This is a genomic window from Novosphingobium sediminis (genome assembly GCF_007991615.1).
Classification (GTDB): Bacteria; Pseudomonadota; Alphaproteobacteria; order Sphingomonadales; family Sphingomonadaceae; genus Novosphingobium; species Novosphingobium sediminis.
Window position 1 is genome coordinate 57400 of sequence record NZ_BJYR01000010.1, and the last position, 55375, is coordinate 112774.

Sequence of the window (55375 nt, forward strand, 5' to 3'; positions counted from 1 at the left end):
GTCATGAAAAGCCCGACCAGAAAGGACAGGACCGTCATCATCAGTCCGGCCCAAGTCAGCACATGATTCCTGCCGTCGCCGAGCCGCGCTGTCGCAAGGACACCAGTTGCCAGGATCGCGGCGAGCAGGATGTCGGCTTGGGCGTTGCGGTTGGCCTGAAACCCTACCAGAAAACCTTCGCTGAACTGGCTGTAGAGCGACCACTCGAAACCTGCAGTCCTGGACAGCTGCAGAACGCCAAGCGCCAGTGAGAGAGCGGCTACCCCAACAACGACAATGCACAGCCAGTTGCGCCCCCTGAGGGACAGGCGGCTGACCTGAAGGAGCAGCAGCACCGGGCAGATCATGGACAGAAGCGACGCAAATGTGCGCGCTGGCGCCATTGTCAACGGCATCCATGATGTGTCGGCCTGGATCAGTGCAAGCGACTGAACTTCGACCGAGCGCCCCGGAAGCGAATGCCAGAGCGAAGGCGGAAGCGGAATCAGTTGGAAAACCGGGATTAGCAGGATCAGCCCCGCCAGCATGAGTGCGGGAGCCTGCACGGGGCCAAGACCACGCTGCCACTCGGAGCCCGCGAATAACGGGATCATGATGAGAGCGGTCAGAACCTGCAGGACCATTTCGGTTTGTGGATTGACCGTTCCGCCACCGCCAAGGGCCATCGCCAGCCCCACGAGTACCATGCACAGCGCGGTGCCAGGTAGCGGCCGAGTCTTGAGTGTGGGCAACTTGTCTGCGCTTCTACCAGAGGAGGAGCGGCCTTCGCTGCGATTCGCCTGGGCAGAACTCTTGATCGCCTGCGCGCTCGACATGTCAGTGCCTCCCTCGCAGACGGTCTAGGTGTCGTACCCCTGAAGGGCAACCCTCAATGCCGGTCACCGCTGCCCCGCTTCTGAACATCCGGACTTGGACTGGCAAAACAGTGCCGACGGCACTTACAAAAAGGGCCCGCAAATAAAATTTGCGAGCCCTTCGAAAACATTGATCAAACAGAAACGATCAACCGCCGTTGCTGTCCGTCGACTTGGTCGCCTCGTAGACGCCAACGCCGACTGCGCCAGCGACGAGAAGGCCGAGACCGATGTCGGTGCCCGACAGTTCGCGCGATTCACGGGCGGACGGCGCGGTTGTGCGCGACGTCTTGATCTTCTTCACCGAAACAACGCCGGGAGTGGCTGCAGCAGCCCGGACGGGCTCCGCGCTAGCAGCCGTACCAGCCATAACTACACCGAGGGCAGCTGCGCTGGCCATCGCCATCTTGATCATGCTCATCGTCCCACACTCCATTAACTTTACGGAAGATTGCCTAGTACTCTTTCGTGATTCGTTCAACCTCAATGTTGCGATGCAGGCACTTTAATGCTGCGCATGCGAAAACTAAAAAATGCTTCATGTTGAACGAGATCAGCTTCAAACATACTGCCAAATCACCAAGTCAGTCGCTTCATCGTGCAGATCGCACAACTCACCTCAAAATGCGCGATCGTGAACCAGAACGGTTGCTGTCGCAAAAATGATCCTGATATCGCGCACAGCAGTCCAGCCATCGAGGTATTCGAGATCGGCCTGAAGGCGGCTGCTCAGATCCTCCTCCGAGTCGGTCGCGCCACGAAGCCCGCGGATCTGAGCAAGTCCGGTCAGGCCAGGCTTGAGCGAGTGACGCAGCAGATAGCGCGGATCAACTTCCCAAAACCGCTTCTGGCCGGCAAGCGAACCGATAGCGTGCGGACGGGGTCCGACAATGCTCATGTCGCCGCGAAGGACGTTCAGCAACTGCGGAAGTTCGTCGATGCTCGTCTTTCGGATGAACCGGCCGATACGGGTGATCCGGTCGTCGTCTTTGCTGGCCGACCGCGCGCCGGTTGAATCGAGTTTCTCGACGCGCATCGAGCGGAATTTGAAGATCCAGAAGAGCCGGTTATTGCGGCCCTGGCGCTGTTGCATGAAGAATACCGGCCCACGATCCTCAAGCCAGATCAGAAGGGCAACAACAAGGAGCAGTGGAGCCAGCGCAATGGTCGCACCGCCAGCGATGGCAAGGTCCATTGCCCGCTTGAGCGCCCTTGCGCGGAGGCCGAGCGGACCAACCGAGACCACCAGCGAGCCGAAGCCGTGGCCACGATTCGCACCAAGCACGCCAAGTTCCTGCACCTCAGGATCGACGATCTCGCCGCAAATGTTGGAGCCCTTGAACACAAGCGCCCAGTCTTTGCGTCGTTCCGGCGGGCAGGTCACGAGCACGCGGTCCATGTTCGTCATGAACATGCCGAGCCGATCAAGCATGTGCGGGTCATTTCGATCCGGACGAAGCCGGTGCTCGCGGGAATCGATGTGCCAAGCGTGCGGGACCCGGACCGGCGTGCCACCGTCATCAATGATGAGCACATTCTGTGCCGTGGCGCCACAACTGGACCGAATGAGTGGCTTGGCCACAATCCGGGCCCAAGCCATGCCGCCTGCGATCACAAGCAAGCTTGCCACGGTGGATGCGCGTGAGAACTGCTCGCTCGATTTCGTGAAGAACGCGATGAAGATAACCATCGTCACAGCGATGATCATCGCCATCATCGACCGCGACTGGCTGTACCGCAAGGACGTTAGTGCCTGCATGGAGTAGGCACGGGTCATCAGCGCAGCGCCCCAATAAAGCGGAACGTAGAGATTGATCTGCTGAAGGGTCTGCGGATCGTATGCACGGCCCAAATAAAGCAGGCTGACCAGCAATGATGCGCCGACGATCACAAGCCCGTCGATCAACATAAGGAGCAGATAGGCCTGAAGACGCCGCTTCTCGAGAGAAGGAGCCAGCGGCAAATTCAGTTGCCGCTTCGAGCCGGGAGTTTGGTCGCCCCCCTTGCCGGAGAGCGACGCGACAGCATCTCTGTCACGTTGCAACGTTGTCATCGCTAAAGCACCCTTTTGAACCGCTAAAAATCAGCGCTCCGGTTGTGCGACCCGGACGACAAAAGTTTTTTACAGGCAGATCTCTCGATATCGGTGAGAATGCTGCGGTGCAATACGTACAGCGTTCTGGGGCAAAAACAAGCGAGTCGGTGTGATCGACGTCACAACCGGTCGGACATGAGCGTCAATTCGTCGAAATCCTATCGCGCCGCCGCTCTTGCAATCTCGGCAAGTCCTTGAGAAAGAACAAGTTCGCTATTGCGGTTATCTGCAAGCAATTGGCGATGCAGCACCATAAGGCGCTCGATGAGTCGCCCCAGTTTTCGGCCACGCCAGCGCTTCAATTGGTGTGCGAGGTCCGGCTTGTCCCGAAAGAATACACGGCGCGCCGCCATTTCCTGCTCAAGGAACGCGTTGATGTCGCCGCGACCGCGCATGCGCCCAGAGAGTTGCGCAAGCTGAGCGGCGCGACGTTCAAAAGCCAGCAGCAAACCCACGGGATTTAGTTCAAGTTCTTGAATTCTAGACAATTCTGCTGATAGCCGCGTCGTGTCTCCCGCCAGCACCGTGTTCACCAGCGGCATGAAACCATCGTCCTCGCTGACGGCAGCAATGGCATCTAGTGCAGCAGCATCGGCCCGTCGCGGCGACTCGGGGCTCGCGTCCAGGTAGAGTGACAACTTCTCGATCTCGCTTCGGGCCATGCGTGTATCGAGCGCGGCGCCTCGGGCGATGCGTTCGGCGAGTTCGTCGGTCAGGTGCAGGCCAGCGGGATCTGCCATTTCCCGTACTGCCAGCGTGACGGAGCGAAGATCCGGTGGATGGAACATGGTGACAAGTGCATCGGGCCGGTCAGCCAACAACTTGGCAATGCGCGATTTGTCTGTCGCCGAGGTGGCCAGAATGAACACCGGCCATCCCTTGATCGGGCTCGCCAGCAAGGTTTCCACGGCATCGAAGGCCTCATCACCCGAGCAGCGCACGTGGATCTGCCGCTTGTCTCCGAACAGCGAAACCGATCGCGCCTCGTCAGCGAGTCGCACCGAATCCCGGCGGAGGTCCGCGCCCGCGAGTTCGATTCGTTCGAATGGGCCCTGCTGAGCGGAAATGTGCGCGGAAAGTCGCGCGGCAGCGTCTGCAGCCCCAGCTTCGTCTGGCCCACAAAAGTAAAACACCGTGGCATCTGCAGCAGCTCGCGCGATCTGCCCGGCGAAGTTCTTCTGGGTCGCCTTCACGGCGCGATCAACCCGCCTTCCGCAGCTTTGTGGCGACGCGGGTCACGATCTGGTCGGCCACTTCGTGGCTGAGGTTTTCGAGCGCTGTCTGCTCGGCAGCGATCACCGCATATTCACTGGAGACGATATCAATGCCGGCGTCGGCACCAGCGGTCGCATCGAGCACGATCTCGCCGCTGGTCAGATCGACCAACTGGTAGCGCGCGCGAAGGGTGCGCCGTTCGCGCGTTACCGAATCGTTGGACAGCAGGCCGAGGCCCTGAAGCTGCTCGTCGAGGCGAACATCAAGCCGGTAGCGCGGCGAACTCTGTGCGCCAGCACCGAGCCGGTCGACCAGCGCTGCACGGACCAGCCATCCCGCCTTGCCCTCGATCGAGGTGACGTCAACGCCGGCCAGCGCACGCGCAACCTTGCCGCTGCCGCCGCCGGCATACATCGGCTGCAGCCCGCAACCGGCCAGCATTGCCAGCGGCGCAAGGGCGGCAAGGACAATCTTACGCGACAAGGTTCACCAGCCGGTCGGGCACCACGATCACCTTTTTCACTTCCGCCCCGTCCAGCGCACGCTGCACTTTGTCCGAGGCGAGAGCAAGCCGCTCGAGTTCCTCGCGTGCCGTTCCCTTGGCGACCGTCAGCGTGTCGCGCAGCTTGCCCTTGACCTGGACTGCCACGGTGACTTCATCGTCGACGAGGAGTGCGGGATCGACCACTGGCCATGCGGCATCGGCGGCCAGACCTTCGCCGAGGGCCGAATAGGCTTCTTCTGCCAAGTGCGGCATCATCGGGGCAACCAGCAGCAGCAGGGTGTGGATCGCCGCAGTGCGGTCTGCCGAGGGCGCGGCCTTCTCGGTCGCGCCGGTCAGTTCGTAGATGCGGGCGACGGCCTTGTTGAAGCCCAGCGCTTCGATGTCCTGCGCGACGGCGTGGACGGTCTGGTGCGTCTTGCGGCGCAGCGCGAGGTCTTCACCGGTCGCGGATGCGTCGGCTGCGCCAAACAGACGCCACAAGCGCTGCACGAAGCGCCAGCACCCTTCGATGCCGGCTTCGGACCACGGCAGGTCGCGCTCGGGCGGGCTGTCCGAAAGCATGAACCAGCGGATCGCATCGGCGCCATAGCGCGCCACGATCTCGTCAGGGTCCACGACGTTCTTCTTGGACTTCGACATCTTGATGACGCGGCCGATATCCACCGGTGCGCCATCGGCCTTGAGTGTTGCGCCGTCTGCCGTGCGGTCCACTTCGCCGGGCGAGAAGAACAGGGGTTGGCCATTCTCGGGATTGCGGCGCTCGTAGGTCTCGTGCGTCACCATGCCCTGCGTGAAGAGGCTGGCGAAGGGCTCCTTCACTTCGAGCTTGCCGATCCGCGCCAGTGCGCGGGTCCAGAAGCGGGCGTAGAGGAGATGCAGGATCGCGTGCTCGATCCCGCCGATGTACTGCTCGACCGGCAGCCACTTGCGGATTGCCTCCGGGTCGAACGGCGCGTCGCCCGGCTGGCTGGCAAAGCGCAGGAAGTACCACGAGGAATCGACGAATGTGTCGAGGGTGTCGGTCTCGCGCCGGGCCGCATGGCCGCACTGCGGGCAATCGACGTGCTTCCAGGTCGGGTGGCGGTCGAGCGGATTTCCGGGCACATCGAAGGTCACGTCCTCCGGCAGCACGACCGGCAACTGCTTCTTGGGCACCGGCACCACACCGCAGACTTCGCAGTGGATGAACGGGATCGGCGTGCCCCAGTAGCGCTGGCGGGAGACGCCCCAGTCACGCAGGCGCCACACGGTCTTGCCTTGGCCCCAGCCTTCGGTCTCGGCGCGGCCAATGACGGCGGCTTTCGCGGCGGTAACTGCCATGCCGTTCAAGAAGTCGGAGTTGACGAGCACGCCGTCACCCGCTTCGGCTTCCCCGGTGAAGGGCTTGTCCGCATCGGCCGGATCAGCGGCGACGACGCGCAGGATCGGCAGGCTGTACTTGGTGGCGAAGTCGAAGTCGCGCTGGTCGTGGCCGGGAACGGCCATGATCGCGCCGGTGCCGTATTCCATCAGCACGAAGTTCGCGATGTAGACCGGCAGGTACTTGCCCGTTAGCGGGTGACGCGCGCCGATGCCGGTATCGAAGCCCAGCTTCTCTGCCGTTTCGAGCTCCGCTGCGGTCGTGCCGCCCTTCTTGCAGAGCGCAATGAAGTTTGCCGCTTCGCAGTTCGATGCCGCCACGCCCTGCGCGATCGGATGATCGGGGGCGACGGCCACGAAGCTTGCGCCGAAGATGGTGTCGGGCCGCGTGGTGTAGACTTCGACGTTCTCGCCGTTCGACAGGTCGAAGCGGAACTGCAGTCCCTGGCTCTTGCCGATCCAGTTCTCCTGCATCGTGCGCACCTTCTCGGGCCACTTGTCGAGGTCGGAGAGACCTTCGAGCAGCTCGTCGGCAAATTCGGTGATCTTGAGGAACCACTGGTTCAGCTTGCGCTTTTCAACCAGCGCGCCCGAGCGCCAGCCGCGCCCGTCGATCACCTGCTCGTTGGCGAGCACGGTCATGTCGACCGGGTCCCAGTTGACCGTCGATTCCTTGCGCGTGATCAGGCCCGCCGCATAGAGATCGAGGAACAGCGCCTGCTCGTGGCCGTAGTATTCCGGCTCGCAGGTGGCCAGTTCGCGGCTCCAGTCGAGCGCGAAACCGAGCCGCTTCAACTGGGCCTTCATGTTGGCGATATTGGCGCGGGTCCAGCCGCCGGGGTGAACGCCCTTTTCCATCGCGGCATTCTCGGCGGGCATGCCGAAGGCGTCCCAGCCCATCGGGTGGAGCACCTCAAAGCCGCGCATACGCTTGTAGCGCGCCAGCACGTCGCCCATCGTGTAGTTGCGCACGTGGCCGATATGGATGCGCCCCGAGGGATAGGGGAACATCTCAAGCACATAGCTGCGCGGCTTGGGCGAGGCGTCGTCAGCCTTGAAGGTCTGGCGCTCATCCCAAGCACGCTGCCAGCGCAGATCGGCGGTGGCAGGATCGAAGCGGACGGGTTCTGGTCGGTCAGCAGTCATGCCGCCCCCTCTAGGGAGCGGCGCGAAGCCGTGCAACTGTCAGACGAGGGCGAGCCCCCGCGAAATCAGCCTTTGACCAGCGTCTGGCGGCGCAGATCGCGCGCCTTGGTCAGGATGATGTCTTCCAGCTTCTGGACAGTGGCCGCCTGCACCGGTGCGTCGACCCAGTTGCCCGCCTGATTGACCTGCCGGCTGGCGGCGATCCGCAGCGCGTCGGCGCGCAGGTCCTGATCGAGGATCGAGACGGTGAGCTTCATGCGCTCGCCCGGATTACGCGGATTCGCGTACCAGTCCGTAACGACCACGCCCCCGTTGCTGTCGGTCTGCACAAGCGGCATGAACGAAAGCGTCTCAAGCGTAGCGCGCCAGAGGTAGGCATTGACGCCGATCGTGGTGACCTTGCTGGCAGCGAGATCGAGCTTGGGGCGCGCCTTGCCTCCGCAACCCGCAACGAGGCCAGTGGCGGCGATGACGAGCATGCCGGTCGCAATACCCCGGACGAAAGTGGAAGAAATGCGGGGGCGTGTCGTCACGTGCATACTGTCCTTGCTGGCGAGAGACCACGCGGCCTTGCCGCACATCCTGCCTTTTGAAATCCGCGCCGATCAGGCGCCTTACGGCTCGCGCTCTATCACCCACGCGCCGCGCGCCGCAAGGGCAATGCAATGAATGGTGAAATGCGGCTTAGGCGTGCATGAACGAACCCGGTGCGATGGTCGGTCAATCGATGACCTGTGGGCTAGGTGCAACAGGTTTGCCACGACACGCTGCTATCGAAGCAGAAAATCGTTGTCCTACTGGAAATTATCCTCAGGGCACCGTATGTCCAACTTACAGAGCGCGCGTTCAGATTCGCGAACAGTTGCGGATTGCGCGTCTCGGTAGAGGAAAGTTCAGGCTGGCCATGAGCGGCAAGACGATCAAGGGGGGCAAATCGCACGGAGTTTTCCGTGCGCGCGTGCTGCCTTTGATGGGCTGCGCTCTCCTCGGCATGGTCGCGGCTCCTGCGCTTGGCAGTGCTCTGACGGGGGGCTTCGTCTCCGCACCGGTCAGCCTTTCGGCACGCGGTGGCATTGGTTCGTTCACGCCTGCCTCGGTCGATCCAAAGCTTGTTTCCGAACTCACTGCGCAGATTCAGGGGCGGGTGCCCGGTCACGGCCGGTTGTTCCGCTTCACGCCTGCCGGGATGGACAATCGTCCGGATCGCGCCGTAACGGTCGCTGTCCGCGTCGGTGAGCTTGGCGCAGAGAATCTGGTCGTTCGTCCGGTACTCGGCGCGGGCGCAAGCGCACCCGGCGCTGCTCCTGTCCGGATTGCGCCGATGGTCTACAACCTCGGCCTTGCCCGCGGCTATCAGAGTTTTGCTGCAGCACCCGGCGCCTCGCGCGAAAGCGCACGCTTCGAGATCCAGCGTCTTGAGATGCCCGATCTGCGGGCCATTGGCAGCAAGGATAGCTTCACGGGTTCTGCCGGAAGCATGCCTTCGCGGCTTGCTCCGCGCATCGAGCTCGATACGCGTGACCGCGTCGGTCATGCACCGCGTACGTTCGAGGGCCAGAACGATTATCAGGTCGATCTGGGCGGCAGCTATCGGCTGACCCGCAACCTCGATGTGACTGCTGGCGTGCGGTACTCGCCTGAGCGCGACCGTCTCCGCCCGCTGACCGACGGCAAGAAGGACAGCCAGGCGGTCTACGTCGGAACCCAGTTCCGGTTCTAATCAGTCTTTAATTGGAACCGATGCGGTGCAGTCGTATGCCTGCGCCCTAAGCGCTTGTCCGTCAGCAGCCTTGCGATTACGCTTCCTCCCATTGTTTGGAGTGGGAGAAGACGATGACGCGCGTTGCAGTGGTTACCGGGGGTACCCGGGGTATCGGTGAAGCAATTTCCCTCGCACTTCAGGCGCAAGGTCGCACGGTTGTCGCCAATTACGCGGGCAATGAGGAAAAGGCGCGGGCTTTTACGGAAAGGACCGGCATCGCGTCCTATCGCTTTGACGTGGGCGACCATGAAGCGACGCTGGAAATGTGCGCCAAGATTGCCGCCGAGGTCGGTCCGATCGACATCGTCGTCAACAACGCCGGCATCACGCGCGATGGCGTGCTGCACAAGATGAGCTTCGATGACTGGAACGAGGTGATGCGGATCAACCTCGGCGGCTGCTTCAACATGGCCAAGGCGACGTTCCCGGGCATGCGTGAACGTGGTTGGGGCCGTATCGTCAACATCGGCTCGATCAACGGTCAGGCCGGGCAATATGGGCAGGTCAACTATGCCGCCGCCAAGTCCGGCATCCATGGCTTCACCAAGGCGCTGGCGCAGGAAGGTGCCAAGTATGGCGTCACGGTAAACGCCATCGCGCCGGGCTATATCGATACCGACATGGTCGCGGCTGTGCCCGCACCGGTGCTCGAAAAGATCGTCGCCAAGATCCCGGTCGGCCGCCTCGGTCAAGCGGACGAGATTGCACGCGGCGTTGCGTTCCTGACATCCGAGGATGGCGCCTTCGTCACTGGTTCGACGATGAGCATCAACGGCGGCCAGCACATGTATTGATTGATGCCAGCCCCGCGCCACTCGGGGCGGGGCTGCATCGCACCCTCATTCCATGGTGATCGCGGCCAGTTTCCAGCCGCCGTCTTCAGAGGCCATTTGCAGCGTTTCCACGACGTTGACCTGCTTGCTGTAGCGCGCCTTGTACGTGATCACCCAGTAGCCGCTGGGCGGTGCGGCGGTGAAATCGATCGTCACCAGTTCACGCGAGATCGGCTTGCCGAGGCGGTCACGGACAGACTGTGAGGCCTGCGCCCACCAATCGACCGTATTGAGCAGCTGAAACGACTTGTGCGTCGCCTTCCAGCTGCCGGTCCAGTCATCCTTGTCGAGCATGGCAAGAAAACGGCGAGCGGCGTCCGTGGCCGCTGCTTCGCTCGCTGATGTCGGCGTGGCTGCTACAGCGGCACTGGGCGGGGCTGATGCCAGATGGTTACTGCCGAATGATACAGGCACGCCCGAATGGGCAAGCATGGCGAGCAAGGCAAGGCTGATGGTCATGGCAAGTCCTCCGACGATCCACCCTGCGCGGCGCCGCTCGGCTGCGCTTCGGGGCGTCTGCCGGTCGGGGTGCGCCATGACGGACAGCGCGGCATCCCTGATTGGCTTGTCCACCAACAATTCGGGAGTCTGACCCTCGATCTGGTGCAGCAATCGCGCTGCCTCGCGGCTGCTCGATACCGACATCTTGCGGCGGGCATCGCGCAGCCGCTCGTGTATGGTGTGAACGGAAAGGCCAAGGTGGCGGGCGATGGACTTGGCATCATGGCCGCCCAGCAGCAGCCGCAGCGTTTCCTTCTCCTTCTCGGTCAGCGCGTCATAGCCGGTAGTCATCGCTGGGGTGTACGGAGGCAGGCACTTGCGGGCCACCCCCAATAATTCGTATCGCCTCAGCATGGCTGCGCCCTATCATCCCCCGATCAAGCGATCGGTCGAGATCGCCGGGCACAAGACGTCGATCAGCCTCGAGCCGCTGTTCTGGGATTTGCTGCGTGATGCGGCGGTCGAAGAGGGTGTGCCGATCAACGCCATCGTCGCGCGGATCGATGCAGAGCGGATCGCGGCAGAGGTCGCGCCCGGGCTGGCCGGCGCAGTGCGGCTGTGGCTCGCTGCCCGGCTCGCCGCAGCAGGCGGGCAGACTGGCGCAGCCTGACCCGCTCACTATCCTCGTTCACCGTGCATTCTGACAGAGTCTGTCGCATGGTGTAGGTCACATTCTTTTCAGGAGTACCATAGATGCGCCGTAGCTTCCTTGCCGCCGCCATGCTGGCCACACTCGCTACGACCACAATCGCCGAAACGGCCGATGCGCGCCGTCACTCCTCCACCCGCACCTACCGCAACTGCAGGCATTCCAGCGGCACCGCAGGTCTGATCGCGGGCGGCGCAGGCGGCGCGCTGGTGGGCAAGGCAGTACTGGGCGGTCCTGTCGGCATCGTGGCCGGTGCCGTTGGCGGCGCTTTCGCGGGCCGCGCGATCGACCGTACGCTCACCGCAAAGAAGCGTTGCCGCTGAGGCGGTTTTCGCGCGCGTCAGCCCAAGGGGGCTAACGACAGGGCAAGGCCGGTGGCGGCACAAACCGCCATCGTCATCGCAATTCCGCGCTTGAACCCGAACAGTAGCAGCGCTGCCAGAGCCGCGATCAGCGCAGCTCGCCAATCGAGGCTGCCAGGATCGGGCATTCCAGCCTCGGAGACGCGGCGAAACAGCACGTGTAGCGCGAACCACAGTGCGAGGTTGGCGATCACGCCGACCACCGCTGCGGTGATGGCCGCGAGCGCACCCTGCAGTCGCTCGGCGCGCTCCAGACGTTCCATCCACGGCGCGCAGGCGAAGATCCACAGGAAGCACGGGGCAAATGTCACCCATGTGGTGAGGCCGGCTCCGAGGAGGCCTGCCGTTAGCGGCGAGAGGCTGCCCGGATGGCGCCACGCGGCGATGAAGCCGACAAACTGGGTGACCATGATCAGCGGGCCCGGCGTCGTCTCTGCAAGGCCGAGGCCATCCGCCATCTCGCCGGGTGAAAGCCAGCCGAACCCGCTCACCGCAGCCTGCGCCATATAGGCAAGCACGGCATAAGCCCCGCCGAAAGTCACCACCGCCAACCGCGAAAAGAACAGGCCAATCTGCCACAGTACGTGCTGCGGGCCGAGCAGGAGGAAAACTGCGGCGAGCGGCAGTGCCCATATCATCAACCACACGGCGACAGTTCGCACCGTCATTCCGAACAACTGGCTCGGCGGCGCGAGGGGGGCGCCGGTTGCGACAGCATGATGCTTGCCCAGCCATTCCGGCGCCAACTGTGCTGCGGCTGCGCCGATCAGGCCGGCGCACAGGATGACCAGCGGGAACGGCGTGTGCAGCAAGGTGAGGGAAAGTGCAGCCACGACCGCCAGCACCAGTTTGAACTGCGTGCCCAGCGCTCGCTTGCCGACCCGCAGGAGTGCTTGCAGTACGACCGCCAGGACAGCGGCCTTGATCCCCAGAAACAGCGCGGCAAACCAGCTGAGCCCCGCCGCTGCAACATAGAGCAGCGACAGTGCCAGCATGATCGCCGCCCCGGGCAGCACGAACAGCAGCCCTGCAATCAGCCCGCCCCGTGACCCATGCAGGCGCCAGCCGATCCATGTCGCCAATTGCTGGGCTTCCGGGCCGGGCAAGAGATGGCAGAGATTAAGTGCGCGGAGGAACGCGCCTTGATCAACCCACGCGCGCTCATCGACAAGTTCGCGCTGCATCAGCGCGATTTGCCCTGCCGGGCCGCCAAAGCTGAGACAGCCGATCCGCGCGAACACCCGGGTCAACTCGGCCAGCGTCGGCCCCCGGAAGCCCGCTTCCTGCATCAGTCGCCGCCGACGCGCTCCACATCCGCGCCGATCAGCGCGAACTTCTCCTCGAGCCGCTCGTAGCCGCGATCGAGGTGATAGAGGCGGTGGACCTGCGATTCGCCCTCTGCAGCAAGCCCGGCGATCACCAGGCTCATCGAGGCGCGCAGATCAGTCGCCATCACTTCGGCGCCGTGGAGCTTGCTGACACCGTGAACGATGGCAGTGCGGCCCTTGGTCTCGATATGCGCGCCCATGCGGTTAAGCTCGGGCACGTGCATGTAGCGGTTTTCGAAGATCGTTTCGGTCAGCACGCTCGAGCCATTGGCGAGGCAGAGCATTGCCATGAGCTGCGCCTGCATATCGGTGGCAAGGCCGGGGTAAGGGGCGGTGGACAGCGTCACGGGGCGCAGCTGGCCGTCGCTGGCAATGCGTAGGCCGCCGCGAACCTGTTCGACCAGCACGTTCGCATCCCGCAGGGCCTGGATCGTCGCAGCCATGTCTTCCGCGCGTGCGCCGGCGAGAATGATGTCACCACCGGTGATCGCGGCAGCGCAGGCATAGCTGCCAGCTTCGATGCGGTCCGGCATGACCATATAGGTCGCGCCGTGGAGCCGATTGACGCCGTGGATCGTCAGGTCGGATGTGCCGATACCCTCGATCTGTGCGCCCATCGCGACAAGCAGGTTGCACAAGTCGACGATCTCGGGCTCGCGCGCCGCGTTGTGCAGCGTGCTGGTGCCGCGCGCGAGGACGGCGGCCATCAGCGCGTTCTCGGTCGCGCCGACCGAGACGATCGGGAAGCTGTAGTCACCGCCCGGCAGCCCGCCATCGGGGGCAATCGCGCGAACATAGCCCGCCGCGAGTTCGATCTGCGCGCCGAAGGCTTCGAGCGCCTTGAGGTGCAGGTCGATCGGGCGGTTGCCGATCGCGCAGCCGCCCGGAAGCGAGACCGTGGCTTCGCCCGCGCGTGCCAGCAACGGTCCGAGCACGAGGATCGAGGCGCGCATCTTGCGGACGAGGTCATATGGCGCGACCGTCGAGGTCAGCCGTGTGGCCTGCAGCGTCATCACGCGGCCGAAGTCTTCGGGGCGGGCGCCAGCGATCGATGTCGAAACGCCGAACTGGTTGAGCAGGTGCTGGAACCCGTCGATATCGGCAAGGCGCGGCAGATTGCGCAGGGTCACCGGCTCTTCAGTGAGGAGCGCGCAAGGCAGCAGTGTCAGGGCAGCATTCTTTGCGCCAGAGACTGGAACGGTGCCCGAAAGGCGATTGCCGCCGCGAATGATGATCTTGTCCATCGCGGTCGTTTAGCCTGTTTGCCAATTGGCGCAACAGGATCGAAATGGTGGCAATCTATGCGCGCGTTATGTCATATCCGCATCGGACCTGAAATCCGATGCGCTTTAAGGGGATCACACAAGCCATGACCACCAGCACCGCCTCCCAATCAGTTCGCAAACCTGTTCGCAAGGCGGTGTTCCCGGTGGCGGGTATGGGGACGCGGTTTCTTCCAGCGACCAAGGCGATCCCCAAGGAAATGCTGCCCATCATCGATCGGCCGCTAATCCAGTATGCGGTCGACGAAGCGCGCGAGGCGGGGATCGAGCAGCTGATTTTCGTGACCGGGCGCGGCAAGACCGCGATTGTCGAGCACTTCGATACTGCCTTCGAGCTCGAGCGGACGATGGGAGATCGCGCCAAGGATCTCTCGATTCTCGATGCCACCCGCATTCTGCCGGGTAATCTGGTGACCGTGCGCCAGCAGGTGCCGATGGGGCTTGGTCACGCTATCTGGTGCGCGCGGGCAATCGTGGGGGATGAGCCCTTTGCGATCTTCCTCCCCGACGAACTGATGATCGGCAAGCCGGGCTGCATGAAGGAAATGGTCGAGGCCTACAACGAAGTCGGCGGCAACCTCATCAGCGTGCTCGAAGTGCCGGAGGAAGAAGTTTCCAGCTACGGCGTGATCGCGCCCGGCGCGCGCATCTCGGACAAGCTCACAGAAGTGACCGGGCTGGTCGAGAAGCCCAAGCGCGAGGAAGCGCCCTCCAACCTCATCATCTCCGGCCGCTATATCCTGCAGCCTGAAGTGATGCGTACCCTCGAGGGCCAGGAGAAGGGCGCAGGCGGGGAAATTCAGCTGACCGATGCGATGTCCCGCATGATCGGCAGCCAGCCGTTCCATGCCGTGACCTTCACCGGGCGGCGATTCGACTGCGGCAGCAAGGCCGGTTTCGTCGAGGCGACGCTCTCGCTCGCACTCGAAAGGCCGGATATGGCGGACGACGTCCGCGCGATCATGAAGCGCTTGCTGGCGGAGTAATACCCGAGGCTCAGGCCGCCTTCCACCGCAGTGGAAGGCGCTTGAGCCCGCCGACGAACGTGGACTTGGCGCGCGCGGGTTCGCCCGCCAGTTCCACGCTGTCCAGCCGGTCGAGCAGCACTTCGAACAGGATGCGCATCTCCAGCCGCGCCAGATGGAGACCAAGGCATTGGTGCGCGCCAGCACCGAAGGCGAGGTGGCGATTGCCCTCGCGCGCAGCGTCAAAGCGGCGCGGATCGGGGAACTGCGAAGGATCGTGGTTCGCCGCCACATAGTTGAGCATCAGCCAATCGTCCTTGGCGATCTTCTGCCCGCCAAGCTCGGTGTCGGCCGAGGCCGTGCGCATGAAGTGCTGCACCGGCGTGGTCCAGCGGATCGCCTCTTCGACAATGCCAGCGAGCAGGCTGCGATCAGCCTTGACGCGGGCGAACTGCTCCGGATCGCGGGCGAGGGCCAGCATTGCACCTGCGGTCGAGGCGCTGGTCGTGTCATGCCCGGCGCTGGCGGTGATGATATAGTACCCGGCGGTGACCACATCATCGAGCGGCTGACCGTCGATCGTGCCGTTGGCGATCACGGTCGCAACGTCGTCGGTCGGGTTCTTGCGGCGTTCGGCAGCGAGCGCGGCGAAGTAGGCCTCGAAGTCCTTGACCGCACCCGCGACGATCTGGGTGATCATCTCGGGCGGAAGATCCTTGATGCCTGACTGGTTGAGTTCCTCGTCCTGTCCACCGAACATCTGCTGGGTCAGCACCAGCATGCGCTGCTCGTCTGCCTCGGGCACGCCGAGAATCTGCATGACCACGTGGAGCGGATAGGGCGAGGAGACGAGCTTGGTGAAATCGCCTTCACCGCCAGCTTCGAGAAGCCGGTCGACCGTCGCTTCGGCAATGGTTCGCACGCGCTGTTCGATCGTGCGCAGGTTCTTGGGCATGAACCAGTCCTGCGTCAGCCGGCGCAGCTTCGGGTGCAGCGGCGCATCAAGCTGCACCAGCGACTGCACGAGGTGCGGGCTGCCGCCGGTGATCGCGCGGGCCAGCGCGTCGGTGCTGCGCAGCGTGAAGATTGCGCCCTTCGGGTGGTTGAGGAAGGTGGTGTTGTCCTTGCTCGCGGCCATTACCTCGTCAAATCCGCTGACCAGCCAGAACGGCTCATGCAGATCGGCGGACGACACTACGCGGGCCACCTGAAGGCCCTCCTCGCGCAGGGTGTCAAACTGGTCGAGCAGCGGATCCCACGCAGCATAGGCGGCGGGATCGATCACGGCGCGGCCGATCTCCTCGGGAACGATGCGGTCGGCGGTAGTGGCCATGGGTAGCGTCCTTGAATGAGGGGATCAGGCGGCTGCTGCGGCAGCGGCCTTGTACTCGTCACGCAGCAGGCGCTTGAACAGCTTGCCGGTGGGCTCACGCGGCAGATCGGCGCGGAAGTCGATCTGGCGGGGGAGTTTCACGCGGCTGAGCTGGGGGGCGAGCCACGCTGTCAGTTCGTCGGCAAGCGCGGGTCCGGCTTCCTCGAAGTCGTGAGGTTGCACAACGGCAACCACGCGCTCACCCATGTCCGGATCGGGGGCGCCGATCACGGCGACATCAGCCACCTTGGGATGGGTAATCAGGAGGTTCTCGATTTCCTGCGGGTAGATGTTCACACCGCCCGAAATGATCATGAAGCTCTTGCGGTCGGTGAGGAACAGGTAGCCGTCCTCGTCCTCCCAGCCCACATCACCGAGGCTGGTCCAGCCGTGCTTGTTGGTGGCATCGCGCGTCTTGTCGGGGTCGTTGTGGTAGGCGAACGGATTGCCACCCTCGAAGAACACCTGGCCCTCGGTGCCGCGGGGTACTTCATCGCCGCTCTCGTCGCAGATGCGGATCGTGCCGAGCAGTGCGCGACCGACCGAGCCGGGGCGCTGCAGCCATTCGGGGCTTGAGATGAAGGTGAAGCCGTTGCCTTCGGTGCCGGCGTAGTACTCGTTGAGCACCGGACCCCACCATTCGATCATCGCCTGCTTGACCGGCACGGGGCACGGCGCGGCAGCATGGATCGCGCCGCGCAGCGAGGAGAGATCGTAACGCGTGCGGACTTCCTCGGGCAGCTTGAGCATACGGACGAAATGCGTCGGCACCCACTGGCTATCAGTCACCTTGTAGCGTTCGATGGCCTCGAGCGCCTTTTCGGCGTCGAACTTCTCCATGCAGACAACGGTGCCGCCGAAGCGGTGCACCGTCATCGACCAGCGCAGCGGTGCAGCGTGATAGAGCGGTGCGGGCGAGAGGTAGACCGCATCCGGACGGATGCCGAAGGGGCCGCCCGCCAGCATGATAAGCGAATTGGCCCCGCCGATTGCCGGGTCTTCCGGTAGCGGCACGCGCACGCCCTTGGGCTTGCCCGTGGTGCCGGAGGAATAAAGCATGTCGCAGCCCGCGCGCTCGTCGGCGATGGGCTCGATCGGCATGGCCGCGAGCGCGGCGGCGAGATCGTGGTCTCCGGTGCCGCCAAGGCGCAGTTGCGGCACTTCGGGCGCGGCTTCGGCGACAGCGTCAAGCAGCGGCGTCAGTGTACCGCTGCCGACCAGCAGCTTGGCGCCGCTGTCTCGCGCGATGTAGGCTACTTCCGGCGGGGCAAGGCGCGAGGAAATTGCCACGTAGACGATCCCGGCACGCTGCGCGCCCCAGCACAGCGAGAAGAAGAAGGGATGGTTTTCGAAGCAGAGCGCGATGGTGTCACCAATCCCGATCCCGCGCGAGCGAAGAAGCTGCGCGAAGCGGTTGCTCTGCGCTTCGAGCTCCCCGTAGGTCACGACCTCTCCGCTGCCGGACATGATCACGGCGGGCTTTTCAGGGTTGGTCTTCGCGTGGATACTCGGGTGGTAGTGCATGCGCATCCTCTCAGGATCGGCGGCCCTGTCAGACCGTCTTTCGCGAGAGTTTAACCGCACGATTAAAGCGCGCAACGGGATTCGTCAGTTCGAACCGATTCTGGCGAAATTCCCGCGCTCAAAAAGAAGAAGGCGGCGTTTCCGCCGCCTTCATCCCATCCTCTCCAAGATGACTTTGTCTCGCGGCTATCAGCGCGACAGCGCAGCCGGTACGTCGCTCTGTGCCAGAACCGTGTCGGTCGACACGCCGGGGGCGACGGTCTGCATGTAGGGAAGCGGGTTCACGGCCTCACCGCCGATGCGAACTTCGTAGTGCAGGTGCGAACCGGTCGAGCGGCCGGTCGAGCCGACGTAGCCGATCACATCACCCTTGCGAACGCGCTGGCCTTCGGCGACCGCGATGCGCGACATGTGGCCGTAACGGGTCTCCATGCCGCCGCCGTGCTCCAGCTCGACGAACAGGCCGTAGCCACCGAACCAATCGGCCTTGCCGACGACGCCATCAGCCGAAGCATGGATGGGGGTGCCGGTGGTGGCAGGAAGATCAATGCCCTTGTGAGCGCGCATGCCGCCAAGAACGGGGTGAACGCGCATGCCAAAACCGCTGCTCATGGCGCGGTTCGAGGAGACGGGAACCAGCGAGGGGATCGAAACGCCGCCGTTGCGCGCGGCCGGTGCCGAGGCAGAGCCGATCGACGAACCGCTCTCAAGCGCCTTCCAGCTGGCAAACAGCTTGTGGAATTCATCATCGGCGGGGGTGGCAGTGGTGCCGTTGCGAGCAGCTTCAGCAGCGCGGAGCGGGGCCGCAATGTCAGCGGAAGCGGCGCTGTTGGCCATGGCAGGAGCCGAAAAGAAACAGGCGGCAGCGCTGATCGAGCCTAGAACCAGTTTCCAAATCTTGTTGTTAACCATTACGACCCGCTAACCCTTAATCGCTTCGACCCTGCAGCATCGCGTGCGCTGCTGAAATCGAAATCGACCCACCTGGAGCTTCCCAACGGCCCGCCGGATCATTCCGGTCTGCCTGAAAAGTTCCCTGAGACTGTGCGGAAACCCCTCCCGCTGCCTCGTTGGCAACCGGTTAGGGGCAAGTGTCTTAATCAGACAACCCCTGTCATCAATTCGTACGACAAACCGGCAGCACGACGCGCTGAGTCGTTGAACGGTGGCTTAACAGCCCCGCGGAAATGCCGTGCGACAAGGGTTTTCCAGAGCACGGGCGGCGATTCACCCCGCTCATCGCACAGTTTCAGGAAGTGCGTTGTGCCGTAGCGCACATGGCGAATTTCATCGCTGAGGATCCGTTCAAGGATGCGGGCCGACCTGAGATCGCCGGCAGCGGTGAAGCGTTCGATGGTGACTGGTGTTACATCCAGACCGCGCGCCTCGAGCACCATGGGCACGACGGCGAGGCGGGCAGCCGCATCATGTGCAGTCTCGCGCGCCGCGTCCCACAGCCCGTCGTGCGCCGGCAAGGCGCCATAGTCCGAGCCGAGCGTGCGCAACCGGCGGGCGAGCAACGAAAAATGCATCGCCTCGTCCGCTGCTACATCAAGCCAATCGGTAACGAACTCGGGTCCACGCTGTTCACCAAACCGCCCTGCTGCATCGAGCGCGAGATCGATCGCGACGAACTCGATGTGCGCCAGGGCATGGAGCAGCGCCAGCCGGCCGCGCTCCGATCCGCCGCGCCCGCGCTTGGGCATGGCGTTCGGCGGCAGAAGTTCGGGCCGCGCCGGGCGTGCAGGTTCGTCCGGCATCGCCTGGTCGAACACGAAGGCGAGGCGGCCTGCAGCCCAATCACGCCGGACGGCCCGGGTCGCCATGGCCTTGGCCGCAGGCTCCGCGGTGAGCATCGCTCCCCGGATCGCTGCGGCAACGTTGGTGCTGGTCATCTGCGGATCAGAGCGCCTTGGCAGCGGCGAGCACTTCTTCGGCGTGGCCCTTGACCTTCACCTTGGACCAGACCTGCGCGATCTTGCCGTCCGCGCCGACGAGGTAGGTCGTGCGCTCCATGCCCATGTAGGTGCGGCCATACATCGACTTTTCGGTCCAGATGCCGAGCGCGTCAGATAGCCCGCCTTCTTCGGCATCGGTCGCGAGCGGGGCGGCGAGGCCGTGCTTCTCGATGAACTTGAGGTGCTTCTTGGGCGGGTCCTTGCTCACGCCGAGCAGCGCGGTACCTGCTGCTTCGAACTCTGCCGCCATCGCCGAAAAGTCCTTGTTCTCGGTCGTGCAGCCGGGCGTGTCATCCTTGGGATAGAAGAACAGCACCAGCTTGCGGCCGAGAAAGTCGGACGGCCTCACCGTGCCGCCCTCGGGCGTGGTCATGGCAACATCAGGCAGCGCGCTGCCCGCGCCGATGGTCTCGCTCATTCACAGATCTCCAGTTCTTCGCCAAATACGGTGTGCCAACAGGCCGCGATCTCGCGGCGGGCTGTCAGCACGGAAGTGAGCAGCCCCGACCAATCGGCGAGACCGCACGCACGCGCAACGATAGCGCGGCTGGCTTCGGGCGGATAGCGTCCGTCAGGGGCAACGAGGCGCACCACAATCAGCAGCCGCGCGAGCAGATCGTGCGCTGAGCGCAGCGTATCGCAGAGCAAGCCGTCGCCGATCAGGGCGTCCACCGCGCGCCCGAGATCGGGATCGAGCGCGGTACGTTCGCGCAGTTGCAGATAGTGGACGAGGAACTCCAGATCGACGAGCCCGCCGCGTGCCAGCTTCACGTCGAGCGGGCCGGCTGGCGGTTTGTGCAGCGCCATCTCGGCGCGCATCTCGAGGACATCGGTGCGCAGCTTTTCGGGATTGCGCGAGCGGTGCAAAACGGTGTCAATGATGCCGGAAAGTGCGGCGCAGTCTTCCGGCGTGCCGAACAGCGGCCGCGCCCGGCACAAGGCCATGTGCTCCCAGGTCCAGGCGTCCTCTTGTTGATAGCGCGCGAAGCTGTCGAGGCTCACCGCGATGGGGCCCTGCGTGCCGCTAGGGCGCAAGCGCACGTCGACTTCGTAAAGCGCACCCGCAGCGGTTGGCGCGGAGAGTGCGGCGATCACGCGCTGGGCGAGGCGGTTGTAATAGAGCGTGCTGCCAAGCGGGCGGGTGCCGTCTGATTCTCCGGTGTGATCGCCGCTGAACAGGAACACGATGTCGAGGTCCGAGGCATGTGTCAGCGCAGCGCCGCCTAGCCGGCCAAGCCCGAGGATGACGAGCTCGCTTTGGGCAATCCTGCCATGGGCGCGGGCGAACTCCCCCTTCGCCGCTTCCGCCAGAACGAGGATCGCAGCCTCTGCAATGCGTGAGAGTGCGGCGGCCACATCAAGCGGATCGCGCCAAGCCTCGCCCAGCTGGCTCTCGATCAGCTGGACACCGAGAGCAAAGCGCCACTCACCCACCTTGCGGCGCACTGCATCGAGCAGGCACTGGTAGTCGTCACCGGCCTCGCAGCGGCGGAATTCTGCGGCGAGGCTTGCGACGCTGCCGGGGAGGTCGAAGGCGCTCCGGTCGATCAGGGTGTCGAGCAGGTCCGAACGGCGGGCCAGTTCATCCGCCAGCGTGGGGGCATGGGCGAGCACGCGCATGACCACGCCGAGCAGGGCGGGGCGCGCCTCGAGCAACTGGAAGATGTTGATTGCGCTGGGCAGCCCGGCGAGCAGGCCTTCCCATCTGAGGAGAGCCCGCTCCGGGTCTGGCGCTGCGGCGAGTGCACCGAGCAATGTTTCGCGCAGGCGGGCAAAGGCTGCGCGGGCTTCGGCGCTGCGCAGCGCGCGGTACTGGCCGTTCTCCCAGCTTTCGATGCGTGTCGCGAGCCCGGCTGGATCGGCAAAGCCGAGCGCCTTCAGTTCCTGCTCCAATGGGCGCGCGGTCACGGGCACCGCGCCGGTCGGTGCATAAGTTGCGATCAGATTGTCGAAGCGACTGCCCACCGTCTCCGAAATCTGCGCGAGTTCCTCCACCAGAGCGGTGCCGGAAGGCATGCCGTCGAGCCTTGCGACCGCTTCAAGCTGGGCAGAATCGGTCGGCAGGCTGTGGGTCTGCTGGTCCGCGATCATCTGGAGGCGGTGCTCGAGCGTGCGCAGCCTGTCGTAACTGTCACCAAGCACCGCGGCATCTTCAGCGGCGACGATCCCGGCCTCGGCCAGCGCATCGAGCGCAGCGCGCGTGCCGCGCAGACGCAGCGCGGGATTGCGGCCGCCGTGGATCAACTGGTGAGTCTGGGCGAAGAACTCGACCTCGCGAATACCACCTCGGCCGCGCTTGAGATCGTAGCCGGGCCCAACCGCTTGTCCGCCAGCATAATGGTCGCGGATGCGTGTCGTCAGCCGGCCGATCTCGGCAATCGCGCCGAAATCGAGACTGCGGCGCCACACGAAGGGGCGGATGGCATCGAGGAAGGCCTGACCGGCCGCGATATCGCCCGATGCAGGGCGAGCGCGGATGAAGGCTGCGCGTTCCCACGCCAGCGCGCTCGATTCGTAATGTGTGATCGCCGCGATGAAGGGCAGGGCGAGTGGCGTGACTTCGGCGGCCGGACGCAGACGCAGATCGACGCGGAAGACGTAGCCGTCGCCGGTGACCGCGCCGAGCAATTCGACGACGGTGCGAGCGATGCGCTGCGCGGCTTCGGCGGGATCATCGCGCTCGCGGCGGGGAAGCAGATCGGGATCGTAGAGCAGGATCGGGTCGATATCGGACGAGTAGTTGAGCTCGCCCGCGCCGTGTTTGCCCAGCGCGATGGCCGAGAAACCCTGTGGCTCGGCATCGGGCATACGGCGGCGCATGGCTGCCATGATGGCGGCATCGAGCGCGTAGTCGGCGAAAGTGGAGAGTTCGCCCATGACCCGGGCAAGCGGGAGCGCGCCGGCGAGATCTCCGATGGCAAGGGCAACCGCCAAGGCAAGTCGCCGGCGGCGCAGGGCCACGCCCGTGTCCGTTTCGTCCGCACCGGCCTGATGCGCATCGGCCAGAGCGTCTTCGATCCGTCCCTCGCTGAGCACGGCTTCGAGATCAGGCAGCCGGTCGAGCCCTCTGGCGAGAAAGGGCGCTTCGGCGCGGGCGCGGTGGAGGGCGTGTGCCCAGTCCGAGGTCTGGCTCATGCCGGTCATGGTGCTGCGATGCCCGGTTGGCGCCAAGCGATCAAGCACGCGTGTGCGGCTTGCATGGAGGCTGGGGCTCTGCCACCTGTGCGCGCCATGCCGGATGCGGCAAGCAGATTGGAATGAGGAAACGAGGATGAAGTTCGGCAAATCGTTTGGCCGCAAGGCCTTGGTCCTGCTGTGCGGCGCTGCCGTGGTGATGCCGCTGGCCACCAGCCATGCCGCGACGACTGTCCCCCCGGTCGACGAAGCGTTGCTGCGCGAGACGATCCGCACGCTCTCGTCGGACGAGTTCGAGGGGCGCGGGCCTGGTACAGCTGCGGAGCCGAAAACGCTTGATGCGATCGTCGCGCGGTTCAAGGCGGCGGGGCTTCAGCCCGGCAACAAGGGCCAATGGCTGCAGGATGTGCCGACGGCCACGATCACGGCGACCAACAAGAGCCCGCTGACCATCACCGGCGGCGCGCAGACGCTTACGTTCAAGCCGTCAAGCGATTTCGTCGCCGGCAGCTATCGCATTACCCCGCACACCGAGGTGAAGGACAGCGAACTGGTCTTTGTCGGCTATGGCATCAATGCGCCTGAGCTGGGCTGGAACGATTATGCCGGGATCGACATGCACGGGAAGACCGCCGTCATCCTCGTCAACGATCCGGACTATGCGATGGAAGGCGAAAGCGGCCCCTTCCGCGGCCGCCGCATGACCTACTACGGGCGCTGGACCTACAAGTTCGAGGAAGCCGCGCGGCAGGGCGCTACCGGTGCGCTGATCATCCACGACACTTTCCCGGCAGCCTATGGCTGGCAGGTCGTCGAATCGAGCTGGTCGGGCGCGCAGCATTTCGTGCAGACCGCCAATGACGGTGCGGACCAGACTGTGGCCAATGGCTGGATCCAGAAGCCGGTCGCGGAAGCGATCCTCAAGGCGGCGGGCAAGGATCTTGCCGCGCTGACTGCTGCCGCGCAGCAGAAGGGTTTCAAGCCGGTGTCGCTGGGCCTCAAGGCCAATCTCTCGTTCGACAGCACGATCGAAAAGGCTAACTCGCACAACGTGATCGGCGTTCTCCCCGGCAAGACGCGTCCCGGCGAATATGTGCTCTACAGCGCGCACTGGGATCACCTTGGCCGCTGCAAGCCCGACGCGACTGGCGACGACATCTGCAACGGCGCGGTAGACAACGCGACCGGCGTTGCTGCGCTGGCTGCGCTCGCCAAGATGAACGCCGCAGCTGGCCGCACGGCACGCAGCCAGGTGTTCCTTGCCGTCACGCTTGAGGAATCCGGCCTGCTCGGCTCGGAATACTACGCGCAGAACCCGGTGTTCCCGCTCGCCAAGACCGTGGGCGGGGTCAACATGGACGCGCTGGCCGTGGGCGGCCCGGCCAAGGACATTACTGTCACCGGCGGCGACAAGTCGGAACTGACGGCGATCCTGCGCAAGGTGGAAGGCGAAATGGGCCTCAGCGAATCGCCCGAGGAGCACCCCGAGCGCGGCCATTACTACCGTTCGGATCACTTCAGCCTCGCCAAGCGCGGCGTGCCGATGTTCGATGTCGGGCGCGGCACCGATCTTGTGAACGGCGGCAAGGCGGCTGGGCAGGCTGCTTCGGATGACTACACCAACGTGCGCTACCACCAGCCGAGCGACCAGTATCAGGAAAGCTGGGACATTTCCGGCATGGTGCAGGATGTGAAGCTGTTCTACCGGCTCGGCCGCGAGCTGGCCAAAAGCACCGTGTGGCCGAACTGGCATCCGAACGACGAGTTCCGCGCGATCCGCGACAAGAGCCTCGCTGCAGCAAAGGGCAAGTGACTCCATGACCGACACCGCGCTGCGGATGCCTCCCGAATGGCATCCGCAGGATTGGCTCTGGATCGGCTTTCCGCATCTGGCGGAGGAATGGTCCGGCGTAATCGACGCCGCGCAAGTGCAGATCGCAGCGTTTGCCAGCGCTGTTGCCGATAGCGGGCAGGAAGTCCGCCTCATCGTGCGCGATGCAGCGAACGAAGCACGCGCGCGCAGTCTCGTTTCGTCGGCGGTGACGCTGGAGCAGCGAGTCTACGGCGACGTCTGGTTGCGCGATACCGGGCCGTTGGTGGTGTGCGGCGCTGACGAACGACGCGCGCGGCTGTTCGGCTTCAATGGTTGGGGCGGCAAGTATCTGATGCCGGGCGACGAGGCGATCGGCGCGGATCTGGCCGCGAGTGCCGGCCTCGCCGCCGACCGCTGCGACTGGATTCTGGAAGGCGGCGCGCTCGATGGCGACGGCACAGGGCTTGTGGCGACGACCGAACAGTGCCTGCGTAATCCGAATCGTAATCCAGCGCTGTCTCCGGTCGATCTCGAAGCGCGGCTGGCGCGCGATCTTGGCTACGACCGCGTGCTGTGGCTCGGTGACGGCCTCATCAACGACCATACGGACGGACACGTGGACAATCTTGCACGGTTCGTGGCGCCCAACCGGCTGGCCTTGCCGCGTGCGACCGGGCCGGGCGATCCCAATGCCGCGATCTATGCGGATGCAGCGGCGCGGGCGCGCGATTTCGGGGTGGAGGTCGTCGAAGTTCCCTCGCCGGGGCTGGTCGAATGGGGCGGGATGATCCAGCCGGCGAGCTACATGAACTTCGTGATCGCCAACAATGTGGTGATCGTCCCGGTTTTCGGGACGCAGCATGACGACGACGGCGTCGCCGCGATTGCGGAGCTGTTCCCTGACCGCGCGGTGATCGGCCTTTTGGCGGACGCTGTGCTTGCGGGCGGCGGCGGATTCCACTGCTCCAGCCAGCAGATGCCTTCGCTCTGATTATGCGCCCCTTAACCCGGCGGTGTTAGGGGGCAGAGCATGACACAGACGATTCTCGTGGTCTTCGGCACGCGGCCGGAAGCGATCAAGATGTTCCCGGTGGTGCACGCGCTCGCCGCCGATCCGCGCTTTCGGGTGGTGACCTGCGTTTCGGCGCAGCATCGGGGCATGCTCGATCAGGTGCTAACGATTGCCGGCATTGTCCCTAACCACGATCTCGACCTGATGAAGCCCGACCAGACGCTCGACGGGCTGACCGCCGCGCTTCTGACCGGTCTTGGCGGCGTGATGGATGCTGAAAAGCCGGACTGGGTGGTTGTGCAGGGCGATACAGCAACGGCGATGGCGGGGGCGCTGGCAGCGTATTACCGCAAGATCCCGGTTGCCCATGTCGAGGCCGGTCTGCGCAGCCACAATATCTATCACCCCTGGCCGGAAGAGGTGAACCGCAAGATCATCGGGACGATCGCCGCGCTTCATTTCGCGCCGACCGAGACATCGGCGGCAGCTCTGCGCGCCGAAAACGTGAGCGCCGACGCCATTCACGTGACCGGGAACACGGTGATCGACGCGCTGCAGTGGGTCAGCGCGAAGATCGAGGCTGAGCCCGCACTGGCGGAGGGGCTGGCCGATCTTGAGGAGCGGTTCGCGGGCAAGCGGATCATCGGCGTCACCAGCCACCGGCGCGAGAATTTCGGCGGCGGGCTGGAAGCGATTGCCGAGGCAATCCGGCAGATTGCCGAACGCCCGGACGTCGCGCTCATCTTCCCGGTCCACCCCAATCCCAATGTCCGCAAGGTGATGGAAGGCGCGCTCGGCGGACTTGCCAACGTCGCGCTGATCGAACCGCTCGACTATCCGCATTTCGCCCGGCTGCTGAGCCTCGCCGAGATCATGCTGACCGACAGCGGCGGCGTGCAGGAAGAGGCGCCCGCGCTTGGCAAGCCGGTGCTGGTGATGCGTGAGACAACCGAGCGGCCAGAGGGCGTGGAAGCCGGCACGGCGCGGCTCGTGGGCACCGAAACCGCCCGGATAGTTTCCGAAATCTTTACCCTGCTCGACGATAAGGCTGCCTATTCGGCAATGGCGCGCGCGCACAATCCTTTCGGGGACGGGCACGCTGCGCGGCGTATCGTGGAGCTCTTGGGGAATGTCCGCTAAAATCGGCAACGGTGATGTGAAGCCGCAGGTCTGCGTTGTTGGCCTGGGCTATATCGGACTTCCCACTGCCGCGATCATCGCCCGTTCCGGCAGCCCGGTGCTGGGTCTCGACGTGACGCAGAGCGTGGTCGACACGATCAACCGCGGTGAAATCCATATCGAGGAAGTCGATCTCGACGGCCTCGTGCAGGGTGTCGTCCAGCGCGGCCTGCTGCGCGCCTCGACGCAGATCGAACCTGCCGACGTCTTCGTGATCGCGGTGCCGACGCCGTTCGCCAAGGATGGTCACCACACGCCGGACGTGTCCTACGTGCAGGCAGCCGCCAGCGAAGTGGCGGGCGTGCTGAAGGCGGGCGACGTGGTAATTCTCGAATCGACCAGCCCTGTCGGCACGACCGAGATGATGCGCGATCTGATGGCTGGGCTGCGGCCCGACCTGAAGTTCCCTGGCCTCACCCGCGAGACGCCGGACGTCTCGATTGCCTATTGCCCCGAGCGCGTGCTGCCGGGCCGCATTCTCGAAGAACTCACCAACAACGATCGCTCGATCGGCGGCATCACTCCGCGCTGCGCGCGCAAGGCGCTGGCGTTCTACAAGCGCTTCGTCCGCGGGACTTGCGTCACCACCGATGCGCGCTCTGCGGAAATGACCAAGCTGGTCGAAAACGCCTACCGCGACGTGAACATCGCGTTCGCCAACGAGCTTTCGATCGTGGCGGACCGCATGGGCCTCGACGTGTGGGAGGTGATCCGGCTGGCCAACCGCCACCCGCGCGTGAACATCCTGCAGCCGGGCCCGGGCGTCGGCGGGCACTGCATCGCCGTCGATCCCTGGTTCATCGTGGCGAGCGCGCCTGAACATACGCCGCTGATCCGCGCCGCGCGGGGCGTGAACGATCAGAAGATGCATCATGTCATCGAGCGCGTCACGCAGCTGATCGACGCGCATCCCGAGGCACGAATTGCCTGCCTCGGCCTCGCCTTCAAGGCCAACATCGACGACTTCCGCGAAAGCCCGGCGCGCTTCGTTGCAGCGCGCATCGCCCGCAAGTATGCGGGCCGCGTCAACATCGTGGAGCCTTACGCGCAAGCTTTGCCGGTGGAGTTCACCGATACCGGCGCGAGCCTGATCGATCTCGACGATGCGCTGGAGACTTGCGACCTGCTGGTCGTGCTGGTCGACCACGACGTGTTCAAGGTCGTGCCGCTCGCCGAACGCAGCGGCAAGGTGGTCTACGACACGCGCGGGATCTGGCCCGATCAGCCGGACGCCGACACGGTCGGCACCGCCCTGCGCCTCGCGAGTTGAACCAATGCGGGCGAGCCTGCCCGTGGCCGGAAGGATCGCCATGAGATTGCCGTTGGGGCTGGCAGCCGGACTGGCGGTTCTCGGCACGATCGGTTGCAGCGGGCTCGGCAGCGAATCAAGCGCCCAGACCGCGCCGCACGGAGCGGCGGCGCCGCCGCTTCAGCCCGTGGTGCCGGAAGACCTGCCCGCCCCGCATACGCCGGCCGAATATGCCGCGCATGATGCGAGTTACCCTTTTTACATGCCGATGCGCGGGCTGCGCCGGCCAGCCAATCGCTTCTTCGTAAAGTGCGACGCATCGCAGTCGGCCGGTCGTGAGGTATATCAGGGCAACGACGTCGCCTCGCTCTATGGGCGGGCGGAGGGCGGCCTCGAATTCGTCTACGAAGCTCGCGACCGCGCTGGTCGCCCCTGCGTTTATCCGTTCGCGCCCAGCTTGCCCGATATCGTCGGCAATCTCGATGGTACGCAGTTTATCTTCCGCTCATCGGCGCCGGGTGAACCGGTGACATTCCGCAGCAGCGACCAGTGGGCCACTTTGCGATTGCGTGCGCTGGATATGGGCCGCGCGCGGATCCACTTCGAAATGCGCGACATCGCGCTCGATTTTCCGGGCGCAATCCAACCCATGGGAGCGCTCCATCTGGAGACCTACGGGGGCGCGCCACCGGGCCTGTTTACTGCGGTGATTCGCCGCTCCCGCCTGTTCGGCGGCAAGAATGCGATCTTCGTGCCGAGCGGGGAAACCATGCTCTACGCCGAGGATAGCGAGATTTCCGGCAATGTCGGCACCAATGCCGATCAGGAGCATTCGACTTATATCAATGGCACATTGGTCTCGCACTTCCGCAATGTGCGCTGGCAGGGGCAGCAGGGCTGGAGCAATGTCGCGAGCGGACATCAGCTGAAGGACAAGGCCTACCTGCGCGTCTACGAAGGCGTGGCGGTCTCCAACGCTCCGGGTCGGGGCTCGCCTTCTGCGATGCCGCTCATCGATGCGACCTCGTTCGGGTTCACCTGGGCAAACAACCTCAGGATCGAGCGCGTGCAGCCGCTACAGGAACCGCGCGATGCGCTCGTCGATCTGCGCAGCGAAATCCTCTACGGCAATCCGCAGCACTACCCGTGGCCGGTGATCGCAACGTCCGACTGGCGGATGCCTCCGGCAGCGCTGGGCGTGCTCGACAAGGTCTACCTTTCGGTCTTCTTCAACACCGAGGTCCGCAGCTTCCGCAACGAACCCTACGTCTTCGCGCTGCGCCCATGGGGGCGCGGCTTTACGCCGGGGACTCCGAATATCGTGGGGGAGGGCATGACCCTGCGCGGCGAGCAGCGCGCCGTTTCACTGGCGTTCGGCACGCGCGGAACGTTCGGCAAGGTCTATTCCGGAGACGGGTGGACCTACGTGAACCCGCGCCTCTCGGATGGTATGCTATGGGTGGCTGACCGCGATGCCTTCATCCGCCATGCGCTGGGGCTCATCGGGCGCTAGATCGCCATTACGCTCCAGCCAGCGCGCGCGAATCGTGTCGCTGCTATCGCGGCTGCCATCGTGGCTCCAGCCGGGTTCGCGGACCAGATAAGCCAGCTTGTAGCGCCAAGGCGCGACCGCAAAGTCCTTCAGCATGCCCTTCCATTCGTGGAACACACTGTGGAGGAGATTGAAGGTGCCGAGTTGGCGGATCACGCCATAGCGCGCGGGCTCCTCGTCCAGTTCGGGCTGGAACGTGCCGAACATCCGGTCCCAGAACATGAACACGCCGGCGTAATTGCGGTCGAGGTAGAGCGGATTGGTCGCATGGTGAACGCGGTGGTGCGACGGCGTGTTGAACACCCATTCGAACCACGCGGGCATGCGGTGCACTGCCTCCGTGTGGATCCAGAACTGACCCACCGTGTTGGCCGCGCCGACCGTCAGCAGCATTTCGGGTGGCACGCCCAGAAACGCAGGCCAGATGCGGAACGCGAACGACAGTGCGATAAAGCCGGTCCAGGTCTGCCGAAGCGCGGTGCTCAGGTTATAGTGCTGGCTGGTGTGGTGGTTGACATGTGCCGCCCAGAACCAGCGCACACGGTGCCCGGTCCGGTGGGCCCAGTAATAGTTGAAATCATCAAGCAGCATCACCGCCACCCACGACCACCATGCAAACGGCACCGTGGCGACGCGGTGTGCATAGAGCCAGCCGGCGCCTGCATAGATCGCGCCCGCGACCAGTGCGCCCGCAATCGTGCTGCCGAGGCCCATCAGCAACGAAGTGAGCATGTCGTGCGCTTCGTAAGCCTGCGGCGCATGGCGGCGCGCCCAGGCGATCTCGACGAGGATCAGCGCGACGAAGGCTGGCACGGCATAGGCGATCACGTCGATCGGATGGGTGATCGGCGTGCTCAGCGTTGCAAGGAGTGCGGCAAGGGTTTCGTTCACGCGCGCGCTCCAAGGCGGCGCAGGCTGGCGGCCCAGACTTGAGCCTTTTCGCCCAGATCGAGCGTGATGCTGCCGAAATGGCGATCGTCGGTCGAAAGCGTGAGGAAGCCGCGATCAAGCCGAACGCCTGCATGCGAGGACAGCACACGCGCCGCGAACCGTGCACCGTGTCGGCGGATCAGAATCACTTCGCCGGCAGCGTTGCGCAGCAGCGCCCCGATGCGTGCGCGGTCCAGCGCGACTTCGACCGGATCGAACCCGCAGCGGGCCTCTTCTGCAAGCGCGCACGCTTCTAATTCGTCAGCGATCCGCACGTCGCTACCCATGCCGAGCGCACGGACGAGCACGAAGACGAGCAATACCGCGATCAGCGAGCCGATGGCCTGCAAAGCGATGCTCGCGCCGGGGACTGCAAGAACTGCATCCAGTGACATGGTCTTGGCAGCCTGCCTCAGCGCGCTTGTGCGGCGAGGAAATCGATCTGGGGCATGATCGGGCTGACATCGTAACCTGCTCCCGCCGCATGCGCTGCAATCTGGTCGGGAGCCATGCCCATGCGCGCCTGCGTAAGCGCCCAAAGCAACGTAGAGCGCGTGCCCGAACGGCAATAGGCCAGTACCGGCTTGTCACCCGCTTCCGCCAAAGCGGCCTGCATCGCCTCGACTTGCGGCATCGAAAAGCCGGCATGGGTCACGGGAATGGCGACATAGGCGATGCCGGCTGCCTTGGCGGCCGCTTCGATCTCGGCACCCGGGGTCTGGTCGGGAGATTCGTCCTCGGGCCGGTTGTTGATGATCATTCCGATGCCCATGGCTTGCGCTTCAGCCACGTCGGAAAGCTCGATCTGCGGGCTCGCGAAAGTCTTGTCGTCGATCTTGCGAAACATGGGGCGCTCTCTCTTCATTGCCATTGCTGGCTGCTCACCTTCGTGGTGCGCTGATTCCACGGCAAATTGTTCGCTTCCGCTTTGCCGAAAGCCTCCGGCAAGGGCAAGTGCCGCCGGAACATGGTAGAAAGGCCACACCCTAGCGGCGCCAAGTCTTGGTCAACAACGAATCCGTTCGCGCTTGAGCCTTTTGTTGGCTATAGTCTTAACCGCAGAGGATCAGGCGAGCAGAGTCTCGCGCATTTCCCTTGTTGTGCCGTCGGCAGCCGCGTCCGGCTTACGGCACCCAGGAAAGCAGGGGCGGAACGAAGGTTTATTGGTTTTTATGGGTTTTGACAGAGGGCGGCGGGGTCGCGGACGCGACAAGCGCGATGGTTTCGGTGACGAGGGCGGCTTCGACCCTTACGGCGGCGGCGGCGGTGGTTTCGGCGGCGGTGGGTTTGATCGCGGCGGCTTCGGTGGCGGCGGCGGTCGTGGTGGTTTCGGCGGCGGCGACCGTGGCGGTTTTGGCGGCGGTGATCGCGGTGGCTTCGGCGGCGGCGGTGGTGGCGGCTTCGGCGGCCCGCGTGGCGGCGGTGGCGGCTTCGGTGGCCCGCGCGGCGGCGGTGGCGGCGGCGGCGGAATGCCGGCGCAGGTTGTCGGCACCGGCAAGGGCGTCGTCAAGTTCTTCAATTCCCAGAAGGGCTTCGGCTTCATCCAGCGTGAAGATGGCGGCGAAGACGTGTTCGTCCACATCAGCGCGGTTGAACGCGCAGGCCTTGAAGGTCTGGCTGAAGGTCAGCAGCTCGAGTTCAACCTTGTTGATCGCGGCGGCAAGATTTCGGCAGCCGATCTTCAGGTTGTTGGCGATGTGATCGCGGTTGCGGCCAAGCCCGCCGCGCCCCAGCGCCAGCTGACCGGCGAGAAGGCGACCGGCACGGTCAAGTTCTTCAACGCCATGAAGGGCTTCGGCTTCATCACCCGTGATGATGGCCAGCCGGATGCGTTCGTGCACATCAGTGCGGTCGAGCGTTCGGGGATGCGCGAGTTGAACGAGGGCGACAAGCTCGAGTTCGATCTCGAGGTCGATCGTCGGGGCAAGTACTCGGCGGTCAACCTGGTGCCCCGACAAGACTGATAGCGGCGCGTTGTCCTTCGGCCTGCAGGTCGAAGGACTGTGCCACCGACATTTTCAGATGGCGGCCCTCCGGGGTCGCCATTTGTCGTTTACGACAACACTCCCGACGAAACGGGAGCCGAAGCAGGAAGGAACCGTGTCATGTCGATCACTCCGTTGATGCCCGTCTACCCCCGGTGCGGCGTGCGTCCGGTGCGCGGAGAGCACTGCCATCTGATCAGCGAAGACGGCACGCGCTATCTCGATTTCGCCAGCGGCATCGCGGTCAATCTGCTCGGCCACAGCAACGAGCACCTGATCGGCGCGATTCAGCGGCAGGCCGCCACGCTGATGCATGTCTCCAACCTCTACGGCAGCCCGCAGGGTGAGCACCTCGCCCAGCGCCTCGTCGACCTCACCTTCGCCGATACGGTGTTCTTCACCAATTCGGGCGCCGAGGCTGTCGAATGCGCGATCAAGACCGCGCGCGCCTATCACCAACACGCGGGCAACACCGAGCGCTATGAACTGATCACGTTCAAGAACGCGTTCCACGGCCGGACCATGGCCACGATCAGCGCCTCCAATCAGGAGAAGATGCACAAAGGCTTCATGCCGCTGCTCGAAGGTTTCCGCTATGTCGATTTCGATGATCTCGAAGGCGCCAAGGCGGCGATCGGCCCGCACACGGCAGGCTTCCTCGTTGAGCCGATCCAGGGCGAAGGCGGTATTCGCGATGCCTCGCCCGAGTTCCTGCAGGGCCTGCGTGCGCTGGCGGACGAGCATGACCTCATGCTGATCTTCGACGAAGTGCAGTGCGGTGTGGCCCGCACGGGCGACCTGTATGCTTACGAGCAGTATGGGGTTGCGCCGGATATCATGGCGAGCGCCAAGGGCATCGGTGGAGGCTTCCCGCTCGGCGCCTGCCTAGCAACCGAAAAGGCCGCGCGCGGTATGGTGATCGGCACGCATGGCAGCACTTATGGCGGCAATCCGCTGGCAATGGCTGCTGCCGAGGCGGTGCTCGACGTGGTTGCTGAGCCGGCCTTCCTCGAAGAGGTCAAGGCAAAGGGGGAGCGCCTGCGCGGCCGACTGGAGCAGTTCATCGGCAACTACCCGGATATGTTCGAACTCGTCCGCGGCCGGGGCCTCATGCTCGGCGTGAAGATGAAGATCGAGCCGCGCCCGTTTGTCGCCCACATGCGCGACAATCACCAGCTGCTCACAGTGGCCGCGGGTGACATGACTTTCCGCGTCCTGCCGCCGCTGGTCATCGATGACAGCCACATCGAGGAGTTCATGGAGAAGCTCTCCGCCGCAACCGCAAGTTACGCGGCTGAAGCTGTGCCGGCATGACCCGGCACTTCCTCAGCCTGAGCGATGCTGGCGGCGATGCCCTCGCCGCCATCCTTGGCGATGCGATGGATCGCAAGGCCGCACGGCGCGGGCTGCCGAAGGGGCTGCCCGATGCCGATGCTCCGCTTGCCGGCCGGGTGCTTGCCATGGTGTTCGAGAAGAACTCGACGCGCACGCGAGTCTCGTTCGATATCGGGATTCGCCAGCTTGGTGGCAGCAGCGTCGTGCTGGACGCCGGGACCACCCAGCTCGGACGCGGCGAGACGATCGCAGATACGGCCCGCGTGCTCAGCCGCATGGCCGATGCGATCATGCTGCGCACGGACGATCATGCGAAGCTGGAAGAACTCGCGCATTATGCCAGCGTGCCGGTCATCAACGGCCTGACTGACTTGTCGCACCCCTGCCAGATCGTTGCCGACCTGCAGACCCTGTTGGAACATGGCAAGGCGCTGCCCGGCCTCGAAGTCGCTTGGCTTGGCGATGGCAACAACGTGCTCAATTCGATCGTCGAGGCGGCGGGGCTGATGAAGTTCAATGTCCGCATTGGCGTGCCTGACGGGTACGACAGCGATGCTGCGTTCATTGCCGCGGCCCGTGCGGGCGGAGCGCGGATTGATATCTTCCGCAATGCGGCGGATGCTGTGCGCGGTGCTGATGTCGTGGTGACCGACACGTGGATTTCGATGGGGCAGGCGCATGCCGAAACCAAGCTGGCTGCGATGACTCCGTTTCAAGTCAATGCCGGCCTGATGGCGCAAGCCAAGTCCGATGCCGTCCTGCTGCACTGCCTGCCCGCCCATCGCGGTGAGGAAGTGACCGACGAGGTGATCGACGGGCCGCAATCGGTGGTGTGGGACGAGGCGGAGAATCGCATCCACGCCCAGAAGTCGGTCCTGCGCTGGGCTTTCGGGCAGATCTGATCATGTCGGACAGCAGTGCATCCGCAGGGACGACCGGGTTTGACCAGATTCTGGCCTTCACAGTGCCTGAGCGCAATGCTCGCGGGCGCATGGTGCGGCTTGGTCCGGTGCTCGACGATGTGATCGCGGCGCATGCTTATCCTGCTCCGATCCGCAGCCTGCTGGCGGAGGCGCTGGTGCTGGCTGCGCTGCTCGGTTCGCTGCTCAAGGATGAGGAGAGCCAACTGACGATGCAGGCGCAGACGCAGGAAGGCGTTGTCGATCTGTTGGTGTGTGACTACCGGGCCGGCGAGCTGCGCGGTTATGTGCGATTTGATCGGGCCCGGCTCGATGAGCTCGGGCCAAGCCCGACGCTCCATGCATTATTCGGGAACGGCTACCTCGCGATCACCTTCGATCTGGCGGCAACCGGCCAGCGCTATCAGGGGATCGTTCCGCTGGAAGGCGAAACAATCGCGGCGGCATGCGAAAGCTATTTCGTGCAATCGGAGCAGATTCCCACGCTGATTCGCCTTGGCGTTCGCAGTGATGCCACTGGCTGCGTCGCTGGTGGCCTGCTGATCCAGCATCTGCCGGAAGGCGAGGAAGGCCGCGAGCGGCTCCATGTTCAGCTCGATCACCCGGAATGGGAGCACATGCGCATCATGGGCGGTGCAGTCTCTGCTGCCGAACTCGTCGATCCGGGGCTCGATCTGGAAACCGTGTTGTGGCGGCTCTTCCACGAAGAGCAGGAAGTTCGGGTGGATCGAGGCAAACAGATCGTGAAGGGTTGCCGCTGCACCAGCGACTACTACCGGTCGGTGCTGTCGCGTTTCGGCGCAGCGGAGCGCACGGAAATGCGCAACGAGGATGGCCTGATCCTCGTCGATTGTGCGTTCTGCTCGCGCGTTTTCGAGATCGACCTGGACTGATCTATCCGATTCGGTTCGTCGCTTCGGAAGAACACTTTAACGCAGCCCGATTCTGCGTATATTGGATGCTGGCGAGCTGGCATGGTGCCAGTGCGCTTCATGGACGCGCTTGTCAGATGGACCGCCTGCTGCGCACTTTTCCCGGTTTGTCACCGCGCCGGCTATCCCGGTTAGCGGTCGCCGGCCTGTTCGCGCTGCTGGTGTTCGCCGGGCCGACGCTTGCTGCGCAGCGCCCATCGCTGGCCATGCTGGATATGCTGCAGCCGGGTCAATGGGAAGTACGTGACCGCGATCTTGCCGGAGGTCGCAGCCGGATCTGCATCGAGAGCGGCCGGCGCCTGATTCAGATCCGCCACATGCGCGAAGCCTGCCGCAGCTTCACGGTGCAGGATACTGCTGACGCGGTAACGGTTCACTATACGTGTCCGGGCAACGGCTATGGGCAGACATCCGTCCGTTACGAGAGTGCGCAGTTGGTGCAACTCGAAACACAGGGTATCGCACAGGGGTTGCCGTTCAACTTCCGTGCGGAAGTACGCCGGGTCGGTACCTGTACCTCCTGATTTCGCGCTGAGGATTGCCACGCGCTGCGCAGGGCTTTAGCTCTGGGCCATGGTCGCTGAAACCGTTTCCCAACAAGCTCCTCTCGCTGTTGTCCTGCTGTCCGGCGGGCTCGATTCCATGGTCTGCGCAGCGCTTGCGCGCGAGCAAGGCTTTCGGATTCTTGCGCTGACGATTGACTACAATCAGCGCCACCGGGTTGAGATCGAGGCAGCGCGGGGAATCGCGAAAGCTTTGGGTGTCGAACGTCAGGTCATTCTCCCGCTCGATCTGCGCCAGTTCGGCGGATCGGCGCTGACTGCTGACATTGCCGTGCCTAAGGATGGCGTGGGTGATGATATTCCAGTCACCTACGTGCCGGCGCGAAATCTCGTATTTCTCTCGCTGGCACTGGCTTGGGCCGAAGCGGCCGGCGCCTCGGACCTCTTTATCGGTGTAAATGCGCTCGATTACTCGGGCTACCCCGATTGCCGGCCCGAATTCATCGGCGGATTTGAAGATCTGGCGCGGGTTGCCACCAAGCTTGGCGATCAGGGCGGTACCGTGCGGGTTCACGCCCCGCTCCAACACCTCAAGAAAAGCGAAATCGCGCAAGAAGCGGCCCGTCTCGGGCTCGATCCTGCGGCCAGTTGGTCGTGCTACGACCCGCTGCCCGATGGTCGAGCCTGCGGCGTGTGCGACAGCTGCCGTCTACGGCGCGCGGGATTCGATGCAGCCGGGATAGAGGATGGCACCAAGTATGGAGATGACGGATAAGCCGAAGCAATGGTTCGGTGTTGACCGCTACAGCTGGTACGCGCTGTTCGTTCTGGTCATCGTCTACATCATCAATTTTGTCGATCGTCAGCTGCTGACGATCCTCGCCGTGGACATCAAGCACGATCTTGGCATCTCCGATGCCCAGTTCGGCTTCCTCTACGGCACTGCGTTCGGCGTGTTCTACGCTCTTTTCGGCATTCCTCTCGGCAAATTGGCAGACCGGGCGATGCGCACCCGCGTTCTAGCTGCGGGGCTTGCGCTTTGGTCAATGATGACAGCGTTCTCGGGCCTCTCGCGCAGCTTCCTGCAACTTGGTGCAGCGCGGATCGGAGTAGGTGTGGGCGAGGCGACCGCTGGTCCCTGTTCCTACTCGTTGTTGGGCGACTATTTTCCGGCCCATCGCCGCGCAACAGCCGTCGCGATCTTTTCGTCGGGCATTTACCTCGGCGGCGGATTCTCGCTCTACATCGGCACAGCTATTGCGGGCGGCTGGAACCACGCCTTTCCGATCCACGCACGCCCATTCGGTCTGGCCGGATGGCAAGCCGCCTTCCTTGCCGTCGGTCTGCCCGGCCTTGCTCTGGCGCTATGGGTCCGTAGCCTGAGAGAGCCTATCCGTGGCCGCTTTGAAGCAGCTCCCGCAGATGATGCCCCGCGCCCGGCGACACAGCCCGCAACGGTTGCCGCTTTTATGCGTGATCTGGCGGCGATAGTACCGCCCTTCACACTTCTGGCAGCGGCTCGGCGTGGTAATGGGGCTCTTCTCGGCAATCTTGCGATCGCCGCAGGACTTGCCGTGCTGGGCACTGCACTTTCGTTTCTGATTGGTGATCCAGCCCAATGGATTGCGCTTGGCATTGGAACGTACGCCATCGCCTCCTGGGCCGTCGCCCTTCGGCACGATGATCCTGAGGCATTCAGCGTGATCTGGGCCTCCAAGTCCGTAGTCGGGCTCAACCTTGGCTATGGCCTCATGTGCGTGATCACTTATGCCAACTCGGCGTTCGGGCCTTCGCTGGTGATTCGCGAGTTTGGCGCAACTGCCGGTGCCGTCGCGCTGATCGTCGGAGGGTCGGCGGCGGTCGGCGGCGCGCTGGGAGTCATTGCGGGTGGCGCTCTGGGAGATCGCCTTGCGGGTGATCGATACCACTCCCGGCGTATCCTTGTCGTGATTGCGGCATTGCTGACATCGCTCGTGCCGAACTGCATCATGCTGGCGACCCATTCGCTCACGGTCGTCTACATTTGCGTGTTTCCCATGTGGTTCCTCGCCAGCTGTGCGTTGGGAGGTGCCGCCGGAACTATCGTCAACATCGTGCCCGCCACCACTCGTGCAACAGCGACCGCAGCGTTCTTCCTTTTTGCGACCATGGTCGGCCTTGCGCTCGGGCCCTATGCGGCTGGCAAGATTTCGGGCGCGTTTGGCGCCAATCTGCGCATCGGCCTCGCAGGCATCCTTGTGGTCGTGCCCTTTGCGCTGGTGGCACTTGAAGTGTGCCGCCGCGACTTGATCAGCCGCGAGCGCTAGGCCGCACCTCGCTGCCGCTCGGTTGCACGGTGATACGCCTGCACTGAGTCGTTTGCCTGGTCGTCATGGCAAAAAGAAAAGGGGGCCGGATTGCTCCGACCCCCCAATTCTTTTCGGCTGAACGCCGGCGCTTACATGCCCGAACCCGGACCGTACGTGATTTCCACGCGGCGGTTCTGCAGTTCACGCACGCCGTCCGCGGTCGGAACGCGCGGGTTGGCTTCACCGAAGGCCTGGCTGGTGATCGAACCATCGGGGATGCCGTGGGCGCCCAGGTAGCCGCGGACCGCATCGTTGCGGCGCTGCGACAGACCGAGGTTGTACTTTGGCGTACCCGAACGGTCGGTGTAGCCCGCCAGCATGATCGGAACGCTGGCGCAGTTGCCATAGGCGGTAACTGCGTTGTCCAGGATGGTCGCTGCCTCAGGCGTGATGTTCGACTTATCCCAGTCGAAGAACACGATGTACGGACCCTTGTTGCAAACCGGAGCCGGCGGGGGCGGCGGGGGCGGCGGGGGCGGCGGGGGCGGCGGAGGCGGCGGCGGTGCGGGCGGTTCCGGCATCGGAGCCGGCTCAGCGCCGCCAAAGTTGTAAGCCAGAGTCCCGAGCAGCGAGTGCGAGCGCCAACGACCCGCAATGGTCTGACCCGAGAGTGCGTCATTGCCGACGAACTTGAGGTTGCTGACGCTGAAGTAGCGATACTTCAGGCCCAGGTCCCAGTGCTTGGAGATCGGCGTACGCACGCCCGCGACGGCCTGCCATGCGAAGTTGGTGTCCGAATCGTCGGCACCGCCGAAGCCCGCCGTCGAGATGACATACTTCACGTTCGCTACGCCAGCACCGGCGCCCACGAAGCCCTGAAGGCCATCGTCGGGGCCGAAATCAAGCAGGCCGTTGACCATGAAGCTGAGGGCCTGAGAGCGACCGCCGAGCGTACCGGAAGCGCGGTCGACCATGGCGCCCGTGCTGTCGGTGATGCGATCGGCGCGTGCACGGCGATAGCCGAGTTCGCTTTCAAGGCGGAAGCCGCCGAAATCGTAACCGACGATACCGCCAATGTCGTAGCCGGTATCGCTCTTGAGGGTGGCGGCGTTGGCCACACCAGCAATCGCCAGATCGGTCTTTTCGACGACCATCGCGCCAGCATCGACCTCGACGTACCAGGAATCTTTCTTGGCGAGCGCCGGCGTTGCGAGCGCCGTCGACGCCAGGGCCAAGCCCACGAGCAGTTTCCGCATTCTCATTTCCCCTTTATTCGAAGTCATGCCTCGGGTGCTCCCGCCATTAGCGGCTCTCGTTTTTGCTTGCAAGCAAACGTGAGTGCGGGATGTTGCCAAAAGGCAACTAAAACAAGACATCTAGGCAACAATCCCACATCACCCAAACTCCACGCGCCACTGCCTGGGCGCTGACCTAGGGGTATGCCGGGTCAGGAAAGCACACCTGCACTGCGCAGCGTCGTGATGATGGCAGCGATTGCAGTTCGCGCTTGGCTGTCGATCACGCTGCCGCCGGTCGGGGCTGCAGGAGCCGGCGCCAATTGCCAATTTCCGCCAGCAAAGATCCGGTATGCCGCCGCCGCAACATCATAGGCGCGCGTACCCTCGCGCGGGGCAATGAAACGCCAGCCACCCTCGCTCCACGCTGCAATCCGGCTACTCTGTCCTGCAAATGCACCGGTCGCACCTGCGCCCACCAGCCAGCACTGGCCGTTCGTGGGGGCTGCGGGCGGGGCCGAGAGCACCGCCTCGATGGCGGGGTGAAGCAGTACATCGGCGGCCAGCAGGGCCTCGTTTACAATCACTTCCTTCTGGCTCTGCCCGGAAAACAGCATGGGAAGCGCAAACCGCGGCGAAGCGGACGAGAAACTCAAGGGGTCGGTCATGATCTTGTCCTTTCAGGGGTATCATCCGGGGAAGTCGATGCGGAGCGGCACGGACGCGGCGTTCCGCCCGATCTGACGTATGGCAAAATAACGCGGTGCACCCGCTGGCAGCCCCGCAACCTGCCCCGCCGTGATCACCAGCGCTGCAGTTGTTGTTTGCCATAGCAGCACGGGCGCGGCGGGATCTCCGATGGTAACCTCCCAGCGCTCGAACTCCTCGTTCAGCGGCGTATCGACACCATTGAGCCAGGCCCGAGCCCCGCGCGCGCGCCGCACCCAGGTCAGCGCGATCGAACCATCGTCTCGCCATGCTGCCGTGCCATGGACCGGCGAGAGAGGACGCAACGTCGCCCCCGGATCTTCGATTGGCACGCTGACCGCTGCGGCGTCGCCCAGCCCCATAGCAACGATTCGGGTGGTTGCGGGATCGCCGATCAGCGCAGGGTCAAGGCGCACCAGACTGTCGTCGATCAGTATGAATGGTTCATCCGCGAGGTGTGACCCTACTGCCCATTCCGTCCCTCCACGGCCGCGCAGCCAATTGCCTAGACGCCACACCCCCTCACCAAGCGGCGTCGCGCTAGCAAACTGGGCTATTTCCGATCCTATCCGGGCCCGATTCGCGCCCTGCAGCAGTTGGGCAAGGTCGGCATCGGCAAGCTGCTGGTCCAGACCAGCCAGAACCACGTCCAAGGTCGATCGGCGATCAAGCAGATTGGGTGATGCCGAGGGCAGTGCAGTCAAGGTCCTGCCCATGCGGGCCCTTGTCCGGCCTGTAGAGCCAATTGAAGTCAGCGCGCCTCCGTCGCCACCCAGATCAGCGAGCAGCGCTGCTCCGGTCCATCCCCCGCCGGATCCCGATGCAGCGGCGAAGACCGCGGACGTCAAACCGCTTCCGGTTCCGTCCCACGGCAGCGCAAATGCTTCGAGCACGGTCGGCGTCTGGACAAGGTCCGTCGGCGGATTGATCCGGCCTGGATCCGTCGCGGCCGTTGTCGGCGCTGTTGCAGCTCCGGTTGATGGGCTTGCTGTCAGCGAAAGCAGCACCCCGTCCTGCTGCCACTCCCACTGTGCAACGCGCCAAAGGCCGGAGGCGATCGGTATGCTCACGAATGTACCCGGGGCGATGGCAGGGTCGATCTCGGTAACCCTGTACGTGATCGTATCAGCCGGGCGCGTGGCGCGCCGGCTGGCATTGCCAGCAAGCACTTGCGCATCGGCCGCTGTAAGCGCTGCCGGAAGCTCGATGATCTGGAAGTCGCCCTGTTCGCTTCGGCCAATGCCGCGTTGCAGCCCAGGTTGGTAGTCGCGCGCCACATCATAGTAACGCACGCCGCACTGTCGCACGCGGGGCAGGGGCTCGCGCTTGCGTGACCAACCGCTGGCCTTGGCATCGGTTGATCGACCATCCTTGTTCGCGGCGGCTGGACTGGGCAGGGCGATGGGTGAGGCAGGCCCGGTGGGTTCCGCCGCGTGGATCGCCAGTGTGCCACCTGAGACTGCGCAAGCAATCGGCACGGCCTCCGCGATCACTGCAAGCGCGTCTCCCGCAGAGCCCTGATCGATGCTGAATCCCGCAAGACCTACGTCTAGCTGACTTACCGCTGCGTCTGGCAGGATCGCTCGCGCAACGGCGCCAATCGATGTGCCGGTCGGGTCTGCGAGGATTTCGAAGGTCAGCGAGGGTATGCGGTTTCCGTAGTCCGCCAGAGCCAGATCCTCGAATACGGCATAGGCAATTCCGCGATAGCCCGGACATTGCGTGATGCCTTCCGCCTGGGCAATCAACGGGTCGGCTTCCTGGTCGCCGTGCCCAAGATGAACGCGCAGCTTGCCGGCCACTTTGAGATCGCCGCCTGCACCGCGCAGCAAGTTGCCGTCCGCCCAGATCCGCCCGATTCCCGCGATCGGCCTGCTGCCGATGGCCACAGCGAACGACGACGTATAGGTATAGGTGGTGACGGACGGCCTGCCCTTGCCACTGCTCGCCGTATCCTTGTGTTCTACCAGTTCGGTCGCCCAGATCACGCTGCCTGCCGCCCGCATCTTGCCGAAGTGGAGCGGAAGTGCCGAGCCGTAGCTCGAAGTCTGGACCGTCAGGTCTTTCAGTCGCGGCCCTTCGACCCTGCGCCCCCCGCCGAAGATTGCGCCGTCGATCTGGCGACCGACGATCGCCCCGATCGAGCCGCCGATCGGGCCGCCGAATACGGTGCCGACGGCGGTCAGAAGCAAAGTAGCCATGAATGTCAGTCCCCGGTTGAGTTCAGCGGTGTCGGCACGCGCCAACCACCAGTGGGTGGCCACGGCAACGGATCCGGCAGGAAAGTCACCCGGCCTATGCCAGCGTGGGCATGGATGAAGCCGCCTGCCGTCCGGACCAGAAGGTGCGGTTGGATCGGGCTCACCATGACCAGCACCACATCGGCGTCCGATGGCGCGACAGCCTTGAAGCGATTGGCCTGCGCAAAGGGCAGCAGTCCGTGCACGGAAACGGTGCGCAGGCGGTATCCGGCAGGCACGACCGGCTCGCTGCCCGCCCGACGCATGGCTTCGGCCACAACGCCCACGCAGTCGAGGCCGGTTCCAGGATCGCGGCCATGAAGGCGAAAACGTGTGCCGATCAGGCTTGCGGCTGCCGCGGCAAGCGCGGTGTTCACCGCTGTGCTGCCGGATAGCGGGTCAATAGATCGTTCCCCGGCAGAAACGGTTCGCCCTGAAAGTTGATGGCATTGCCGAAGCGCGCCGCGCAGGTGCCCAGCGTATGGTCGCACCCCTCGCGCAACTCGATCCGCGTTCCGGCACTCACGCCCGCAGCCGTCGTGCGATCAAGCATGAGCCAAGGCCCCTCGATCGCTTCGATCCGGCGGACGAGCCCCGCTTCCGGTCCATCGATCCAGCGCAGTGTTCCGAAGGCCAGCAGCCCGATTGCTGGCCCACCTGTCACGCGCACAGCTCCTCCATCCGCCGAAATGGCGGCTAGCGTCGCCTGATGCGTGAACGCATGGGCAGAGAGCGTGCAGCCGCCGGCACAGAATTCCGCGCGGCAGGTCGGCGCGGTCCGCGGCACGATCTGGCGCGACAGAAGATCTTTCACGGAACGCAGCTCGGCCGAAAACCCTGCCCCTTCATGGCCGACTGCCCCGATGGTGCCGGCATAAAGCGTCATTCGCTCAAGCGTTTCCCAGTCGACCAGCCCCATCGCAATCGAGCCCCCGTCGAACCGCCCCGCCGCAAGGTCTTCCTCGCGAATGGAATCATGACTGAGCGCACCCGCCACTTCGGCGCTGTCGGCCTCGAAATCGGCTGTCCGGCGAATGGCCGAAGGCACCATCCCAGGCGCAGTACGATGAAGCAGGCCGTCAAAGGACAGGTCCCTGTCGTGGCTGGTGAAGCCCAGCGTCACCCCGTCGCGCCGTTCCAGCCGCCACCAGATGGCAACCGTCTCGAGCGTCTGGCTGAACCAGACCCGTGTGCTCTCCGGCATATCAGGCGTCCTCGCGCAGTTCGATCAGCGGCACGCTCGGCGCCTCGCCGGCGGCAAACGCCGCGCCGGAGATGTCGAGCCGGTCTTCGCCAAATCGGACCGGTACGTCGAACAGGAAGCCGGCGCGGACAATCTTGCCCGCAGCCGGGGCGTCTGCGAACACGATCTCGCCCAGTGCATCGAGAGTCCAGTTCGCCACAGATACGCCGTCGATGCTGACCACCACGCTCTCGGCGCGCGGGCGGGTGATGCGCCGCTTCTGCGCATCAGTGCCCTCACCATAGACCTTCACCAGTGGGAAGCGCGCTCTTGCCCCATCACCGGTCCCGATTGTCTGGTCGAGCGCGGTAGGTAGGCCGGTCATCCCGTTGGAGCTGAAGTCCGACGGGTCGCGCAGGCGGAAACCGCGGGCCTGCCCGCGACGCGCACGGAAGAAAGTAAGGAGCTCTCCCAGTTCGGCTTCAGAACGCACGCCCGGTCCCACGTCAAACCGCAGGCGCGCGTCCGCCCACAAGCTGTTGCGCCGTTCGAAGCCGGAAGCCGTGATTGTCACGTTGGTCGAAAACTCGGGGGTCACTGTTGCGGATCTTCCGATCGCGATCGGAAAGTGCACGTCGTCGAAGGGCTGCATAATGTCCTCCTCATTGGTGGAACCGGCTGTGGCCCCTGGCAGGCGGGTGAAGCCGTCGCGTGCCACTTGGGGCAGCGCCCAGATGAAAGTCTCCGCCACGCCCAGCGCCTGCGCTTCGCTTGCTGCGGCATCGATACGCGGCCACATGGCTTCGGCATCAGCGGCATTGAGCACGAAGCCGGAAAGGTAGTGCTGATGCGCCCGTGGATAGCCGAGCCGCGCCTCTGCCTCCGCGCGCCCGCGCGTCCTGCGCGCCTCGAACCCGGCGGTCAGCCAGTCGTAGTCCTCTAGCTGGAGCACATCGAACGCTGGCGATGCCCATCCCGTCGGCAAGTTCGCGCGCCGCGCTTCGGGCGTTGCGGGATCGAGTACGGTCGGCAGGAATGCCAGTAGCAGCGTTTCGCAAGGCGCACTTCCGGCCGCCGCCCGCACGGCTGCCGTCAGGCCTGCTGTCGCGCTTGCGAGCAAGGCGCCGGCAGCATCGAGCAGCGCCTTCTGCGTTGCGGTCAGTGTTGCACCGAGGTCCGGAATGGCCACCGGGTTCCCGCCCAAGGCTGCCTTGGTAGCATCATCATAGAGGCAGATCTTGCGATCGGCGGTCACCCACCACCACGGCTCGCCAACCTGATAGCGCACCGGCAAGCCTGCTTCCGTGAGCAGGCCAACCAGTCGCACGGCCACCTTGCGCAACCACGCCGTCGCCGCCGTACTGGCCGGTGAAAGCAGCGCCGAAGGCGGTGACCAGCCCGTCCGGGCAGGGCTGCCATCGGCCGCGCGTTGTTGCCAGGCAGCGGGGCAGTGCTGCGCCAGCAACTCGAACGATTGCGAGAGGATCACCGTGTATCCCATCGCCTTCGCGCCGGAGAGGAACGCCTGGTGCCAACGTTCCGCCGCAGGATTGAATGCAGGCAAAGCAGGATCGACCACGAAACCGCCCGCGCCGTCTGGCGCCAGCGGAAAAAAGTGGCTCATCCCCACATAGTGATTGATGCTGCCGCGATAGCCGAGGCCGCGCACACTACGCAGCAGCCGCGCGGGCGTCTGGTTGTAGCCGTCGTCATAGCCCGTTGCCATGCTCAGCCCATGGGGCGGCACCATCACGTCGCCGATGGTCAGCATGGGCTTGTGCCCGCTGCAGCGCATCGCGCTCAGCTCGGCCCAGCCTGTAATGGCAGACGCGAACGGCGTCGTTGATGTCGCCGCATAGCCCGGCGCGACGAGCGAAATGAACATGCGGTCGATGTCTGACGGATAGACCGGATCGGCCTCACCCGGCAGGATGAACCCCCCAGCCAGCGCCGAGAACGGCAGCGTGATGACCGCATCGGTCGGCGTGCCTGCCGCATAGTTCCACAGCCGCAAATACCATCCGCGGGGATTGCCCGCAGCGTCTCGCCCCTCGATGGTCAACGTCGGTCCGTTCACTGCATCGAGCGGCAACACACCGTTCGAGCGCCAGCGGAACGACAGTGTCAGCCGCGCGTAGTCGCGGTTCGTATCGTAGGCGAGCAGCGGGTGGTCCCAGCGGTCCTCGCTTTCCCAGATCAGCCCGATCAGATCGTTAGCCTTCTGGAAAACGGCGTCGACCCGCAGTGTATCCGGCGCGGTGGTGACCACCGACGCCATCGCCGGGCGCGGAAAATCCACCATCCAGAAGCGCGGGTCGAACCGTTGGATCGTGTCCGTCGCCTGCACGGTACGGCGTTTTGCCAGCCAGAAGCTCATGGCTCCTCGTTCCTTCTCAATATTCGCTAAGGGCGCGCCGCACCGCTTGCGCTACCTGACGGCTGGAGCGGCGCAGACTTTCCGGACTGCTGCTGCCTTCGGGCGCAACAACCCTGATCGAGACGTTGACGGACCGCGCCCCGCCCCTGCTGCCCGGATCGACCTGCCCGGCCGATGTCGGTATGAACAGCTCCGGGCCGCGCTCGCCGACGAGGTAAGGGCGGCCTGGCGCGACAGGTCCGCCGGTCGCTCGGCCGGGCAATCCGAAGATCGAGCTGATCAGGCTGCCGATGCCAAGGATGCCGCCTCCAAGGCCGCCGCCACCGCCCGAACCGCCAATCCCGATCGAGGCAAGCCCGCCGCGCAAGGCTTGCGCCGCGATGTCGTCGAGCACCCTCAGGCCGGTCCGTCGAAGATCCTCGAAACCCAGGCTTCCTCGCCGTACGGCACTCAGCAGACCACGCTCGAGCACGTCGCCGCCGCGGCTGAAGCCGTCGACGACGATCGAGTCGAAGCTGCTGCGCATCTGGCCGATGTCGGCAGCAAAACCGTCGGTGCTGGCCCGCACATCGACGACCAGCGTAGAAAGACTATCCATGCGCATCGCGCTCCATCATTGCGGTCAGGGTGCTCCGGTCGATGCTGTCACCGGGTGGCGGCGCGGCGGCCATGACAACCGCTGCAAGCTCAGCCGGCGTGGCCGTCCAGAATGTCTGCGGCGACCAGCCGATCAGCAGCGCAGCCTGACCTGACAGCCGTATCGCCGCTTCGCCGAAGCGGGCTTCGGCCTTGGCGCTCATCCGCCGCCCTTCAGCACCTGCACCAGCAGGCTGCGCAAAGCGGGCGCGCAGGCAGAAAGGCCGGCCTTGGTCACGGCCTCGGCAAAATCTTCGCGGCTGTGGTCGGATGGGTGCGCCAGACAGTGCCAGAAGAGCGCCACCATTTCGGCGAGCTTCAGTTCACCCCCGCTCGCCCGTTCGACAAGTCCAAACAGCGGCCCCAGTTCTTCTTCGGCCGCCACCAATGCGCCAAACGTCGGGCGCAGCACATGGGCTACCCCGTCCAGCAGCAGGCCGGCCTCGCCGCGGTGCGGATTGGGAGCGGCAGCGGTCATCGACACCCCGCTCATACCTGCACCACCAGGCCAGAGCTTTCGAGCGACAGTGTGTAGTTGCGCTCGCCATTGAAATCCCCGGCATATTCGAGCTTCTGGACGAGGAACTTGCCGCGCATCTTCTCGCCGCCCTCGAACGAAAGCTCGTAGTCGGTGATCGTGCCTGCCAGTGCATTGCCGAGGACCTGACCTTCAGCGGCGCTGCCAAGGAAGATCCCTGCAGCACTTACGCTCACGGATCGGGTCCCCGCGCCTGAGAGCAGTTCGCGCCACCCGCCGGAATCCTTGCTGGTCACCACCACCAGTTCGCCGTTGATAGACATCTGCGTCGTGCGCAGCCCGGCCACGGTGTTATAGGTCGGCGTCGCTGCGCCATCGCTGATCTTCAGCAGAAAGGCGCTTCCCTTCTGTGCTGGCATGTCGGTTCTCCTGGTTGGAAGGATTGCATGATGTGCGGCCGTCAGACCCTGCGGTCAGGCCGCAAGCACCCGTGCCCGGTATTCGAGCACCAGCACGCGCAGCGCCTCACCGCGCTGTTCGGCCCGGGCCCTGAGAAATGTGAGGCTGGCAACCTGGAAACCGGCGGCGCTCTGGTCAGCCGGAAGGCTCTCCATCCGTGCCTCGATGGCTCCGATCAGATTGGCTTCGGAAAGTTGCTCATAGCCCCGGTAGTTGAGCTCGAGCGCGACGCGGATTTCCCGGCCGCGTCCACTCTTATTGCTCCAGTCCGTACTGGCGCTTGCCGTCAGGGCCAGCCACGGGAGCGCCGTCCTGAGCGGGGCTTCTTCGACGATCGCGTTCAATCCCGTGGCCAGCGTCGGATCTGCAGCAAGCCACGAAACCACTGCGGCACGAAAAGCCAGTTCCATTGCTCACTCCTGTCATTGCAGCGGCCACAGCCACCGGGCGGATCGCCAGTTCGCGGTGTTGTCTGCCGCCGCGCGGCCTGCGGCGCGGGCTTCGGCGATTTGCCGTGCGGCTGCGATCAGCTGCTGCTGCACCTGCACAAAGTTGTTGCTGGTCTTGCTCATGCGATGCGCATCCTGCGCCACGGCCGCCACAACGCTGCGACCGAAGCCGGCGGACCGGCCATGGCCTTGTCATTGTCGCGCGCGCGGTCGCGGTGCTGGTATGCGGCCCACCGAACCAGTCCCTGCCGGATGGCTTCGGGCAAGGTGTCCCACCCTTCGGCCATCCCGGCGGCGAACTTCACGGCGACCCGTGTTTGATCGATCGGCCGGTTCAGGCGCACACGTCCGGTGCCTTCAGCGTCGATGTCGATGTCATAGTCGGTCGCTGCCAGCGCCGTACGTGTGCCATCGGCAGCTATCGCCAGAACGCCGGAGATCGCTTTCACCGGCCGCGTCGCCAGCGATTGCCAGTTGCCGCATGCTTGGAGCACTTCTTCGCAGTCCGTTACGAGCGGCATCATGCCGATAAATCCTTCGCACAGCTCCAGCGCGGTCCTGATCAGACCTGTCAGCTCCGCGTCTTCGCGCGTCGTGCTGATGCCAAGCCATGCCTTGAGTTCGGCGAGCGCCATCGGTGCCAGCGTCGGCGGCGCGGTAATTGCCCGCTTCATGGCAATCTCCGGTGTTCTGGGGATGAAAACATCCCGGACAGGAAAGGGGGCGTCCGCGGCGTGAGGGGGTGCGCCGCGGACGCGGGGGCAGGCGCGTCAGGGGTTCGCGCGCCCGCCCCAACCGGATCAGGTCGAGATCTTCAGCAGCTTGATCGCATCGCTGTCGAGCACCTGGCCGCCCACCCGGCGCGTCGCATAGAACTGGACGTAGGGCTTGTTGGTGTAGGGATCGCGCAGGATCGTCGTCGCAGTGCGCTCGGCGATCAGATACCCGGCCTTGAAGTTGCCGAACGCGATCGGGAAGTTGCCTGCCCCGACGTCTGGCATGTCTTCGGCTTCGATCACCGGATAACCGAGCAGGCGGCTCGGCTGGCCATCGACGATGCCGGCCTGCCACAGGAACGAACCATCCGCCGACTTCAGCTTGCGCACCGCCGCCAGCGTCGCCGAGTTCATCATCCACACGGCGCCCTGACGCAGCGCGGCCTTCATCGAGAAGACCATGTCGATCAGTTTCGATTCAGGCGATGCGTCGAACGCATTGGCGTTGCCCGAGGCGACGAACTGCAGCGTACCGAACGGACGGACCGCGTCGCTCTGCGCCGCCGTCGGGCCGGTCAGGAAACCGCGTGGCTGGTTGGTGCCGGTGCCGTTGATGAAGGCTGCACCCTCGGCACGGGCGAACTCGGTGGCGATCTCGTTCGCCAGCCAGGTGCTGACATCAAATGCGGCGTCGTCGAGCATCTGCTGTGTGGCGGAGGGGTTGGCATAGAGCTCACCCAGCGGCGGCACGATTTCGGCCAGTTTCGGGCTGGCGGTCTCGATGCGCGCACCGGTCTCGCTCGCCCAGCCCGATGCAGTGCCGCCGATCGAGATCAGCCGGCGGAAGCCGCTCGTGCTAGTCTGGATCACATTGGCAACGCTGCGGACCGGGCTGAGCTTGACGAGGCGGCGCGCGATCTCGGCATCGATCGTGCGGGGCACGGCAAAGCCGCCGTCTGCAGGCGAAGCGATTGACAGGCTCTTGAGCTCGGTCTCGCAGCCCATTCGCAGGTAGCCATCGACGAAGCCCTTCATCTCGGGGGAGGCATCGGCAACTTCAGTGCTGCCGATCAACGGGCGGACCGCAGCGCGGTTCACCTTGTCGAGCCGGCCCTTTACTTCGGCAATGTCGCTGCGCAGCGCTTCGATGGCGGCGGCAGCCTCATCCTGGCGCGTCACGATATCGAACGACGCATCGAATGCGTCGGCCTTGGTCTCGATCGCGCCGATCATGGCGCCTTCGGGGGAGTTGATGTCCATGGAACCGAACGTCCTTTCTTGATGGCGACCGCCGTTGCAGAGCAAGATGCTCCGGGGCGGCCTCTTCGGGGGTAACGAAAACGAGGGGAGTTACGCGGGCGCCAATCGGCCGCCTTTGCTGTCGACATAGTGGACCCGGGCCAGCTGCTGCATGGGCCGGGTCACCAGGCTGACTTCGATCAGGTCGACGCTGCGCAATTCGCGCCCGCCGCCCTGCGGCGCGGCATCGCGCACCCGATATCCGAACGAGAGACCGTTCACGGCCCCCTCGGCCAGCGCCTTCGCGGCGGGTCCGGCACCGGGGGAAAGCGAGGCGACGACGCGCAGGCCGTGGCGGTCCTCTTCGGCAAGGTCGACCCAGCCGATCCGCTGGCCGGTGCGATGCTGCCACAACAGCGGCAGCCGCACGCCGGCTTCCCTGCGCGCCGCCAGCGTCTGGGAGAACGCGCCGGGCACGATCACGTCGCCGCCGCTGTCGCGCTTGCCAAAGACCGCGGCATAGCCAGCAAAGCGCAGGGAAGACGGCGCCTGAACGCTGTCCGCACTCATCGCAGCACATCCTCTGAGCCGAGCCGCACGGCGATGCCCAGCAGCAGCAGCGCCAGCACACCGCGCACCACCCAGCCTACCACCGCTTTCCACGCGCTCGCCTTGGCATCGCGCCAGGCCCGCAGCAGTTCGCGCAGCTCAGCCAGATCTTCGTGCGCGGTTTCGTCGGCGAGGCCCATCTGCTCCAGTGCCCGCGCCGCCCCCAATTCGCTCGCTTCTTCCACGACCGCACGCAGCGTGATCAGTTCGGAGCCCTCGCTCCCGGCCTGCGCCAGCAATCCTGCCAGCATGTCCTCGCGCCTCATGCCAGCTTCTCCGCAAGGCCGAGCATCTGCCGTTTCTCGGCAGGCGTCAGGAAATCGGCCGCCGTCACCTGCGACCACAAGGCCTGCCGGTCCTCGGCAAGTGCAGGCACCCGGTCGAGCTCGACCGCCATCTTCGCGTCGGTAAACCACGGGGCGAGCCCCTCGGTCAGCGCATCGAGGATCTTGCCCGTCAGCGGTAGCAGCGTCAGCCGCCACAACGCGCGGTTGGCCTCTCTGTAGTTCGAATAGGTGTTGTCCCCCGGCAGTCCGAGCAGCATCGGTGGTACGCCGAAGGCCAGCGCGATGTCCCGCGCCGCCGCTGCTTTCAACGTCGCGAAGTCCATGTCAGCCGGGCTCAGCGCCAGCGTCTGCCATTTTAGACCGCCTTCGAGCAGCATCGGCCGACCGGCATTGGTCTCGCCCGAAAACGCTGCGGCAAGCTCGGCCTTGATCCGTTCGAACTGATCCGCGCTCAGCGCTGCGCCCGGTTCACCGGGATCGTATACCAGCGCACCCGATGGCCGCGCCGCGTTCTCGAGCAAGGCCCGGTTCCACCGTGCGGCGGCATTGTGGATCGCCACTGCTTCGTCCGCGGCCTCCAGGCAACCTGCACCATAGTGGTCGTCTGCGGGATGGAACGCGCGAATGTGGATCAGGTTCGGCTGGCCGAACTCGTCCACTGCATCGATCTGCAGTGTCGTTTCGCCCAACGTATAGGCAAACGCCGCCGGCCAGCCCTTGCCGTCGGGGATGACCCGCACCCGTTCCGGGCGCAGCGCAAAGAGTTCGGCCGGCTGGCCATCGGCATCGCGCAAGACCTGCACATAGCCGTTGCCATGCAGCAGCAGCTGGCTTGCCAGCGTCTCCAGCAGCGCCTGTCCCGCGCTGGTTGCGCTGACCAGCCGGATCAGTTCCGGGTCCGATGCCGAAAGCGGGGCACTGCCCACGCCCTCGGCGACCAATCGCACTGCGCGCTGTGCCACCGGGTTCTTCAGGTAGGCTTCGCGGATAGCTACCGGGTAGTTCAGCGGCCCGTGTGCCTCACCGCTCCGCCACTGGAACGCTTCGGCCCAAGGTGAAATGAATCCGCGTGCCAAGGGCGCACGGTCGGATACCGCGGCGCCCTTGAAGGCCGCCGCGAGGCTCTGCAAAATCGACATGTCCAGCCTTTCAATGCGCTCGAAGCATCAAATCGCCTGCCCGCAAGCGGGAGGTGCACTTTCTTCTCCCCCCTCCCGCAAGCGGGGAGGGGGGGCCTTCACTTGGGGAGGCCCGCGAGGCGTCCCCTCAATCAATCCAGATGCGGGGCTCTCCGCTCCGACCCAGCATCAGCTCGGTCAGCGCCCAGACGCAGGCATCGGCTCGGTCAGGTGAGCGACCCGGACCCTGATAAGTCCCGCCCGGCAGCAGACCGCACAGTTCGTCCTCCAGCCGGGCGAACAGCCCTGCGTGGCGGACTCGTCCCGCTTCATAGAGTGCCGCGACCGGCTCGGCCCGCGCCGCCTTGCCGCGCGATGCATGCACCAACCGCAGCGGCAGCGCGGCATTGGCTGCCCGCAGCACCGCGCCCACCATCGCCCCGCCCTGGTTGGCTTCCGCCACGACGCGGTCGGCAGACCACGCCTGCGCGGCCTCGGCCACCGCACGGGCCCAGCGCTCGGGGCTCGGCTTTTCGACCGAGGCATCCGCCAGCACTCGTGCGATGCCGTCGGTGCCCAGCCCGCAAACCACGATCCCGCAAGCATCGCCATCCGCGCTGGCCGGCGGGTCGACTCCCACGATCACACGGGTCATTCCCGGCAGCACGCCAGCTTCGCGGCAGGTTTCGAGCAGCCCGCGCGTCCAAAGCGCACCCGGCAGGTCGTCGATCAGCTCGCCTTCCAGCTCCTGCCGGCCCAGCAAGGTTCCGCCAAACTCCCGCGTCACATCGGCGATGAACCGTCCCGGCAGATTGGCTTCATTCTCCAACGTCGATCCGCGCGTCAGCACGACATCGCCGCCGTCGCCGACTTGCGCCATCAGGCGCCTGACAAGCGGCACGGCACGCGGAGTGGTTGTCGCCACGATCTGCGGCGCGTTGCCCAGTCGCAGGCCCAGCATGAGGTTGTCCCAGCACCGCCGCGCTTGCCCCTGGTTGTCGTCCCACTTGGCAATCTCGTCGCACCAGGCATGGCTGTGCTGCGGCCCACGCAGCGCCTCCGCTTCCGCTGCTGAATAGAGCAGCGCCTGCGCGCCGCCGGGCCAGACGATCCGGCGCAGTGACGGCTCATAGCGCGGCCTGAGGTTCGGCGGGCTCACCGCCATGAGCCCGCTTTCTCCTTCGGCCATGATACTGCGCGCTTCGTGCAGCGACGATGCTACCAGTGCGATCCGCGCCGAATGGTCGCGCTCGGCCACCATCCGCACCCATTCTGCGCCGGCACGCGTCTTGCCAAAGCCGCGTCCCGCCATGATCAGCCACACGCGCCAGTCACCCTGCGGTGGCAACTGCGATGCCCGCGCCCAGAGCGGCCAGTTCGCCAGCAACGCTTCCCGTTCACACGGGTCCAGCATGTCGGGCAGTGTATGGGCCAGCCGGTGCTCGTCGTGACGCAGAAAGTCGAGGCGATCGGCGCTCACGAAGCGGACTGCGGTTTGGGCAGGATGGCTCCGCTCAAGGCGGCAGCATCGCGCTGTGCCTTCGCGTCCATCACGCGGCGTCGCAACTCGTCGACTTTTCGGTCGATCGCGGCGCGGATCTCCGCGGAGCTTACATGGTCACGCCGCGCCCGCTCGCGGACTGCCGATTCGCGGTGCGCGGCAAGCAGGCGGAAAGCGGTGGCATTGTCGAAGCTGCGGCTGGCCCGCTTCGCGTTCTTCAATTCACCGGTGCGCAGCCGATAGAGCAGTTCCAGTTCGAGGTTGTCGTAACCCTCGCACAGCGCAACCTGCCATTGCCGTTCGAATTCATGGTCGTGACGCCTCCGATGATAGGCGGTCGATACGTCGATCTTGGCCCTGCGCGCAGCCGCAGCCACGTTGGACGTGTCGGCGAGGGCGGCAAGGAATGTGGTCGTCCAGTGCTGTGCCGCCTCCGATTCGGTGCGCTGCGTCTTCGCGGCACCACACGGCTGCGGCGCATTGGGTCGCTGGGCCATCGGCTATCCGTTGTCTGGAGAGGGGAAGTGCGAAGCCGTTCGCTGCCGGGGCGGCGACTCGGTCTTTCGCGATGTTCCTGTTATGTACTCAAACAGTGTGACGATGTCAAGGATTTTGTACCTATACGGTTAATTCGTGCCCCCCTAGAACTTTGCCGCCCGCTCGCTTAGGGAATGTTTGGATTGCGTTGCTAGGTAACCTCCGCGGGACGTGTCCCGATTCTGCCCACAGACGCACGTTTGACCAGTCGAGTATCCAGCCCAATGCTTCGCAGCCTCTACAATTGGACCATGGCCAAGGCCACGCACCCGCTTGCCGAAGTCTGGCTCGCACTTTTCTCGGCGATGGAGGCAAGCTTCTTCCCTGTGCCGCCACATCCACTGCTCGGGTTGATGTGCCTTGCAGAGCCCAAGAAGGCCGTGCGCTACTCGGCCATTGCCACCGTTGCTTCGGTCCTCGGCGGCCTGCTCGGCTATGCGATCGGCTATTTCCTCTTCGCCAGCGTCGGCAAGCAGCTCCTTGAACTGCTCCACCTCGCTGAGAGCTTCCCCCACGCCGCGTGCTATCTCCGCGAATACGGCGTTGAGATCATCGTCATCAAGGGCGCCACGCCGATCCCGTTCAAGCTGCTGACGATCACCGCTGGCTTCATCGCCATGCCGATCGTGCCGTTTCTGCTTGCCAGCATCGTCAGCCGCTCGATCAGCTTCATGATCGTGGGCGGCATGTTCCGCCTCTTCGGCGCACCGATCAAGCGCGTGATCGACAAGTACCTCGGCCTCGTGACCATCGGCTTCGTCGTGTTCGTCATCGGCGGGTTCTATCTCGCCAGCGTGGTCAGCGGGGCGAGCAGCGGCAGCGCCGAAGTCACCGCGCGCTGCGCCAAGGCGAGCATGGCAACCCTCTGATCCGGGCTACCAGCACTGAGATCCTCAGTGCCCGGGAAAGTCCATCAGCGCTTCGACCGTCACGCCGGCACTGCGCAGTCGTTCTGCGCCGTGCAGGTCCGGAAGGTCGATTACGAACAGCGCATGATCGACCCTGGCGCCCGCGCCGCGTAGCAGTTCCGTTGCCGCCAGCGCCGTACCGCCTGTTGCG

Annotated in this window: 57 protein-coding genes (2 of these 57 running past the window's edge); 18 read left to right on the top strand and 39 right to left on the bottom strand. The window is 64.7% G+C overall.

Going from position 1 to position 55375, the window contains the following annotated elements:
* The 7 genes from NSE01_RS07605 to NSE01_RS07635 form a co-directional block, all read right to left on the bottom strand.
* Nucleotides 1-815: the 5' portion of an O-antigen ligase family protein gene (locus tag NSE01_RS07605; protein ID WP_147159004.1), read on the bottom strand. Its footprint begins 634 nt before the window's first position; the window shows 815 of its 1449 coding nt (coding positions 1-815); its start codon is at nucleotides 813-815; its stop codon lies off the left edge, out of view.
* Nucleotides 816-1002: 187 nt separating this feature from the next.
* Nucleotides 1003-1275, bottom strand: coding sequence for a hypothetical protein (locus NSE01_RS07610; protein ID WP_147159005.1), 273 nt, complete (start codon nucleotides 1273-1275; stop codon nucleotides 1003-1005).
* Between the two features lie 198 nt (nucleotides 1276-1473).
* Nucleotides 1474-2907 carry a sugar transferase gene (locus tag NSE01_RS21700; RefSeq protein WP_246135086.1) on the bottom strand — a complete coding sequence of 478 codons (1434 nt, stop codon included), beginning with the start codon at nucleotides 2905-2907 and terminating at the stop codon, nucleotides 1474-1476.
* 200 nt (nucleotides 2908-3107) lie between these two features.
* Complete coding sequence (gene holA / locus NSE01_RS07620) at nucleotides 3108-4142, bottom strand: DNA polymerase III subunit delta (protein WP_147159006.1); 1035 nt, start codon at nucleotides 4140-4142, stop codon at nucleotides 3108-3110.
* 7 nt (nucleotides 4143-4149) lie between these two features.
* The gene (lptE, locus tag NSE01_RS07625) at nucleotides 4150-4605 is read right to left on the bottom strand and encodes an LPS assembly lipoprotein LptE (RefSeq protein WP_147159092.1); all 456 of its coding nucleotides are present in this window, start codon (nucleotides 4603-4605) and stop codon (nucleotides 4150-4152) included.
* 31 nt (nucleotides 4606-4636) lie between these two features.
* On the bottom strand, nucleotides 4637-7174 hold the full coding sequence (gene leuS, locus NSE01_RS07630; protein WP_147159007.1) for a leucine--tRNA ligase: 2538 nt from the start codon (nucleotides 7172-7174) through the stop codon (nucleotides 4637-4639).
* A gap of 65 nt (nucleotides 7175-7239) precedes the next feature.
* Nucleotides 7240-7653 carry a DUF3576 domain-containing protein gene (locus NSE01_RS07635; RefSeq protein ID WP_246135095.1) on the bottom strand — a complete coding sequence of 138 codons (414 nt, stop codon included), beginning with the start codon at nucleotides 7651-7653 and terminating at the stop codon, nucleotides 7240-7242.
* A gap of 425 nt (nucleotides 7654-8078) precedes the next feature.
* Here NSE01_RS07635 and NSE01_RS07640 point away from each other — a divergent pair, with 425 nt between their 5' ends.
* Both NSE01_RS07640 and phbB read left to right on the top strand, forming a co-directional pair.
* Nucleotides 8079-8894 (top strand): hypothetical protein, encoded by an 816-nt coding sequence (locus tag NSE01_RS07640; RefSeq protein ID WP_246135087.1) that lies wholly within the window; start codon nucleotides 8079-8081, stop codon nucleotides 8892-8894.
* 113 nt (nucleotides 8895-9007) lie between these two features.
* A complete protein-coding gene (gene phbB / locus NSE01_RS07645) occupies nucleotides 9008-9730 on the top strand; it encodes an acetoacetyl-CoA reductase (RefSeq protein WP_147159009.1) in 723 nt (240 codons plus the stop codon).
* A 45-nt stretch (nucleotides 9731-9775) separates the two neighbouring features.
* Here phbB and NSE01_RS07650 read toward each other — a convergent pair whose 3' ends face one another.
* Nucleotides 9776-10561: a helix-turn-helix domain-containing protein gene (locus NSE01_RS07650; protein ID WP_147159010.1), complete on the bottom strand. Its 786-nt coding sequence runs from the start codon at nucleotides 10559-10561 to the stop codon at nucleotides 9776-9778.
* Between the two features lie 61 nt (nucleotides 10562-10622).
* On the opposite strand from NSE01_RS07650, the gene NSE01_RS07655 reads away from it, so the two are divergent.
* Complete coding sequence (locus NSE01_RS07655) at nucleotides 10623-10880, top strand: ribbon-helix-helix domain-containing protein (RefSeq protein ID WP_147159094.1); 258 nt, start codon at nucleotides 10623-10625, stop codon at nucleotides 10878-10880.
* Between the two features lie 83 nt (nucleotides 10881-10963).
* Nucleotides 10964-11242 (top strand): hypothetical protein, encoded by a 279-nt coding sequence (locus NSE01_RS07660; protein ID WP_147159011.1) that lies wholly within the window; start codon nucleotides 10964-10966, stop codon nucleotides 11240-11242.
* Between the two features lie 17 nt (nucleotides 11243-11259).
* On the opposite strand, the gene chrA is transcribed toward NSE01_RS07660, so the two are convergent.
* A complete protein-coding gene (gene chrA, locus NSE01_RS07665; RefSeq protein WP_147159012.1) occupies nucleotides 11260-12570 on the bottom strand; it encodes a chromate efflux transporter in 1311 nt (436 codons plus the stop codon).
* Entirely contained in the window at nucleotides 12570-13853 is a 1284-nt protein-coding gene (gene murA / locus NSE01_RS07670; RefSeq protein ID WP_147159013.1) for a UDP-N-acetylglucosamine 1-carboxyvinyltransferase, read from the bottom strand. Before murA ends, chrA begins: the two co-directional genes overlap by 1 nt.
* 125 nt (nucleotides 13854-13978) lie before the next feature.
* Here murA and galU point away from each other — a divergent pair, with 125 nt between their 5' ends.
* Nucleotides 13979-14878: a UTP--glucose-1-phosphate uridylyltransferase GalU gene (galU, locus tag NSE01_RS07675; protein WP_147159014.1), complete on the top strand. Its 900-nt coding sequence runs from the start codon at nucleotides 13979-13981 to the stop codon at nucleotides 14876-14878.
* Between the two features lie 10 nt (nucleotides 14879-14888).
* Here galU and NSE01_RS07680 read toward each other — a convergent pair whose 3' ends face one another.
* From NSE01_RS07680 to NSE01_RS07705, 6 genes are all read right to left on the bottom strand, one after another.
* Entirely contained in the window at nucleotides 14889-16190 is a 1302-nt protein-coding gene (locus tag NSE01_RS07680) for a cytochrome P450 (protein WP_147159015.1), read from the bottom strand.
* 24 nt (nucleotides 16191-16214) lie between these two features.
* Complete coding sequence (locus NSE01_RS07685) at nucleotides 16215-17753, bottom strand: acyl-CoA synthetase (RefSeq protein WP_147159016.1); 1539 nt, start codon at nucleotides 17751-17753, stop codon at nucleotides 16215-16217.
* 189 nt (nucleotides 17754-17942) lie between these two features.
* The gene (locus NSE01_RS07690) at nucleotides 17943-18590 is read right to left on the bottom strand and encodes a M23 family metallopeptidase (protein ID WP_147159017.1); all 648 of its coding nucleotides are present in this window, start codon (nucleotides 18588-18590) and stop codon (nucleotides 17943-17945) included.
* A gap of 263 nt (nucleotides 18591-18853) precedes the next feature.
* Nucleotides 18854-19648 (bottom strand): ferritin-like domain-containing protein, encoded by a 795-nt coding sequence (locus NSE01_RS07695; protein WP_147159018.1) that lies wholly within the window; start codon nucleotides 19646-19648, stop codon nucleotides 18854-18856.
* A gap of 7 nt (nucleotides 19649-19655) precedes the next feature.
* The gene (locus NSE01_RS07700) at nucleotides 19656-20129 is read right to left on the bottom strand and encodes a peroxiredoxin (protein ID WP_147159019.1); all 474 of its coding nucleotides are present in this window, start codon (nucleotides 20127-20129) and stop codon (nucleotides 19656-19658) included.
* Nucleotides 20126-22846, bottom strand: a complete 2721-nt coding sequence (locus NSE01_RS07705) for a bifunctional [glutamine synthetase] adenylyltransferase/[glutamine synthetase]-adenylyl-L-tyrosine phosphorylase (RefSeq protein WP_147159095.1) — start codon at nucleotides 22844-22846, stop codon at nucleotides 20126-20128. The genes NSE01_RS07700 and NSE01_RS07705 overlap by 4 nt, the downstream gene beginning before the upstream one ends.
* 136 nt (nucleotides 22847-22982) lie before the next feature.
* Between NSE01_RS07705 and NSE01_RS07710 the strand changes: the two genes are divergently transcribed.
* Genes NSE01_RS07710 through NSE01_RS07730 form a run of 5 tightly spaced genes read left to right on the top strand, consistent with a single transcriptional unit; the run spans nucleotide 22983 to nucleotide 29612 of the window.
* A complete protein-coding gene (locus NSE01_RS07710) occupies nucleotides 22983-24659 on the top strand; it encodes a M28 family metallopeptidase (RefSeq protein WP_147159020.1) in 1677 nt (558 codons plus the stop codon).
* Between the two features lie 4 nt (nucleotides 24660-24663).
* Nucleotides 24664-25650: an agmatine deiminase family protein gene (locus NSE01_RS07715; protein ID WP_147159021.1), complete on the top strand. Its 987-nt coding sequence runs from the start codon at nucleotides 24664-24666 to the stop codon at nucleotides 25648-25650.
* 39 nt (nucleotides 25651-25689) lie between these two features.
* Nucleotides 25690-26811, top strand: coding sequence for a non-hydrolyzing UDP-N-acetylglucosamine 2-epimerase (gene wecB / locus NSE01_RS07720; protein ID WP_147159022.1), 1122 nt, complete (start codon nucleotides 25690-25692; stop codon nucleotides 26809-26811).
* Nucleotides 26801-28120, top strand: a complete 1320-nt coding sequence (wecC, locus tag NSE01_RS07725; RefSeq protein WP_147159023.1) for a UDP-N-acetyl-D-mannosamine dehydrogenase — start codon at nucleotides 26801-26803, stop codon at nucleotides 28118-28120. Before wecB ends, wecC begins: the two co-directional genes overlap by 11 nt.
* Nucleotides 28121-28160: 40 nt before the next feature.
* A complete protein-coding gene (locus NSE01_RS07730) occupies nucleotides 28161-29612 on the top strand; it encodes a hypothetical protein (RefSeq protein WP_147159024.1) in 1452 nt (483 codons plus the stop codon).
* On the opposite strand, the gene NSE01_RS07735 is transcribed toward NSE01_RS07730, so the two are convergent.
* The 3 genes from NSE01_RS07735 to NSE01_RS07745 are packed head-to-tail and all read right to left on the bottom strand — an operon-like array spanning nucleotide 29553 to nucleotide 31428.
* The gene (locus tag NSE01_RS07735; protein ID WP_246135089.1) at nucleotides 29553-30542 is read right to left on the bottom strand and encodes a sterol desaturase family protein; all 990 of its coding nucleotides are present in this window, start codon (nucleotides 30540-30542) and stop codon (nucleotides 29553-29555) included. The two genes, NSE01_RS07730 and NSE01_RS07735, sit on opposite strands and share 60 nt — an antisense overlap.
* Entirely contained in the window at nucleotides 30539-30976 is a 438-nt protein-coding gene (locus tag NSE01_RS07740; protein ID WP_246135090.1) for a hypothetical protein, read from the bottom strand. The genes NSE01_RS07735 and NSE01_RS07740 overlap by 4 nt, the downstream gene beginning before the upstream one ends.
* Before the next feature lie 17 nt (nucleotides 30977-30993).
* Entirely contained in the window at nucleotides 30994-31428 is a 435-nt protein-coding gene (locus NSE01_RS07745; RefSeq protein ID WP_147159098.1) for a protein tyrosine phosphatase family protein, read from the bottom strand.
* 325 nt (nucleotides 31429-31753) lie between these two features.
* On the opposite strand from NSE01_RS07745, the gene NSE01_RS21865 reads away from it, so the two are divergent.
* The 7 genes from NSE01_RS21865 (at nucleotide 31754) to NSE01_RS07780 (ending at nucleotide 38562) form a co-directional block, all read left to right on the top strand.
* On the top strand, nucleotides 31754-32545 hold the full coding sequence (locus NSE01_RS21865) for a cold-shock protein (protein WP_147159025.1): 792 nt from the start codon (nucleotides 31754-31756) through the stop codon (nucleotides 32543-32545).
* A gap of 141 nt (nucleotides 32546-32686) precedes the next feature.
* The gene (locus tag NSE01_RS07755) at nucleotides 32687-33880 is read left to right on the top strand and encodes an aspartate aminotransferase family protein (protein WP_147159026.1); all 1194 of its coding nucleotides are present in this window, start codon (nucleotides 32687-32689) and stop codon (nucleotides 33878-33880) included.
* On the top strand, nucleotides 33877-34803 hold the full coding sequence (argF, locus tag NSE01_RS07760; protein WP_147159027.1) for an ornithine carbamoyltransferase: 927 nt from the start codon (nucleotides 33877-33879) through the stop codon (nucleotides 34801-34803). Before NSE01_RS07755 ends, argF begins: the two co-directional genes overlap by 4 nt.
* A gap of 2 nt (nucleotides 34804-34805) precedes the next feature.
* On the top strand, nucleotides 34806-35714 hold the full coding sequence (hslO, locus tag NSE01_RS07765) for an Hsp33 family molecular chaperone HslO (RefSeq protein ID WP_147159028.1): 909 nt from the start codon (nucleotides 34806-34808) through the stop codon (nucleotides 35712-35714).
* A gap of 116 nt (nucleotides 35715-35830) precedes the next feature.
* Nucleotides 35831-36277 (top strand): DUF3617 domain-containing protein, encoded by a 447-nt coding sequence (locus NSE01_RS07770; RefSeq protein WP_246135091.1) that lies wholly within the window; start codon nucleotides 35831-35833, stop codon nucleotides 36275-36277.
* A 49-nt stretch (nucleotides 36278-36326) separates the two neighbouring features.
* Complete coding sequence (queC, locus tag NSE01_RS07775; RefSeq protein ID WP_147159029.1) at nucleotides 36327-37031, top strand: 7-cyano-7-deazaguanine synthase QueC; 705 nt, start codon at nucleotides 36327-36329, stop codon at nucleotides 37029-37031.
* Complete coding sequence (locus NSE01_RS07780; RefSeq protein WP_246135092.1) at nucleotides 37015-38562, top strand: MFS transporter; 1548 nt, start codon at nucleotides 37015-37017, stop codon at nucleotides 38560-38562. The genes queC and NSE01_RS07780 overlap by 17 nt, the downstream gene beginning before the upstream one ends.
* Before the next feature lie 131 nt (nucleotides 38563-38693).
* Here NSE01_RS07780 and NSE01_RS07785 read toward each other — a convergent pair whose 3' ends face one another.
* The 19 genes from NSE01_RS07785 to NSE01_RS07870 form a co-directional block, all read right to left on the bottom strand.
* Nucleotides 38694-39800 carry an OmpA family protein gene (locus NSE01_RS07785; RefSeq protein WP_147159030.1) on the bottom strand — a complete coding sequence of 369 codons (1107 nt, stop codon included), beginning with the start codon at nucleotides 39798-39800 and terminating at the stop codon, nucleotides 38694-38696.
* Between the two features lie 191 nt (nucleotides 39801-39991).
* Nucleotides 39992-40447 (bottom strand): DUF2793 domain-containing protein, encoded by a 456-nt coding sequence (locus NSE01_RS07790; RefSeq protein ID WP_147159031.1) that lies wholly within the window; start codon nucleotides 40445-40447, stop codon nucleotides 39992-39994.
* 21 nt (nucleotides 40448-40468) lie between these two features.
* A complete protein-coding gene (locus NSE01_RS07795) occupies nucleotides 40469-42688 on the bottom strand; it encodes a phage tail protein (protein WP_147159032.1) in 2220 nt (739 codons plus the stop codon).
* A gap of 5 nt (nucleotides 42689-42693) precedes the next feature.
* A complete protein-coding gene (locus NSE01_RS07800; RefSeq protein WP_147159033.1) occupies nucleotides 42694-43104 on the bottom strand; it encodes a peptidoglycan endopeptidase in 411 nt (136 codons plus the stop codon).
* A complete protein-coding gene (locus NSE01_RS07805) occupies nucleotides 43101-43931 on the bottom strand; it encodes a phage/gene transfer agent baseplate hub protein (protein ID WP_147159034.1) in 831 nt (276 codons plus the stop codon). Before NSE01_RS07805 ends, NSE01_RS07800 begins: the two co-directional genes overlap by 4 nt.
* A gap of 1 nt (nucleotide 43932) precedes the next feature.
* Nucleotides 43933-46287: a DUF2460 domain-containing protein gene (locus tag NSE01_RS07810; protein ID WP_147159035.1), complete on the bottom strand. Its 2355-nt coding sequence runs from the start codon at nucleotides 46285-46287 to the stop codon at nucleotides 43933-43935.
* 16 nt (nucleotides 46288-46303) lie between these two features.
* Nucleotides 46304-46885 (bottom strand): tail tape measure protein, encoded by a 582-nt coding sequence (locus NSE01_RS07815; protein WP_147159036.1) that lies wholly within the window; start codon nucleotides 46883-46885, stop codon nucleotides 46304-46306.
* Nucleotides 46878-47087, bottom strand: a complete 210-nt coding sequence (locus tag NSE01_RS07820) for a phage tail assembly chaperone (protein ID WP_147159037.1) — start codon at nucleotides 47085-47087, stop codon at nucleotides 46878-46880. Before NSE01_RS07820 ends, NSE01_RS07815 begins: the two co-directional genes overlap by 8 nt.
* Complete coding sequence (locus NSE01_RS07825; protein WP_147159038.1) at nucleotides 47084-47401, bottom strand: gene transfer agent family protein; 318 nt, start codon at nucleotides 47399-47401, stop codon at nucleotides 47084-47086. Before NSE01_RS07825 ends, NSE01_RS07820 begins: the two co-directional genes overlap by 4 nt.
* A gap of 11 nt (nucleotides 47402-47412) precedes the next feature.
* Entirely contained in the window at nucleotides 47413-47820 is a 408-nt protein-coding gene (locus tag NSE01_RS07830; protein ID WP_147159039.1) for a phage major tail protein, TP901-1 family, read from the bottom strand.
* A 54-nt stretch (nucleotides 47821-47874) separates the two neighbouring features.
* Nucleotides 47875-48270 (bottom strand): DUF3168 domain-containing protein, encoded by a 396-nt coding sequence (locus NSE01_RS07835; RefSeq protein ID WP_147159040.1) that lies wholly within the window; start codon nucleotides 48268-48270, stop codon nucleotides 47875-47877.
* A gap of 12 nt (nucleotides 48271-48282) precedes the next feature.
* Entirely contained in the window at nucleotides 48283-48432 is a 150-nt protein-coding gene (locus NSE01_RS21260; RefSeq protein ID WP_170233786.1) for a hypothetical protein, read from the bottom strand.
* Nucleotides 48429-48983: a head-tail connector protein gene (locus NSE01_RS07840; protein WP_147159041.1), complete on the bottom strand. Its 555-nt coding sequence runs from the start codon at nucleotides 48981-48983 to the stop codon at nucleotides 48429-48431. The genes NSE01_RS21260 and NSE01_RS07840 overlap by 4 nt, the downstream gene beginning before the upstream one ends.
* A 126-nt stretch (nucleotides 48984-49109) precedes the next feature.
* A complete protein-coding gene (locus NSE01_RS07845; RefSeq protein ID WP_246135093.1) occupies nucleotides 49110-50285 on the bottom strand; it encodes a phage major capsid protein in 1176 nt (391 codons plus the stop codon).
* A 90-nt stretch (nucleotides 50286-50375) separates the two neighbouring features.
* Nucleotides 50376-50834 carry an HK97 family phage prohead protease gene (locus tag NSE01_RS07850; RefSeq protein ID WP_147159042.1) on the bottom strand — a complete coding sequence of 153 codons (459 nt, stop codon included), beginning with the start codon at nucleotides 50832-50834 and terminating at the stop codon, nucleotides 50376-50378.
* Nucleotides 50831-51139, bottom strand: coding sequence for a DUF6127 family protein (locus tag NSE01_RS07855; protein ID WP_147159043.1), 309 nt, complete (start codon nucleotides 51137-51139; stop codon nucleotides 50831-50833). The genes NSE01_RS07850 and NSE01_RS07855 overlap by 4 nt, the downstream gene beginning before the upstream one ends.
* Nucleotides 51136-52299 carry a phage portal protein gene (locus tag NSE01_RS07860; RefSeq protein ID WP_147159044.1) on the bottom strand — a complete coding sequence of 388 codons (1164 nt, stop codon included), beginning with the start codon at nucleotides 52297-52299 and terminating at the stop codon, nucleotides 51136-51138. Before NSE01_RS07860 ends, NSE01_RS07855 begins: the two co-directional genes overlap by 4 nt.
* A 127-nt stretch (nucleotides 52300-52426) precedes the next feature.
* The gene (locus NSE01_RS07865; RefSeq protein ID WP_147159102.1) at nucleotides 52427-53692 is read right to left on the bottom strand and encodes a DNA-packaging protein; all 1266 of its coding nucleotides are present in this window, start codon (nucleotides 53690-53692) and stop codon (nucleotides 52427-52429) included.
* Nucleotides 53693-53754: 62 nt separating this feature from the next.
* A complete protein-coding gene (locus NSE01_RS07870) occupies nucleotides 53755-54276 on the bottom strand; it encodes a hypothetical protein (protein WP_147159045.1) in 522 nt (173 codons plus the stop codon).
* A 264-nt stretch (nucleotides 54277-54540) separates the two neighbouring features.
* On the opposite strand from NSE01_RS07870, the gene NSE01_RS07875 reads away from it, so the two are divergent.
* Entirely contained in the window at nucleotides 54541-55185 is a 645-nt protein-coding gene (locus NSE01_RS07875; RefSeq protein ID WP_147159046.1) for a YqaA family protein, read from the top strand.
* A gap of 24 nt (nucleotides 55186-55209) precedes the next feature.
* Here the strand turns inward: NSE01_RS07875 and NSE01_RS07880 are convergent, their stop codons facing one another.
* Nucleotides 55210-55375 carry the final stretch of an adenine phosphoribosyltransferase gene (locus tag NSE01_RS07880; protein WP_147159047.1) on the bottom strand. 371 nt of this gene lie beyond the right edge of the window, so only the last 166 of its 537 coding nucleotides appear in the window; its start codon lies off the right edge, out of view; it ends in the stop codon at nucleotides 55210-55212.

Bases quoted from the DNA above. Each gene is read 5' to 3' on its own strand.
- murA (WP_147159013.1), bottom strand. From the start codon at position 13,853: ATGGACAAGATCATCATTCGCGGCGGCAATCGCCTTTCGGGCACCGTT.
- NSE01_RS21865 (WP_147159025.1), top strand. From the start codon at position 31,754: ATGGGTTTTGACAGAGGGCGGCGGGGTCGCGGACGCGACAAGCGCGAT.
- NSE01_RS07870 (WP_147159045.1), bottom strand. From the start codon at position 54,276: ATGGCCCAGCGACCCAATGCGCCGCAGCCGTGTGGTGCCGCGAAGACG.
- NSE01_RS07825 (WP_147159038.1), bottom strand. From the start codon at position 47,401: ATGACCGCTGCCGCTCCCAATCCGCACCGCGGCGAGGCCGGCCTGCTG.
- NSE01_RS07660 (WP_147159011.1), top strand. From the start codon at position 10,964: ATGCGCCGTAGCTTCCTTGCCGCCGCCATGCTGGCCACACTCGCTACG.
- NSE01_RS21700 (WP_246135086.1), bottom strand. From the start codon at position 2,907: ATGACAACGTTGCAACGTGACAGAGATGCTGTCGCGTCGCTCTCCGGC.
- NSE01_RS07685 (WP_147159016.1), bottom strand. From the start codon at position 17,753: ATGCACTACCACCCGAGTATCCACGCGAAGACCAACCCTGAAAAGCCC.
- NSE01_RS07640 (WP_246135087.1), top strand. From the start codon at position 8,079: ATGAGCGGCAAGACGATCAAGGGGGGCAAATCGCACGGAGTTTTCCGT.
- NSE01_RS07635 (WP_246135095.1), bottom strand. From the start codon at position 7,653: ATGCTCGTCATCGCCGCCACTGGCCTCGTTGCGGGTTGCGGAGGCAAG.
- NSE01_RS07730 (WP_147159024.1), top strand. From the start codon at position 28,161: ATGAGATTGCCGTTGGGGCTGGCAGCCGGACTGGCGGTTCTCGGCACG.
- NSE01_RS07855 (WP_147159043.1), bottom strand. From the start codon at position 51,139: ATGAGGCGCGAGGACATGCTGGCAGGATTGCTGGCGCAGGCCGGGAGC.
- NSE01_RS07610 (WP_147159005.1), bottom strand. From the start codon at position 1,275: ATGAGCATGATCAAGATGGCGATGGCCAGCGCAGCTGCCCTCGGTGTA.
- NSE01_RS07770 (WP_246135091.1), top strand. From the start codon at position 35,831: ATGGACCGCCTGCTGCGCACTTTTCCCGGTTTGTCACCGCGCCGGCTA.
- NSE01_RS07815 (WP_147159036.1), bottom strand. From the start codon at position 46,885: ATGGATAGTCTTTCTACGCTGGTCGTCGATGTGCGGGCCAGCACCGAC.
- NSE01_RS07655 (WP_147159094.1), top strand. From the start codon at position 10,623: ATGGCTGCGCCCTATCATCCCCCGATCAAGCGATCGGTCGAGATCGCC.
- galU (WP_147159014.1), top strand. From the start codon at position 13,979: ATGACCACCAGCACCGCCTCCCAATCAGTTCGCAAACCTGTTCGCAAG.
- NSE01_RS07845 (WP_246135093.1), bottom strand. From the start codon at position 50,285: ATGGACATCAACTCCCCCGAAGGCGCCATGATCGGCGCGATCGAGACC.
- NSE01_RS07715 (WP_147159021.1), top strand. From the start codon at position 24,664: ATGACCGACACCGCGCTGCGGATGCCTCCCGAATGGCATCCGCAGGAT.
- NSE01_RS07830 (WP_147159039.1), bottom strand. From the start codon at position 47,820: ATGCCAGCACAGAAGGGAAGCGCCTTTCTGCTGAAGATCAGCGATGGC.
- queC (WP_147159029.1), top strand. From the start codon at position 36,327: ATGGTCGCTGAAACCGTTTCCCAACAAGCTCCTCTCGCTGTTGTCCTG.
- NSE01_RS07695 (WP_147159018.1), bottom strand. From the start codon at position 19,648: ATGACCAGCACCAACGTTGCCGCAGCGATCCGGGGAGCGATGCTCACC.
- chrA (WP_147159012.1), bottom strand. From the start codon at position 12,570: ATGCAGGAAGCGGGCTTCCGGGGGCCGACGCTGGCCGAGTTGACCCGG.
- NSE01_RS07835 (WP_147159040.1), bottom strand. From the start codon at position 48,270: ATGGAACTGGCTTTTCGTGCCGCAGTGGTTTCGTGGCTTGCTGCAGAT.
- wecC (WP_147159023.1), top strand. From the start codon at position 26,801: ATGTCCGCTAAAATCGGCAACGGTGATGTGAAGCCGCAGGTCTGCGTT.
- NSE01_RS07805 (WP_147159034.1), bottom strand. From the start codon at position 43,931: ATGCCGGAGAGCACACGGGTCTGGTTCAGCCAGACGCTCGAGACGGTT.
- NSE01_RS07710 (WP_147159020.1), top strand. From the start codon at position 22,983: ATGAAGTTCGGCAAATCGTTTGGCCGCAAGGCCTTGGTCCTGCTGTGC.
- lptE (WP_147159092.1), bottom strand. From the start codon at position 4,605: ATGCTGGCCGGTTGCGGGCTGCAGCCGATGTATGCCGGCGGCGGCAGC.
- NSE01_RS07860 (WP_147159044.1), bottom strand. From the start codon at position 52,299: ATGTCGATTTTGCAGAGCCTCGCGGCGGCCTTCAAGGGCGCCGCGGTA.
- NSE01_RS07705 (WP_147159095.1), bottom strand. From the start codon at position 22,846: ATGAGCCAGACCTCGGACTGGGCACACGCCCTCCACCGCGCCCGCGCC.
- NSE01_RS07840 (WP_147159041.1), bottom strand. From the start codon at position 48,983: ATGAAGCGGGCAATTACCGCGCCGCCGACGCTGGCACCGATGGCGCTC.
- NSE01_RS07820 (WP_147159037.1), bottom strand. From the start codon at position 47,087: ATGAGCGCCAAGGCCGAAGCCCGCTTCGGCGAAGCGGCGATACGGCTG.
- NSE01_RS07795 (WP_147159032.1), bottom strand. From the start codon at position 42,688: ATGGCTACTTTGCTTCTGACCGCCGTCGGCACCGTATTCGGCGGCCCG.
- NSE01_RS07875 (WP_147159046.1), top strand. From the start codon at position 54,541: ATGCTTCGCAGCCTCTACAATTGGACCATGGCCAAGGCCACGCACCCG.
- NSE01_RS07690 (WP_147159017.1), bottom strand. From the start codon at position 18,590: ATGGCCAACAGCGCCGCTTCCGCTGACATTGCGGCCCCGCTCCGCGCT.
- NSE01_RS21260 (WP_170233786.1), bottom strand. From the start codon at position 48,432: ATGAGCAAGACCAGCAACAACTTTGTGCAGGTGCAGCAGCAGCTGATC.
- NSE01_RS07785 (WP_147159030.1), bottom strand. From the start codon at position 39,800: ATGCGGAAACTGCTCGTGGGCTTGGCCCTGGCGTCGACGGCGCTCGCA.
- NSE01_RS07780 (WP_246135092.1), top strand. From the start codon at position 37,015: ATGGAGATGACGGATAAGCCGAAGCAATGGTTCGGTGTTGACCGCTAC.
- hslO (WP_147159028.1), top strand. From the start codon at position 34,806: ATGTCGGACAGCAGTGCATCCGCAGGGACGACCGGGTTTGACCAGATT.
- phbB (WP_147159009.1), top strand. From the start codon at position 9,008: ATGACGCGCGTTGCAGTGGTTACCGGGGGTACCCGGGGTATCGGTGAA.
- NSE01_RS07745 (WP_147159098.1), bottom strand. From the start codon at position 31,428: ATGTTTCGCAAGATCGACGACAAGACTTTCGCGAGCCCGCAGATCGAG.
- NSE01_RS07700 (WP_147159019.1), bottom strand. From the start codon at position 20,129: ATGAGCGAGACCATCGGCGCGGGCAGCGCGCTGCCTGATGTTGCCATG.
- NSE01_RS07755 (WP_147159026.1), top strand. From the start codon at position 32,687: ATGTCGATCACTCCGTTGATGCCCGTCTACCCCCGGTGCGGCGTGCGT.
- NSE01_RS07740 (WP_246135090.1), bottom strand. From the start codon at position 30,976: ATGTCACTGGATGCAGTTCTTGCAGTCCCCGGCGCGAGCATCGCTTTG.
- NSE01_RS07810 (WP_147159035.1), bottom strand. From the start codon at position 46,287: ATGAGCTTCTGGCTGGCAAAACGCCGTACCGTGCAGGCGACGGACACG.
- NSE01_RS07650 (WP_147159010.1), bottom strand. From the start codon at position 10,561: ATGACTACCGGCTATGACGCGCTGACCGAGAAGGAGAAGGAAACGCTG.
- NSE01_RS07850 (WP_147159042.1), bottom strand. From the start codon at position 50,834: ATGAGTGCGGACAGCGTTCAGGCGCCGTCTTCCCTGCGCTTTGCTGGC.
- wecB (WP_147159022.1), top strand. From the start codon at position 25,690: ATGACACAGACGATTCTCGTGGTCTTCGGCACGCGGCCGGAAGCGATC.
- NSE01_RS07790 (WP_147159031.1), bottom strand. From the start codon at position 40,447: ATGACCGACCCCTTGAGTTTCTCGTCCGCTTCGCCGCGGTTTGCGCTT.
- argF (WP_147159027.1), top strand. From the start codon at position 33,877: ATGACCCGGCACTTCCTCAGCCTGAGCGATGCTGGCGGCGATGCCCTC.
- NSE01_RS07680 (WP_147159015.1), bottom strand. From the start codon at position 16,190: ATGGCCACTACCGCCGACCGCATCGTTCCCGAGGAGATCGGCCGCGCC.
- leuS (WP_147159007.1), bottom strand. From the start codon at position 7,174: ATGACTGCTGACCGACCAGAACCCGTCCGCTTCGATCCTGCCACCGCC.
- NSE01_RS07865 (WP_147159102.1), bottom strand. From the start codon at position 53,692: ATGCTGGACCCGTGTGAACGGGAAGCGTTGCTGGCGAACTGGCCGCTC.